Consider the following 57,027-nt stretch of genomic DNA (forward strand, 5'->3'; position numbering starts at 1 on the left):
CAAAGTCGCCACCTGCCTCTGGACGTCCTCACGGGATCTCTCCTAGGCTGTACAGCAAGCGCCGGCAGGTGTGCCGGGGCCGCCTCTCGGAGAACTCTGCGGAAGGTCAGCTCTCGGCACCGACGGTCGCGCCGACCGGGTGCGCGGAGGCCTTCGGCTGGCCGAGGCCCGCCGCCCGCATGATCATGCCGACGACACCGCCGAGTACGACGACGACCAGGCCGGCCCAGAAGCCCAGCGGGTTGGCCAGCACCATGAAGGCGCCGGAGATGCAGAAACCGATGAAGGCGATGATGACACCGGTCCAGGCGGCCGGGGTGTGACCGTGGCTGCTGCCCGCCATGACTTGCTCCTCGTTGCTGTGTGCGTGTGGTGAGTCGGATGCTCGCCACCATTGTCCCGTACGCGCGCGTATGCGATGAGCGGGGGGTCGCACCTCGCGCGTCGCGCCTCGCCTCTCGCCGGCGTCAGGTCCCGGCCGGGTCCGGGCCGGTCGGGTCCTCGCCGCGGTCGAGGGCCTTCCAGAGGTCCTCGGGCCGGTCGGGGTCGACGGGCCTTGCCTTGCGGGGCCGGGGGGTGCCGTCGCGCTCGTAGCGGCCGGACATGGCGGGCCAGAGCGAGCCGTAGCGCAGCGCGAGGAGGCCGGCCACCAGGAGCAGCGCGCCGCCCGCGACGGCGACGTAGGGCCAGGCGGTGTGGCTGAGCGCGGAGGCGGTGGCGGCGGTGTCGCCGGAGGCGGCCGCGGCCTTCTCGTCGAGGGCCGAGCTGTCGCCGACGCCGAGCAGCGCCGAGGCGATGGTGCCGGCGCCGGTGAGTGCGAGCAGCGTGGAGACCAGGAAGCGGCCGGAGCGGCGGACGGCGAAGACGGCGACGAGTGCGGCGAGGCCCACTATGGCGAGGGCCGCGGGCACACCCGTGATGTCGCTGCCCTTGACGGTCAGCGGGAAGTCGCCGCCGGCCACCGAGGCGGTGCCTGCCGACCAGCTCTGCCGGGAGGAGAGCAGTGCCACGGCCGCGCCGAGCGCGCCGCACAGCAGGGCGACGGCGAGGCTGCGCCGGCCGGACCGGGCGGGCCCGGAGGCTTCGGAGCGGGGCTGGGGTACGGAAGTCACGTACTCCACTATCGCCTGCTTCGTGCGCCGGCCGTTAGCCGGGGGCATGCCAACCCGTGATCCCACGAGTGTTCCATCATGAACATCTCAAGAATCACAGGTGGGCCGCCGGCCGACCGCATCCTCAACCTCCTTGCCGGGCAAGCCGGTTGGCCGTGTGGACGGCGCGCAGGACGGCCGCCGCCTTGTTGCGGCACTCGGTGTCCTCGGCGACCGGGTCGGAGTCGGCGACGATGCCGGCACCGGCCTGCACGTACGCCGTGCCGTCGCGCAGCAGCGCCGTACGGATGGCGATGGCGGTGTCGGAGTCGCCCGCGAAGTCGAGGTAGCCGACGCAGCCGCCGTACAACCCCCGCCGGGACGGCTCCAGTTCGTCGATGATCTGCATCGCGCGGGGCTTGGGCGCGCCCGAGAGGGTGCCTGCCGGGAAGCAGGCCGTCAGCACGTCGAAGGCGGTGCGGCCCGCCGCGATCCGGCCTGTGACGGTCGACACGATGTGCATCACGTGCGAGTACCGCTCGACGGACATGAAGTCGACGACCTCGACGGAGCCCGGCTCGCAGACCCGGCCCAGGTCGTTTCGCCCGAGGTCGACGAGCATCAGGTGCTCGGCGCGCTCCTTGGGGTCGGCGAGGAGCTCGTCGGCGAGGGCCTGGTCCTCCTGCGGACTCGCGCCGCGGTGCCGGGTGCCGGCGATGGGGTGCACCATCGCCTGCCCGTCCTCGACCTTGACCAGCGCCTCCGGGGACGAGCCCACGACGTCGAAGCCGTCGAAGCGGAAGAGGTACATGTACGGCGACGGATTGGTGGCCCGCAGCACCCGGTACACGTCCAACGCGCTTGCCGTGCACGGCGTTTCGAAGCGCTGGGAGGGGACGACCTGGAAGGCCTCGCCCGCCCGGATGCGCTCCTTGATGTCCTCGACGGCGGTCCGGAAGTCGGGGCCGCCCCACAGCGCGGTGTACTCGGGCAGCTCGGAGGGCGGGAGCGCGGCGGGCGGCTGTGCGACGGCGCGCGAGAGGTCGGCCTCCATGGCGTCCAGGCGGGCCACGGCGTCCGCGTGGGCCTCGTCGACGCCCGTGTCGAGGTCGTTGTGGTTGATCGCGTTGGCGATCAGCAGGACCGAGCCCTCCCAGTGGTCCATGACGGCCAGGTCGGAGGTGAGCAGCATGGTCAGCTCGGGCAGCTTCAGGTCGTCGCGCTCGCCGGGGCCGATCTTCTCCAGGCGGCGGACGATGTCGTAGCCGAGGTAGCCGACCATGCCGCCGGTGAAGGGCGGCATGCCCTCCTGGTGGGGGGTGTGGAGCGCCTCGATGGTGGCGCGCAGGGCGGCGAGCGGGTCGCCGTCGACCGGGACGCCGACGGGTGGGGTGCCGAGCCAGTGGGCCTGGCCGTCGCGCGCGGTGAGCGTGGCGGCGCTGCGGACGCCCACGAAGGAGTAGCGGGACCAGGAGCGGCCGTTCTCCGCGGACTCCAGCAGGAACGTGCCGGGGCGCTCGGCGGCGAGCTTGCGGTAGAGCCCGACCGGGGTGTCGCCGTCGGCGAGGAGCTTGCGGCTGACGGGGATGACACGGCGGTCGGTGGCCAGCTTGCGGAACGTCTCGAGGTCCATGGCGGCTGACCTTACTGATCCTGGGCCGCTGCGCCGGACTCGGCGTCCTTGAGCAGCACGTCCTCGTCGAAGCAGGTGCGGGCGCCGGTGTGGCAGGCGGCGCCGACCTGGTCGACCTTGACCAGCACGGTGTCGGCGTCGCAGTCGAGGGCGACGGACTTGACCCACTGGAAGTGCCCGGAGGTGTCGCCCTTCACCCAGTACTCCCGGCGGCTGCGCGACCAGTACGTGCAGCGGCCGGTGGTGAGGGTGCGGTGCAGCGCCTCGTCGTCCATCCAGCCGAGCATGAGCACCTCACCGGTGTCGTACTGCTGGGCGATGGCGGGGACGAGCCCGTCGGCGCTGCGCTTGAGGCGCGCGGCGATCTCGGGGTCCAGACCGCTGGGGCTGCTGGGCGGGGGCGTACTGGTCATGGGGACCATTGTGCCGCGCCGGTGCGACGCTCCCGGTCGGCGTCCAGAGGGCGGACCGCCGCGGGTGCGGCCGGGTCTGTGCTGGGCGCTCGCGCGGGGCGGTCGTAGGCTGGATGGCATGTCGACCCATGCCAAGCGTGAACGACTTCTCCTCGCCGATCTGTTGGAGGCCGAGGGTCCGGACGCCCCCACCCTGTGCGAGGGCTGGAACGCCCGTGACCTCGCCGCGCACGTCGTGGTGCGCGAGCGCCGCCCGGACGCCGCGGGCGGAATCCTCCTCAAGCAGCTCGCGCCACGGCTCGACCGGGTGATGGCGGAGTTCGCCGACAAGCCGTACGAAGAGCTGATCCTGCTGATCCGTACCGGCCCGCCGCGTTTCTCGCCGTTCTCCCTCAAACAGATCGACGAAGCGTCGAACACGATCGAGTTCTACGTCCACACCGAGGACGTCCGCCGCGCCCGGCCCGACTGGACCCCGCGCGAGCTCGACCCGGTCTTCCAGGACGCCCTGTGGTCCCGCCTGGACCGCACCGCGCGTCTGACGGGCCGCAGCGCCCCCACGGGCCTGGTCCTGCGCCGCCCCGACGGGCAGACGACGGTCGCGCACAAGGGCACCCCGGTGGTCACCGTCACCGGCGAACCCTCGGAACTGCTCCTGTTCCTCTACGGCCGCCAGAACGTCGCCGACGTGGAACTGGACGGCGACAAGGACGCGATCGCGAAACTGCACGAGGCGAAGCAGCTGGGGATCTGACCTGCGCCCCGGGCACGAGTGAGCCCCGGCCACCCGGTGGCCGGGGCTCAACGCTTCAAGCCGGGCGCGGCGTCACCGCACCGGGTGGCCCGCCGAGCGCAGCGTCTCCTTCACCTCGCCGATCCGCAGATCCCCGAAGTGGAAGACGGAGGCGGCGAGGACGGCGTCCGCGCCCGCGGCGACGGCGGGCGGGAAGTCGGCCAGGCGGCCCGCACCGCCGCTCGCGATCAGCGGAACGCTCACGTGCCCCCGGACGGCCTCGATCATCTCGATGTCGTAGCCGTCCTTGGTGCCGTCCGCGTCCATCGAGTTGAGCAGGATCTCGCCGGCGCCCAGTTCCGCGGCGCGGTGGGCCCACTCGACGGCGTCCATGCCGGTGCCCTTGCGGCCGCCGTGGGTGGTGACCTCGAAGGACCCGCTCCCGGTCCTGCGGGCGTCCACCGAAAGGACCAGGACCTGTCGCCCGAACCGCTCCGCGATCTCGCGGATGAGGTCCGGGCGGGCGATCGCGGCCGTGTTGACGCCGACCTTGTCGGCGCCGGCCCGCAGCAGTTTGTCCACGTCCTCGGCGGTGCGGACACCGCCGCCGACCGTCAGCGGGATGAAGACCTGCTCGGCCGTGCGGCGCACCACGTCGTACGTGGTCTCACGGTTGCCCGAGGACGCGGTGATGTCCAGGAACGTCAGCTCGTCGGCGCCCTCGGCGTCGTACACCTTGGCCATCTCGACGGGGTCGCCCGCGTCGCGAAGGTTCTGGAAGTTGACGCCCTTGACGACCCGGCCGTTGTCCACGTCCAGGCAGGGGATGACGCGTACCGCGAGGCTCATTCCGGGGCCCCTCGGTAGGCCTCCACCTCGACCTCGACGACCAGGCGCGGGTCCACGAAGCCGGAGACGATGAGCATGGACGCGGCGGGGCGGACGGCGTCGAACAGCTCCTTGTGGGCGCGTCCGATCTCCTCCACGTCCCGCGCGTGGGTGATGTACATCCGGGTGCGGACGACGTCCTCGCGGCCCAGGCCCAGCTCCTTCAGCGCCGTGAAGGCCACGTTGAAGGAGTTCACCGCCTGCTCGTGGGGGTCGCCGTCGATGATCTCGCCGTCTATGACGGACGTGCAGCCGGAGACCAGCACCAGGCCGTTGGGCAACTCCACCGCGCGGGAGTAGCCGAAGGCGTCCTCCCAGGGGGCGCCGGTCGTGACACGTCGTACGTCGCTCACTTGGCCACCGCCTCCAGTGCCTCTTCCAGGGTGAACGCCTTCGCGTACAGGGCCTTCCCGACGATCGAGCCCTCGACACCGAGGGGCACGAGCTCGGCGATGGCGCGCAGGTCGTCCAGGGACGAGACGCCGCCGGAGGCGACCACCGGGCGGTCGGTCGCCGCGCAGACGTTCTTCAGCAGCTCCAGGTTCGGGCCCTGGAGGGTGCCGTCCTTGGCGATGTCCGTGACGACGTACCGCGCGCAGCCCTCCTTGTCGAGGCGCGCGAGCGTCTCGTAGAGGTCCCCGCCGTCGCGGGTCCAGCCGCGGCCGCGCAGTGTCGTGCCGCGTACGTCGAGGCCGACCGCGATCCTGTCGCCGTACTCGGTGATGACCTTGGCGACCCACTCGGGGGTCTCCAGGGCGGCGGTGCCGAGGTTCACCCGGGTGCAGCCGGTGGCGAGGGCGGCGGCCAGCGTGTCGTCGTCGCGGATGCCGCCGGACAGCTCCACCTTGATGTCCATCGCGCCCGCGACCTCGGCGATCAGCGCGCGGTTGTCGCCGGTGCCGAACGCGGCGTCCAGGTCGACCAGGTGCAGCCACTCGGCGCCGGAACGCTGCCAGGCGAGGGCGGCCTCGAGAGGGGAGCCGTAGGAGGTCTCGCTGCCGGACTCGCCGTGAACGAGGCGGACGGCCTGCCCGTCGCGGACGTCGACGGCGGGGAGGAGTTCGAGCTTCGCGGAAGTCGAGGGGGGCATCAGAGGGTTCCGATCCAGTTGTTCAGCAGCTGGGCTCCGGCGTCGCCGGACTTCTCGGGGTGGAACTGGGTGGCCCACAGGGCGCCGTTCTCCACGGCCGCCACGAAGGGCTTGCCGTGCGTCGACCAGGTCACCTGGGGTGCCCGCATCGCCGGGTTGGTGATCTCCAGCGACCAGTCGTGGACCGCGTAGGAGTGCACGAAGTAGAAGCGGGCGTCGGCGTCGAGACCTGCGAAGAGCCTGGAGTCCGCCGGGGCCTCGACCGTGTTCCAGCCCATGTGCGGCACGATCTCGGCCTGCAGCGGCTCGACCGATCCGGGCCACTCGTCCAGGCCCTCGGTCTCCACGCCGTGCTCGATGCCCCGCGCGAAGAGGATCTGCATGCCGACGCAGATGCCCATGACCGGGCGGCCGCCGGACAGCCGGCGGTCGACGATCCAGTCACCGCGCGCCTGCCGCAGCCCCTGCATACAGGCGGCGAAGGCGCCGACACCCGGCACCAGCAGCCCGTCGGCGTTCATCGCCTTGTCGTAGTCGCGCGTTATCTCGACCTCGGCGCCGGTGCGGGCGAGGGCGCGCTCGGCGGAGCGGACGTTCCCGAAGCCGTAGTCGAAGACGACGACCTTCTTGGGGCTGCTCAATTCCACACCTCCAGCCTCATGACACCCGCCACGAGACACATCGCGGCGCCGATCGACAGCAGCACGATGAGGCTCTTGGGCATCTCCTGCTTGACGAAGGAGTAGACGCCGCCGAGCAGGAAGAGCCCGACGACGATGAGAATGGTGTTGAGTCCGTTCATGGCTTTTACAGCGCGCCCTTCGTGGACGGAAGGATGCCCGCCGCACGCGGGTCGCGCTCGGAGGCATACCGCAGCGCCCGCGCGAGCGCCTTGAACTGGCACTCCACGATGTGGTGCGCGTTGCGCCCGTACGGCACGTGGACGTGCAGGGCGATCTGGGCCTGGGCGACGAAGGACTCCAGGATGTGCCGGGTCATCGTCGTGTCGTACTCGCCGATCATCGGCGCCATGGACTCGGGCTCGGTGTGCACGAGGTACGGGCGGCCGGAGAGGTCGACGGTCACCTGGGCGAGGGACTCGTCCAGCGGGACCGTGCAGTTGCCGAACCGGTAGATCCCCACCTTGTCGCCGAGCGCCTGCTTGAAGGCGGCGCCCAGCGCGAGGGCGGTGTCCTCGATGGTGTGGTGCGAGTCGATGTGCAGGTCGCCCTCGGTCTTCACGGTCAGGTCGAACAGACCGTGTCGGCCGAGCTGGTCGAGCATGTGGTCGTAGAAGCCGACGCCTGTCGACACGTCGACCTTGCCGGACCCGTCGAGGTCGATCTCGACGAGGACCGACGTCTCCTTGGTCGTACGTTCCACACGTCCTACGCGGCTCATGCGCTCTGCTCCTTAGAGGGTGTGGGGCTCTGCCCCACAAGACACTGCAGTTCACGTACCGCGTCGAGGAACGCGTCGTTTTCGGCCGGGGTTCCGGCGGAGACCCGCAGCCAACCGGGCACGCCGTTGTCCCTGACCAGGACGCCCCGGTCGAGGATCCTCCGCCAGGCCTCGTGGGACCCGTCCGCGCCGTCGAACCGCCCGAACTGCACGAAGTTCGCGTCCGACTCGGTCACCTGGTAGCCGATCGCGCGCAGCTCGGTGACCAGCCGGTCCCGCTCGGCCTTCAGCTGCTCGACGTAGCCGAGCAGCGTGTCGGTGTGCTCCAGGGCGGCCAGCGCGGTCGCCTGGGTGACGGCCGACAGGTGGTACGGCAGGCGTACCAGCTGGACGGCGTCCACGACCGCCGGGTGCGCGGCGAGATAGCCCAGGCGCAGCCCGGCCGCGCCGAAGGCCTTCGACATCGTGCGGGAGACGACGAGATTCGGCCGACCTTCGAGCAGCGGCAGCAGTGAGTCGCCGTGGCTGAACTCGATGTACGCCTCGTCGACCACGACCATGGACGGCTTCGCCGCCTGCGCGGCCTCGTACAGCGCGAGGACCGTCTCGGGGGGCACCGCGTTGCCCGTGGGGTTGTTGGGGGTGGTGATGAAGACGACGTCCGGCTTGTTCTCGGCGATCCACCGCTCGGCGGCGGCGAGGTCGATCGTGAAGTCCTCGTTGCGGGGACCGGAGATCCAGCCGGTGCCGGTGCCGCGCGCGATGAGCGCGTGCATCGAGTACGACGGCTCGAAGCCGATCGCACTGCGGCCGGGCCCGCCGAAGGTCTGCAGCAGCTGCTGGATGACCTCGTTGGAGCCGTTGGCCGCCCAGACGTTCTCGGCGCCGACCGGGTACTTGCCGGTCTTCGTCAGATAGTTGGCCAGCTCCGTGCGCAGCTCCACCGCGTCCCGGTCGGGGTAGCGGTTGAGGTTGCGGGCGGCCTCGCGCACCCGCTCCGCGATCCGCTCGACGAGCGGCTCGGGCAGCGGGTAGGGGTTCTCGTTGGTGTTCAGCCGTACAGGGACGTCGAGTTGGGGCGCTCCGTAGGGGGACTTGCCGCGCAGCTCGTCGCGTACGGGGAGATCGTCGATGTTCACTGTCCGGGTACCTTCCAACCGAACCTCGCCTTGACCGCCGCGCCGTGCGCCGGCAGGTCCTCCGCCTCCGCCAGCGTCACCACGTGATGCGCCACGTCGGCCAGCGCGTCCTTCGTGTAGTCGACGATGTGGATGCCGCGCAGGAACGACTGGACGGACAGCCCGGAGGAGTGGCAGGCGCAGCCGCCGGTCGGCAGGACGTGGTTGGAGCCCGCGCAGTAGTCGCCGAGGGAGACCGGCGCCCAGGGGCCCACGAAGATCGCGCCGGCGTTCCGCACCCGGTCTGCCACTGCGGCGGCGTCGGCGGTCTGGATCTCCAGGTGCTCGGCGCCGTACGCGTCGACGACCCTGAGGCCCTCCTCGACGCCGTCGACCAGCACGATCGCGGACTGCCTGCCCTGCAGCGCGGGCACGATCCGGTCCTCGATGTGCTTGGTGGCCGCGACCTGCGGCTCCAGCTCCTTGTGCACCGCGTCCGCGAGCGCCACGGAGTCCGTGACGAGGACGGCGGCGGCGAGCGGGTCGTGCTCGGCCTGGCTGATCAGGTCGGAGGCGACGTGCACGGGGTCGGCGCTCTCGTCCGCGAGGATCGCGATCTCGGTGGGACCGGCCTCGGCGTCGATGCCGATCTTGCCCGCGAAGTACCGCTTGGCGGCCGCGACCCAGATGTTTCCGGGACCGGTGACCATGTTGGCGGGCGGGCAGGACTCGGTGCCGTACGCGAACATCGCGACGGCCGTCGCGCCGCCGGCCGCGTAGACCTCGTCCACGCCGAGCAGGGCGCAGGCGGCGAGGATCGTCGGGTGCGGCAGCCCGCCGAAGTCGGCCTGGGCCGGGGAAGCGAGCGCGATGGACCCGACCCCGGCTTCCTGGGCCGGGACCACGTTCATGATCACGGAGGAGGGGTAGACGGAGCGTCCGCCGGGCGCGTACAGCCCGACGCGCTCGACCGGCACCCACTTCTCGGTGACCGTGCCGCCCGGCACGACCTGGGTGGTGTGCGTCGTACGCCGCTGCTCGCGGTGGACCAGGCGGGCGCGGCGGATGGACTCCTCCAGGGCCGCGCGCACGGGCGGGTCGAGCTGTTCCAGGGCGTCCGCGAGCGCCTGCGCGGGGACCCGTACGGACTCCAGCCGTACGCCGTCGAACTTCTCCGCGAAATCGATCAGCGCCGCGTCTCCACGATGATGCACGGCCTCGCAGATCGGACGCACCTTCTCCAGGGCGGCCGAGACGTCGAAGTCGGCTCGGGGCAGCAGGTCGCGCAGGGCGGGGCCCTCGGGGAGGGCGTCGCCGCGCAGATCGATTCGGGAGATCACGTACGCAATTCTCTCAGACGGCGATAAGGCGCCGGACGCCTGTATCAATGGCTGATACACGCCACCTCCGGTTCCGCGGAAGATCCCCCTCACCAGTAGCGTTCGGGCCGTCACTGAGCGGGCATTGAACGGTTGTACGAAACCCGCGAGTAGCTGGGGAGGATGAAAGAGCCGTGACCGAGGGTGCCGGCCTCCGAAGAGGGGACGTGCCGGACGATCTGACCGCCGCCGAGGCCGGGATGTGGCAGGCCTTCCGCAACGGCAGCACGTACGACCTGCGAAGCGGGGACGCGGTCGTGGACGATCCGCACGGCGGCCACCCCTGGGGGCCCGAGCGCAGCGTCCGCGCACGCATCGTGGCCTGGCTCCTGCTGAACGGCCCGCCCGCGCTGGACGGCCGGGTCTCCTCCCTGAAGCTCCAGGGCGTGCAGATCACGGACGTCTTCGATCTGGCGGGCGGCACCGTGGTGCCGTACGTCGAGCTCAGGGGCTGCCGGTTCGAGAAGGAGGTCCTGCTGCCGGAGGCCCGCTTCACGACCGCACGGCTGGTGAACTGCTCGGTGCCGCGGCTGGAGGCGGCCCGCCTGCACACGGAGGGCGACCTGCATCTGCCGCGCTGCCGCTTCCACAACGGGGTACGCCTCACCGACGCGCACATCGGCACGGATCTGCTGCTCAACCAGGCCGTCGTCTACCGCGACCGGCGCGGCCAGTCGATCGCCGGCGACGGCATGACGGTCGGGCAGGACCTCCAGGCCGAGATACTGGAGTCGCACGGCGAGCTGAGCCTGCGCGGTGCCAAGGTCGGCGTGTCGCTCAGTCTGCGCGGCAGCCGGCTCGCCAACCCCTACGGGCCCCGGGCGCTCAACGCTCCGCAGCTGACCGTGGAGCGCACGCTGTACCTGACCCCGGCCGGCATCGGCAATCCCGTCCAGATGAGCGGCACCACACCCGCGCGCGGCACGCTGGTCCAGCGGTTCGAGTGCCAGGGCGGAATCCGCCTCGACGACGGGCGGTTCGGGGACGCGGTCGACTTCGAGCAGGCCCGCTTCTCGCTGGAGGACGAGCAGGAGCTGTCGCTGCGCCGGGTGCAGACGCCGGAGCTGCGCTTCCTCGGGGAGGGCCCCGAGCGCGGCAAGGTCGTGCTGTCGGGCGCGCGGGTGGTGAACCTGGTCGACAAGGCGCAGAGCTGGCCGGGCCCGGGTCGTCTGCACATGGGGGGATTCAGCTACGAGAACCTCGTGCCGCAGGGCCGGTTCCCGCTGACCGAGCGCCTGGGGTGGGTGACCGCGGCGACCGCCGAGTACAACCCGGAGCCGTACGAGCGCCTCGCGACCGTGCTGCGCAACTCCGGCGAGGACGAGGACGCGCGCGAGGTGCTGCTCGCCAAGCAGCGGCGCCGCCGCGAGACCCTGCCGCTCGCGGCCAAGCTCTGGGGGTACGCACAGGACTGGACGGTCGCCTACGGCTACCGGCCCGGGCGGGCGGCCCTGTGGATGGCGGTGCTGTGGGCGGCGTCGTCGATCGCGTTCGCGCACGCGGGCCATCCGCCGATCAAGAACGACGAACATCCGCCGTGGAACGCCTCGCTGTTCGCCCTGGACCTGCTGCTGCCGGTCATCGACCTCGGTCAGGTGGGCTTCTGGCAGCTGCACGGCGGCTGGCAGTGGCTGTCCGCGGCGGTGATCCTGCTCGGCTGGATCCTGGCGACGACGGTGGCGGCCGGGGCCACCCGGATGCTGCGCAGGAGCTGAGAGCGGGCACACGGGGCACAGCGATCGGCCGGCGGGCACCCAGGGGTCGATCAGAATCCCAACAGGCGCCGGACAGAGACCTTTTACCCTCCCTTGACCAGGGAAAGCACAACCAAACCAAGGTTACGAAAGCGTCACCGCGTCCCCTCTGGCCCCGCTCCGACCTGCGGCTTTCAATGGTTCCTACCATGGCACTGCTGCGCGCGTTCATCCGTACGGCCCGGATGGCCAGGAACACTTCGCGCCTCGCGGTCGGGCTGCCCGCCGACGACGAGGTGCTGCTCGACGCCCCGGACGAGCGGCTCGGCCCGGCGCTCGTCGCCGCGGGCGGCGGCGACCACGCCCCCGCGGCCAAGCTGCTCGCCACCACCCGCGAGGCCGCCGAATGGGAGAACCGCGACCGGTACGCACTGCGTCTGGCCTCCTTCGCGAGCTCCCGCGACGAGTGGCTCACGCTGTGGCAGGGCGACGCCCCGCACGACCCGGACGCGCTGCTGGTCAGGGCCGAGCTGGCGGTGCGCCGCGGCTGGGAGTCGCCGGCCCGCGCCGAGCTGCTGCGCCAGGTCGGCCCGCTGATCACCGCCGCCGCGGAGGGCGACCCGCGCGACCCGGTGCCCTGGCGGATCGCACTCGACCACGCCCGCGGCACCCACGCCGGACACACCGAGTTCGAGAAGCTGTGGGGCGAGGCGGTGCGCCGCTCCCCGCACCACTACGGCTGCCATGTCGCCGCCCTGAAGTACCTCTCCGCCGCCTGGTACGGCTCGCACCGCGAGTGCTTCGACTTCGCCGAGCGGGCCGCGCAGGACGCGCTGCCCAGCTCCCTCGTGCAGGCGCTGCCGGTGCGCGCCGCCTTCGCGTACCTGACCGAGGGCGGCGGGCCGGTCGTGGCACGCGAGCGCCTGGACTCCGCCGCCGACCTCGCCATCGCGCTCTCCGCGACGTACGCGGCCGCCGACCCGTGGCCCGCCGAGGTCCGCAACCTTCTCACGTACGTGCTGATCAGGCTGGAGCGCTGGGAGGACGCCCTGACGCAGCTGCACCGGATCGGGCCGTACGCCACCACGTTCCCCTGGGACCGGGTCTCCGACGACCCTCTCGGCCAGTTCCTGGAGCTGCGGGACGGAATCCGTCTGGAGGTCGCCGCGGGACGCCCGTTGCGCGGCGTACGGGCACCTGTACGACTCCCCGAGCACCCCTCGCCGCATCCACGGAGTGGGCGCGGCGGACGCGATCACTCCGACGACCATTAGGCTTGCCCGTCGTGACCACCGTCCGGCTCCCGCTCTTCCCCCTGAACTCGGTGCTGTACCCCGGGCTCGTGCTTCCTCTGAACGTGTTCGAGGCGCGCTACCGCGCCATGATGCGCGATCTGCTGAAGACCCCCGAGGACGAGCCGCGCCGGTTCGCCGTCATCGCCATCCGCGACGGCCACGAGGTCGCGCCGAGCGCGCCCGGCATGCCCGACCCGACGGCCGTACCCGAACGCGGGCCCTCGGCCGGCTTCGGCGACGACCCGGCCAAGGCCTTCCACGAGGTGGGCTGCGTCGCGGACGCGGCGACCGTCCGGGAGCGTGCCGACGGCAGCTTCGAGGTGCTGGCGACGGGGACCACGCGGGTACGCCTGGTGTCGGTCGACTCCTCCGGCGAGTACCTCGTGGCCGAGCTGGAGGAGCTGCCCGAGGACCCGGGCGAGGAGGCGGGCGCGCTCGCGGAGGGCGTGCTGCGGGCCTTTCGCCAGTACCAGAAGCGGCTGGCGGGCGCGCGGGAACGTTCGCTGTCCACGGGCGCGGACCTGCCGGACGAACCGTCCGTCGTCTCCTACCTCGTCGCGGCCGCAGTGATGCTCGACATCCCCGCGAAGCAGCGGCTGCTCCAGGCCCCGGACACGGCGGCGCGACTGCGCGAGGAGCTGAAACTCCTGCGCGCGGAGACGGCCATCATCCGTAATCTGCCGTCGTTGCCCGCGTCGGAGCTGACGCGCGGCCCGACAAGCCTCAACTGAGGACACGTCTCATCCGAAGGCCGGTATGGCGAAGAAGTCGAAGAAGCAGCAGCAGTCCGGGGGCACCCCCGCGACGGTGGCCCTGACGGCGGCGGGCGTGGACTTCACGGTCCACGCCTACGAGCACGATCCCTCGCACCCGTCGTACGGCGAGGAGGCCGCGGAGGCGATGGGCGTCTCCCCGGACCGTGTCTTCAAGACCCTCGTCGCGGACGTCGACGGCTCCCTCGTGGTCGCCGTCGTCCCGGTGGCGGGCTCCCTCGACCTCAAGGCCCTCGCCACGGCGGTCGGCGGCAAGCGCGCCGCGATGGCGGACCCGGCCGCGGCCGAACGCACGACGGGCTACGTACGCGGCGGCATCTCACCCCTGGGCCAGCGCAAGAAGCTCCCCACGGTCCTCGACGCCTCGGCCGGCGCCCACAGCACGATCTGTGTCTCGGCGGGCCGGCGCGGCCTCGAAGTCGAGCTGAGCCCCACCGACCTCACCGAGCTCACGGAAGCGGTGTCCGCCCCCGTCGCCCGTGCATGACCCCTCGACGAACCCCCGGTCCTCGGTTAAGCACGAGGGACATGTCGAAAAAAACCCGCAAGCGCAAGTGGCGCACAAAGAAGGGCCGCTCGAACCACGGCCGGCGGCCGGCATAAAGGTGTTCAGCCCGTCCGGCGTTTGAGGACGAGCCCGTTCAGGGCGAAAGCAGGGGGAAAGGGGGCGCAGCCCCCAGAACACGGGACGGGTAGGGGCGGAGGGGGCGAAAAACCCCTGCCGCCCCGCTGCGTCAGCCGACCGGCGGAGCCGGCGGCACAGGCGCCGCGTACGGCCCCTGCTGGTAGGGATCGGGATCCCGCGGCCCGAACAGGGCCGTGAGCCCGAGATGGACCAGCAGCCCTCCCACGGACCACGCCAGCAACGCCCCCTTCGCACCCAGCTTCAGCGGCGCGGAGAACGTCACCCCCTTGCCCACCTGCTTCGCGTGCGCGATCACGTTGTGCGAGGGCCCGAGCCAGATCCCCAGCCGCCAGGCGAGCAACGACCCGAGCAACCCGCCGACGGCCAGCGCGGCCACCAACGGCACGCCCCCACGCCGCCGCACCAGGAACACCACCGCCGCACTGACCGCCCCGAACGCGAGCGCCAGCAGAGTGAACGTTCCGTCGACCCCGATGGCCTGCTCGCCCTCGGTGTCCTTGAGGTAGACGACCCAGCTCTTGTCGACGACACCCCCGACCAGCGGCACATGCGGCGCCAGCCACCACCACAGCAGCCCGAGAAGCACCCCGCCGAGCGCCACGCCCACCGTGATCACGGCGGCCTCCCGCACTTCGGTCTTCATCCCGGGGCCGTCCTGTTCGTACGCGGTGGTCCCCGCGGCACCCCCGGCAGGCGGAGCCTGCCAGGCGTTGTGCGGAGGCTGGTCGTGCGGCGGCGGAGGCGGAGTCAGCGGTGCGGTCACCCTGCCATCGTGCCAGGCCCGTATGACGGCCGCGTCACCGGACGGCCGCCCGGCGGTACGCCCAGGTCGCCACGGCCAGTGAGGCGACCCCGACGCCCGCGCAGACACCGAGGTCGGCGAGGACGAAGGCCCAGTCGGGATGCGCGGAGAAGCTCCGGGCGAAGGCCTCGACGCCGTACGTGGAAGGCAGCAGATCACGCCCGTACTGCACGACCGTCGGCAGCCGGTCCGGCGGCAGCACCCCGAGCAGCAGCGCCGCCGACATTCCCAACTGCCCGAGCAGCGTGGCGAGTTCAGGGCGCGGCGCGAGCAGTCCGAGCGCTGCTCCGAGCCCGGCGAGCGCGGCGCCGGCGAGCGGGACGACCGCGGCGAGCACCCACAGATGGGCCAGCGGCAGTCCGAAGAGCACGCAGCCGAAGACGGCGGTGGCGACCGTCCCGGGCACGGTGAAGGAGGCGTACGCGCCGGCCGCGCCGAGCACGACCGCGGCGGGCGGCACCGGCAGCGTCGCGTAGTGGTCGAGCCCGCCGCTGGCCCTCAGCTGCCCGAAGTACTGCGCCAGCAGGTTCAGCGCGACGAAGGCGACGACCAGGACGGACGCTCCGGCGACCACGGCCCGCGCCTCGCCCCCGCCGTCCACCACCCCGCGCATCAGGATCATGATCCCGACGGACTGGAAGGTGGCGACGAACAGCAGCGGGATCCGCGCGACACGCGCCCGGGAGAGCTGTGCGCGGTACACCGCGGCGAGGGACGGCCACAGCCGGGCGCGCGGCCCGAGCTCGGCGGCGCCACCGGCCTCGCCGGCCGCGGCCGGCGCACTGCCCGCGCCCGGCAGAACCTCAGCGGATACGACACTCACGTCGAGCTGCTCTCCTTCGCTCCCGCAGCCGTCATGTTCCCAACGCCCGCGGCGCCTGTCACGTTCCGTACGGATACGGCGGCTCCCACGCTCATGCCTTGACCAGTCCCTGCGCGTTGCCGCCGAGCGCGAGGTAGACGTCCTCCAGGCTCGGGGTGGCCAGCGTGAAGTCGTCGAGGGCGGCGAAGGCGGCGCCTCCGGTGACGGTGGCGACGGCCGCGCGGGCCTCCTCGGGGGCCAGCCGCAGGGTCCAGCGGCGCCCGGACTCGACGGCGCGCTCCCGCAGCGCGGCGACCTCGGGCACGTCGAGCGGGGCGCGCTCGCGCCACACCAGTTCGACGCGCACCTCGCCCGCGACCTGCTCCTTGAGGCCGGCCGGGGTGTCGCAGGCGATGACACGGCCGTGGTCGAGGACGGCGACCCGGTCGAGGACGGTCTCCGCCTCGATGACGTTGTGGGTGACCAGCAGGACGGTGGTGCCGCGCTCGGCCCGTCGTCGGTCGACGGCGCCCCACACGGCCCGCCGCGCCACGGGATCCATGCCGGTGGTCGGCTCGTCGAGCACCAGCAGCGGCCGCTCCCCCACCAGCGCGGAGGCGAAACAGGCCAGCCGCCGCTGCCCGCCCGACAGCTTCTTCAGCGGCCGTCCCGCGATCGGTGTGAGGCCCAGCTCGTCGAGGACGGCGTCCCGCTCGGCGCGCGCCGCACGGAGGTCGAGCCCGCGCAGCCGCCCGGTGGTCTCGGCGGCCAGCGACACGGTCAGCTCGTCGAGGGCGGTGGACTCCTGGCCGAGGTAGGCGAGGATGCGCGCGGCCCGCTCGGGGTGGCGCACGATGTCGTGCCCGAGGATCTCCACGCTGCCGCGATCGGGCCGCATCAGCCCGGTCAGCTGCCGTACGAGACTCGACTTGCCGGCGCCGTTGGGTCCGAGCAGTCCGAAGATCTCACCGCGCCGGATGTCGAGGGACACCTCGTCGGTGGCCCGCACCTCGGGCGCCGGGGGCACTCCGCGCCGGCCTCGGAGGGCCGGATACGTCTTGGTGAGACCCCGCACCGCGCACACGACATCGCCCCTGTGCCCGTTCCGGACTGCCTGTGCGGTGCGCGTACTCACGAAGCACGAGGGTACGGGGTCCGATGCCCCGATATGAGCGCGGGCCCCCTCCCGGGGTCCCTACGACGCGCTCGCGAGGGCCTCATTCCCCCGCGGGTGCGTGCTCCGCCGCCGTACGGACATCGATCTCGCGCCAGAAACCGGCCCTGATCGCGTAGCGGTCGTGTTCGTCGATCTGGTCGTCCTTGTGGGCGAGGAGGCCGAAGCGGGCGGCATAGCGCAGCAGCTCGCCGTCCACGCGGTGCGGGACGCGCGGGTACATCGTGGAGAGCTTCTGAAGCAGCGTCTGGTCGGTGAGCCGTTCCATCCAGCGACGGGCGAAGACCTGTCCGACCTCGTAGGGATCGCCGCCGACCGTGGTGATGTCCTCCTCGCGGTCGGCCCAGCGCTGCTCGGCCGAGGTCAGCTGGGCGAGTGTCGGCATCGACGCGGCGTCCGCGGTCTCGGCGGCGGACCCGGGCCGCTCCACCCAGCCCTTGTCGGACGACCAGCGCAGCGTCGCGCTGGCGGGGTGCTGGGCCGGCTGGGCGCCGGGAGCGCGCAGGGCGGCCAGGTCCTTGGGGGTGGGGACGCCCTTGGGTGCGGCGGCCCGCTCCTCCCCGCCGTCCCGCGCCTCGACGGCCACGCCGTGCTCCGCCTCCGGGACGGGCCGCTCGGCGGCCGCGGCGAGCGCGGAGTCGGGCAGTGGCGCGGAGAGGATCGCGGCGATCTCGGGGCGCGGCGCGGGCGGCGGCGCGCAGACCCCGCCGAGGTCCTTCGCGCGGACGGCCTTGGTGATCCAGGTCCGGTCGAGCACCCGCCGCTCGTCGGCCTCGGCGACGAGGTCCTCGGACTGGTTGTAGTCGCCGTCGGCGGCCTGTACGGCCCACAGGTGAACGGCGACCCCGTGCTCCTTGGCGGCCATCATGCCGGGCAGCAGATCCCCGTCGCCGGTCACCAGGACCACGTCGGAGCAGGCCCGGTTGCGCGCCAGCTCGGTGAGCTCGGCGTGCATCGCCGCGTCGACGCCCTTCTGCGCCCAGCGCCCGTCGCTACGGGTCAGGGCACCCAGGCGCACGGTCACACGTGGCATCACGCGCAGTCTGCGGTGTTCGGGCTGGGGTACGCGGTCGGGGGCGCCGTCGAACCAGTAGATGCGCAGCAGGGGGCGCTCCGTGTCGGACTCGGCGCGCTCGCGCAGGCCCTGGATGAGGGCGGCGTGGTCGACGGTGATCCGGGAGCGGGACGAATCCCCGGCAAGGAGACTGGCGGCAGCCCCGAGCAGATACCCGGCATCCACCAGGACGATGCAGCGGTCCACGCGATCCACCCTCTTTCCGGGAGGTTTGCTTCGGGCTTCCTTCGAGTCTGCCCGACGGCGCGGAGGTTAACGGCCCGAACTCGATCTTCGGCGTGGCGGATCGGAAGATCACTCTCCGACAGTGCTTATTACGCACGGTAATTATCCGAAATGCGCGACTTGTCGGGCTGTGTGAATCTGGTCCCGGCCCTGGCCCCTAGATCCCCCTCAGGAGGCAGATCACCATGGCCAAGAACAAGAACCGCAAGCAGGGCGGCCAGCAGGACCGCTCCTCGCAGGCCGAGCAGGCTCAGGAGCAGGCCCAGCGGTCCTCGACGGAGGCGCAGCAGTCGCCGATGTCGCAGGTCCAGGGCAGCCCGGCTGATGTTGCTCGTAAGCATCAGAAGCGCTTCGGCCACAACTGACGGCCGAACGCGGGCTGTTGAAGCCCAGGCATGAATGAGGGGCGTACCCGGCTGCGGGTACGCCCCCCATTTCTGTGTTTCTGTCGCTCTGTCGATCAGCCCGCCAGGCAGGACGGGCCCAGCAGTACCTTCAGGTCGCCGAAGAGCGCCGGGTCCGGCTTCACGCGGTGCCGGTCGAGCCGCAGCACCGTGGTCTTGCGCGGGCCCTGGAGCCTGATGCGGACCTCGCTCTCGCCCTTGTGGTGGCTGAGGATCTCGCCGAGCCGGCTGACCATGGGCGGGGTGACCTTCAGCGCCGGGATGGTCAGGATCACGGGCGCGTTGGTGCCCGCGTTCGACAGGTCCGGGACCTGGAGTTCCATCGCGACCAGGCGGGGCACGTCCTCGCGCTTGTCGAGGCGTCCCTTGACGAACACCACGGCGTCCTCGACGAGTTGGGTCGACACCAGCTGGTAGGTCGCCGGGAAGAACATGCACTCGAGGGAACCGGCGAGGTCCTCGACGGTCGCGATCGCCCAGGCGTTGCCCTGCTTGGTCATCTTGCGCTGCAGGCCCGAGATGATGCCGCCGATCGTGACGACCGCGCCGTCCGCGTGCTCACCTCCGGTGAGCTGGGAGATTCCCGCGTCCGCCTTGTCGGACAGGACGTGCTCCAGGCCGAAGAGCGGGTGGTCGGAGACGTACAGACCGAGCATCTCCCGCTCCTGGGCGAGCAGATAGGCCTTGTCCCACTCGTCGGTCGTGAACTCCACGTCGAGACCGAAGCCCGGCTCGTCCGCGCCCTCGTCGCCCATCCCGCCGAAGAGGTCGAACTGCCCCTCGGCCTCCTTGCGCTTGACCTGCACCACGTTGTCGATCATCGGCTCGAACTGCGCGGTGAGGCCCTTGCGGGTGTGGCCCATCGTGTCGAACGCGCCCGCCTTGATCAGCGATTCGGTGGTCCGCTTGTTGCAGGCGACCGCCTCGACCTTGTCCAGATAGTCCGGGAAGGAGGCGTACTTCCCCTTGGCCTTGCGGCTCTTGATGATCGACTCGACGACGTTCGTACCGACGTTGCGGACGGCGGAGAGACCGAAGAGGATCACGTCGTCGCCCTGGGCGGCGAAGTTCTGCTCCGACTCGTTGACGTTGGGCGGCAGCACCTTGATGCCCATGCGCCGGCACTCGTTCAGATAGACGGCCGACTTGTCCTTGTCGTCCTTGACCGAGGTGAGCAGCGCGGCCATGTACTCGGCCGGGTAGTTCGCCTTCAGGTAGCCGGTCCAGTACGAGACCAGGCCGTACGCGGCCGAGTGGGCCTTGTTGAAGGCGTAGCCGGCGAAGGGGACCAGCACGTCCCACAGGGCCTGGATCGCCTCGTCGCTGTAGCCGTTCTTCTTGGCTCCGGCCTGGAAGATGGTGAAGTTCTTCGCCAGTTCGTCGGGCTTCTTCTTGCCCATCACGCGGCGCAGGATGTCGGCCTCGCCGAGCGAGTACCCGGCGATGATCTGGGCGGCCTTCTGCACCTGCTCCTGGTAGACGATCAGGCCGTAGGTGACCGCGAGGACCTCCTGGAGGGGCTCCTCCAGCTCCTTGTGGATCGGCGTGATCTCCTGGCGGCCGTTCTTGCGCTCCGCGTAGTTGATGTGCGAGTTCATGCCCATCGGGCCCGGCCGGTAGAGGGCCGAGACGGCGGAGATGTCCTCGAAGTTGTCGGGCTGCATCTGGCGCAGCAGCGAACGCATCGGGCCGCCGTCGAACTGGAACACGCCGAGGGTGTCGCCGCGGCAGAGCAGTTCGAAGGTCGTGGGGTCGTCCAGCGGGAGGGCGAGCATCTCCAGGTCGACGCCCTTGTTGGCCTTCACCATCTTGATGGCGTCGTCCATGATCGTGAGGTTGCGCAGGCCCAGGAAGTCCATCTTCAGCAGGCCCAGCGACTCGCACTGGGGGTAGTCCCACTGCGTGATGGTCACGCCGTCGGTGTGCCGCACCCAGATGGGGGCGTGGTCGACGATGGGTTCGCTGGACATGATCACGCCGGCCGCGTGCACACCCATCTGCCGGACCAGGCCCTCGACGCCCTTGGCGGTGTCGATGACCTTCTTCACGTCCGGTTCGTTCTCGTACATCGCCCGGATCTCGCCCGCCTCGTTGTAGCGCGGGTGCTTCGGGTCGGTGATGCCGGAGAGGTCGATGCCCTTGCCGAGGACGTCGGCGGGCATCGCCTTGGTGAGGCGGTCGCCCATCGCGTACGGGTAGCCCAGCACGCGCGCGGAGTCCTTGATGGCGTTCTTCGCCTTGATCTTGCCGTACGTGCCGATCATGGCCACCTTGTCGGCGCCGTACTTCTCGGTCACGTACCTGATCACCTCCACGCGCCTGCGCTCGTCGAAGTCGATGTCGACGTCGGGCATGGAGACGCGCTCGGGGTTGAGGAACCGCTCGAAGATCAGGCCGTGCGGGATCGGGTCGAGGTCGGTGATGCCCATGGCGTACGCGACGATCGAACCGGCCGCGGAGCCACGGCCCGGCCCCACCGCGATGCCCTGCTTCTTGGCCCACATGATGAAGTCGGCGACGACGAGGAAGTACCCCGGGAACCCCATCTGGATGATGACGTCCATCTCGTACTCGGCCTGCTTCTGGCGGTCGTCGGGGACGCCGCCGGGGAAGCGGCGCTCCATGCCGAGGCGGACCTCCTCCTGGAACCAGGTGACCTCGGTGTAGCCGTCGGGGATGTCGAACTTCGGCATGAGGTTCTTCGCCTCGAACATGCCGGAGGTGTCGATCTGCTCGGCCACCAGGAGCGTGTTGGCGCAGCCCTCCTGCCAGGCGTCCGAGGAGTCGACGGCGTACATCTCGTCCGTGGACTTCAGGTAGTAGCCGGTGCCGTCGAAGCGGAAACGGTCCGGGTCGGAGAGGTTCTTGCCGGTCTGGATGCACAGCAGCGCGTCGTGGGCGGTCGCCTCGTTCGCGTACGTGTAGTGCGAGTCGTTCGTCACCAGCGGCGGGATGCCGAGCTTCTTGCCGATGTCGAGGAGGCCGTCGCGCACGCGGCGCTCGATCTCGATGCCGTGGTCCATCAGCTCCAGGAAGTAGCGGTCCTTGCCGAAGATGTCCTGGTACTCGGCGGCCGCCTTCAGTGCCTCGTCGTACTGGCCGAGACGCAGCCGGGTCTGCAGCTCACCGGAGGGGCAGCCGGTCGACGCGATGAGCCCCTCGGACCACTGGGAGATCGTCTCCTTGTCCATGCGGGGCCACTTCTGCAGCCAACCCTCGGCGTACGCGTCCGAGGAGAGCTTGAAGAGGTTGTGCAGGCCCGTCCGGTTCGCCGCCCAGATCGTCTTGTGCGTGTAACCACCCGAACCGGACACGTCGTCGCGCTTCTGGTGCGGCTGGCCCCACTGGATCTTGCGCTTGTTGCGCCGGGACTCCGGGGCGACGTACGCCTCGATGCCGATGATCGGCGTGACGCCCGCCTTCTTCGCCGTGTGGAAGAAGTCGTACGCCCCGTGGAGGTTGCCATGGTCGCTCATGGCGATGTGGGTCATGCCCATCTCGTTGCAGGCGTTGAACATGTCCTTGAGCCGCGCGGCACCGTCCAGCAGCGAGTACTGGGTGTGGACGTGCAGGTGCGTGAACGGCGGCTTCGACACGGTTGTGGCCTCCAAGGAGAACGGCGGACGACAGGCTGCGGACAGTCTGGGGGGACAGCGTCGAAGTCTATGACGCGGGACTGACACTCCGCGGGCGCTCACCCGTACCTTCATGCGGGTACTCGGGCACTCCCGGGTACTTTCGTCCGTTGGAAGTGGACGGACCACCTGTCCACAACCGGCGGATCTCCCGTCCCACACATCAAGCACCACCTGCACCAGGAGGCACCCAGCGATGTCGGTCCCGCAGCTCAACGACGAGCAACGCGGCGAGCAGATCCTCGCCGTCTTCGACACCGCCTTCGGCGCGCTCCTGGCCGCCGACCCGGCCGCGTTCCGCGTGAAGTTCCGCAAGATGGCGGCCTCCGCCTTCGCGTTCTACCGGGGCACGGCGGGCCTCTTCTACCACGACCTGGACGCGGAGAAGCGCGGCGGCCCGTACCTGGACGAGCGCACCTCGCGCGTGTGGATCCACGGCGACCTGCACGCCGAGAACTTCGGCACGTACATGGACGCGAACGGCCGCCTGATCTTCAATGTGAACGACTTCGACGAGGCCTACGTCGGCCCGTTCACCTGGGACCTCAAGCGCTTCGCGGCCTCCGTCGCCCTGCTCGGGTACGCGAAGGCACTCGGCGACGAGCAGATCACCGACCTGGTGCGCACCTACGCGGCCGCCTACCGCGAGCGCATCCACGCCCTCGCCACCGGCGCCAAGAGCGACGAGGTGCCGCCCTTCACGCTGGACACGGCCGACGGCCCGCTGCTGGACGCGCTGCGCGACGCCCGCTCGCTGACCCGTTTCGGACTGCTCGACTCGATGACCGAGATCCGCGACTTCGAGCGGCGCTTCGCGGCGGGCGGCGGCTCCATCGAGCTCGACGCGGCCACGCGCTACAAGGTGCTGGCCGCCTTCGACGGCTACCTGGAGACGCTTCCGGAGGCCTCCCTGGCCCGCCCGGACTCGTACCGGGTGAAGGACGTCGTGGGCCGTCGCGGCATCGGTATCGGCTCGGCGGGGCTGCCCTCGTACAACATCCTTCTGGAGGGCAACAGCGACGCCCTGGAGAACGATGTGGTGATCTACATCAAGCAGGCCCAGACACCGGCCGTCTCCCGGCACATCACGGACTCCTCGATCCGCGAGTACTTCCAGCACGAGGGCCACCGCACCGTCATCTCCCAGCGCGCCCTGCAGGCGCACGCCGACCCGTGGCTCGGCTGGACCGAGCTGGACGGCGCGGGCCAGCTGGTCGCCGAGGTCTCCCCGTACGCCGTGGACCTCGACTGGGGCGACATCGACGACCCGGAGGAGATCGCGGCGGTCGTCGCGGACCTCGGCCGGGCCACCGCCACGATGCACGCGGCGGCGGACGACGAGAGCGGTCACTCGGAGCTGGTGCCGTTCTCCACGGAACGGGCCATCGACGCGGCGATCGCCGCCGACGAGGAGGGCTTCGCGGGCCTCCTGGTGGACTTCGCGCACAGCTACGGAGCACGCGCGCGGGGGGATCACCAGATCTTCGTGGACCTCTTCCGCAACGGCCGAATCCCCGGCCTGTAGGGATCACGACGCCCCGACGACGCTCCCGTAACTCATAGGAACCTTTTAGGGGGCTCTTACGGGAGCTCGTGGGACACTCTCCAGCGCCATGGACATATCCGGAACCCAGCTCAGAGCCGTACGCGCGGCCCTGTTCACGGCAGTCGTCGTGACGCTCTCCACCGCGTCGCACGTCCTGCTGTCCCGGGTCCCGCTGCCGCTGGCCACCGTGGCCGCGATCGCGGGCGCCGTCTTCGTCCTCGCGTATGTGCTGGCGGGCCGCGAGCGCGGTTTCGGCGCGATCGCGGCCCTGCTGATCCCGCTGGAGCTGGCCGCCGACACGGTGTTCACCACGGGCCAGCACGTCTGCTACGGCAGGGCGGGCGGTCCCGTGGCGGGCCCGCTGCGCTCCGTCGGCTTCGACGTGCTGTGCGGCGGCGGCAGTGTGGGCACCCCGCTGGCCCGTGTCACCGGCGCCGGCCCCGACCGCGCGGCGGCCCTGCTCGCGCACGCCGACCCGGCCGCCGCCTGGCTGCTGCTCACCGCGCACATCGGCGTCGGACTCCTCGCCGCCGCCTGGCTGCGGCGCGGCGAGCGGGCCCTGGAGCAGTTGCTGCGCGCGGCGGCCACGGCCGCCTTCCGGCCGCTGCTCCTCGCCGTCGCCGCGGTGACGGTGGAGCTCACGCCGGTACGCCGGCCGCCCCGCCCGGCACACCGGATCGCCGCCATCCGCACCCGCCTCTTCGCCCACTCCATGGGACGACGTGGACCGCCGTGCTCAGTCGCCTTCGCCTGAGCAACTGCAGTCCCCCATACGTATTCCGCGTACAGCATGTGCGCGTCCCACATGGAGATCACCAATATGAGCAAGCGGAACAGCCAGGCGTCCAAGTCGGCGGCACGTGAGCGGCTGCGCGTCGAGCGCGAGCGCCAGGCCAAACGGGACAAGGCCAAGCGGCAGGTCATCGTCGCCGGCTCCATCGTCGGCGTCCTCGCGATAGCCGGCGGCATCGGCTACGCGGTCGTGCAGAACAACAAGCCCGCCTACTGGGAAGCCGCCAAGAAGGACAAGCTCGTCAAGCCGGCCAACACCAGCGGCACCAACGGCACGACCGTCGTCGTCGGCAAGAGCACCGCCAAGAAGACGCTGAAGCTGTACGAGGACTCGCGCTGCCCGATCTGCGCCCAGTTCGAGCAGACCGTGGGCCCGACCCTGAAGAAGGACCTCGACGCCGGCAAGTTCAAGATCCAGTACATCGGCGCCACGTTCATCGACAACCACGACAACGGCGAGGGCTCCAAGAACGCGCTCAGCGCTCTCGGTGCCGCCCTGAACGTGAGCCCCGAAGCCTTCCTGGAGTACAAGACCGCGCTCTACTCGACGAAGTACCACCCCGAGGAGACCGACGACAAGTTCAAGGACGACGCCTACCTGATCAAGGTCGCGAACACGGTGGACGCCCTCAAGAACAACAAGGCGTTCCAGAAGGCCGTGAAGGACGGCACCTACGACAGGTGGGCACTGGACATGTCGAAGACGTTCGACGACAACAAGGACGGGGTCGACGGCACGCCGAGCCTCGTCATGAACGGCAAGCAGCTCACCGGGTCCGACGGCAAGAACGCGCCGATGTCCGTCGCCGACTACACGACGGCGATCGACGCGGCGCTCAAGGCCTGACGACCGAGCCCGAGGACTGACGACCGGCTCAAGGGCGGATCCGACCAGAAGCCGAAGAGCGGGCGAACTTTTACGAGTTCGCCCGCTCCCGGCCTGTACTGATCGGTAACCTGACCGCTCGTGACCAGTCGATACAGATCTTCCGAGCCGCAAGATCCTCCGGGCGCCGCCAACTCCCGCGCTCCCCGCCGCCGTACGGTCGTCAAGGCCGCGGCCGTCACCGCCGTCCTCGCCGCGCCGCTCGCCGCCGCACTGCCGGCCCGCGCCGCCGAGGCACCCGCCTTCCTGCACGGTGTCGCCTCCGGTGACCCGCTGCCCAACGGCATCCTGCTGTGGACCCGGGTGACGCCCACTTCGGAGGCGACACCCGGCTCCGGGCTCGGCCCCGACACCGAGGTGAGCTGGACCGTCGCCAAGGACAAGGCGTTCACCAACGTCGTCGCCAAGGGCTCCACCACCGCGTCGGCCGCCTCCGACCACACGGTCAAGGCGGACATCCGCGGCCTGGAACCGGCCACCGACTACTGGTTCCGCTTCTCCGCGGGCGGCACCGACTCCCCCGTGGCCCGCACCCGCACCACTCCCGCGGCGGACGCGAGCGTCATGGGCCTGCGCTTCGGCGTGGTCTCCTGCGCCAACTGGGAGGCCGGCTACTTCTCCCCGTACCGCCATCTCGCCGCGCGCGGCGACCTGGACGCCTGGCTGCACCTGGGCGACTACATCTACGAGTACAAGTCCGGCGAGTACGCGGCCCGCGGCAAGGTCGTCCGGCCGCACGCACCGGCGAACGAGATCATCACCCTCGCCGACTACCGCACCCGGCACGGCCGTTACAAGACCGACCCGGACCTCCAGTCGCTGCACCACAAGGTGCCGGTCATCGCGATCTGGGACGACCACGAGTTCGCCGACAACGCCTGGTCGGGCGGCGCGGTCAACCACACCGAAGGCGCCGAAGGCGCCTGGTCCGCCCGCCAGTCGGCCGCCAAGCAGGCCTACTTCGAGTGGATGCCGGTCCGCCCGGCGATCGAGGGCACCACATACCGCCGGCTGCGCTTCGGCAAGCTCGCCGACCTCTCGCTGCTCGACCTGCGGTCGTTCCGCTCGCAGCAGGCCTCCACGGCGAGCGGCTCGGTGGACGACCCGGACCGTACGCTCACGGGCCGGGCGCAGCTCGACTGGCTGAAGGCGGGGCTGAAGGCCTCGGACACCACCTGGCGGCTGGTCGGCAACTCCGTGATGATCTCGCCGTTCGCCATCGGCGAGCTGTCCGCCGACCTCTTCAAGCCGCTCGCCAAGCTGCTGGGGCTGCCGCAGGAGGGCATCGCCCTCAACACCGACCAGTGGGACGGCTACACGGACGACCGCCGCGAACTGCTCGCGCACCTGCGCACCAACGCGATCCGCAACACGGTCTTCCTGACCGGCGACATACATATGGCATGGGCCAACGACGTGCCGGTGGACGCCGGCACATATCCGCTGTCCGCCTCCGCCGCCACGGAGTTCGTCGTCACCTCGGTCACCTCCGACAACCTCGACGACATCGTCAAGGTCCCCGAGGGCACCGTCTCCGCGATCGCCTCGCCGATCATCCGGGCCGCCAACCGGCACGTCCACTGGGTCGACACCGACCGGCACGGCTACGGCGTCCTGGATGTCACGGCCGACCGCGCGCAGATGGACTACTACGTGCTCTCCGACCGCACGGACCCGAACGCGACCTCGTCCTGGGCCCGTTCGTACCGCACGCGCAGCGGCACGCAGAAGGCCGAGCGCACCTACGACCCGGTTTAAGGGCCCCGGCTCCTAGAGGGTTTCGAGGAAGCCGAGCGCCACCCGCCAGGTGGCCTCGGCAGCCTCCTCGTCGTAGTCCGGCAGGTCGGGGTCGGTGTACAGGTGACCGGCCCCGGCGTACCGGTAGATCTCCACGTCGGCGCCCGCCTTGCCCATCTGCAGATACCAGGCGCTCAGCCAGTCGTCCGTCTCGAACGGGTCCGGCTCGGCGACATGCAGCTGCACCGGCAGCTCGTCCACCGAGGCGCTCTCGGCGATGTCCGACGTGCCGTGCAGCAGCAGAAGGCCGCGCGCCTTGTCGTCGCCGAGGGCCAGGGTCTGCGCCGTCGCGGCGCCGAAGGAGAATCCGGCGTACACGAGCCCGCGCTCGGAATGGGGTGCGGCGGCCAGAACGGCCCGCTTGAGCAGCTCTTCCTTGCCGATCTCGTCCTTGAAGGCCATGCCCTCCTCGACGGTCTCGAACGTCCGCCCCTCGAAGAGGTCGGGCGTCCACACCTCGTGCCCCGCGCCGCGCAACCGGTCCGCCGCCGCGCGCACCGCGGGCCTGAGGCCGAAGGTCGAGTGAAAGAGCAAGATGTTCATGAACCCATGGTGCCAGCCGGCACCGACAACGCCGTATCCAGGCAACATGTTCATGACCGCCCTCATCCGGTTACGTTCGAAGGCATGGAAACGGTACTTCGCCCGCTGATCGTGGTCGGCGGTTCGGTCGTGCTCACCCTCCTCATCGGGTGGGCCACCGACCGCCTGCTGCGCAAGGCAGACGACCAGCATTCGGAGACGCCGCTGTGGGGCCTGCTGCGCCGCGGCCGTATCCCCTACCAGATCGTTCTCTGCGCGGCCATGCTCAGAGGCTCCTACGACGAGGCACAGCTGCTGCAGGCACACCGGGTCGGCATCGGGCGCGGCCTGACGCTGGTGCTGATCGGGGCCACCGCCTGGCTGGTGGTGCGCATCACGGCCGCGATCGTCGAGACGTCGTACTCCCGTTACGCGAGGGCCCACCGTGATCCGGCCCGGGTGCGCCGGGTGCGCACGCAGGTGTCGCTGATCATGCGGGTGGTCGCGGCGATCGTCGGGGTGGTGGCGGCCGCCTCGATGCTGCTGACGTTCCCGGCGATGCGCGCGGCCGGCGCCTCGCTGCTGGCCTCGGCGGGCATTCTCGGCATCGTCGCCGGTGTCGCCGCCCAGTCCACGCTCAGCAACCTCTTCGCCGGGCTGCAGATCGCCTTCGGCGACATGGTGCGGCTGGGCGACACGGTCGTGGTGGACGGCGAGTGGGGCACGGTCGACGAGATCACCCTCACCTTCCTGACGGTACGGACCTGGGACGAGCGCCGGATCACCATGCCGGTCTCGTACTTCACCTCGAAGCCGTTCGAGAACTGGTCGCGCGGCGGCGCCCAGATGACCGGCATCGTCTTCTGGCACCTCGACCACACCGCGCCCGTGGAGGCGATGCGCGAAAGGCTCCGCGACATCCTGCGCGAGTGCCCCGCCTGGGACGGCCGCGACTACGGCCTGGCCGTCACGGACACGACCCCGAACACCATGCAGGTGCGAGCGCTGGTGACGGCGAAGGACGCGGACGACGTCTGGACGGTACGGGTCACGGTCCGCGAGCAGATGATCCGCTGGCTGACCGAGCACCACCCGTACGCGCTGCCCCGCGTGAACACGGCCGACGCCCTGTTGTCGCCGGGCAGCCCCAACGGGCGTTCCCGGTCCGCGGACGGGGCGGTACGGCGGGCCCACGAGCCGCCGCGGACGGGCCGGGGCTGAGCACCGGGCCGCACCTGCGGGAAAGGACGCCGATACGGCGCCCAGGACGGGACCCCGGCTTCGGCCGGGGTCCCGTCACCGCAGACTGCGCACATCCAGATGCCGCAGCACCCGGTCGACGATCTCCGGGTCGGCTCCCGCCTCACTCCGCGCCGACAGCACCTCGTGCCGCGCCGCGCTCAGCATCTCCCCCTGGATCCGCCGCATCCGCTTGATCCGGCGGACCCGCTGGTCGTGCGCCTCGCGCCGCTCGTCGTCCCCCATGTCGGGGCTGATCCGCACCCCGATCTCGAAGGCCCGGCGCAGCAGTTGCTCGGACAGTTCCTCCGGCAGCTCCTCCACCTCCTCGATCTCCTTCAGTCTCCGCTTCGCGGCCTTCGCCGCACGGACGGCGAGCACCCGTTCGAAGGCCTTCTCGCTGTCGGTGTCGGCCCGCACGCCGAGCTTCCTCACCAGCCAGGGCAGCGTGAGCCCCTGGAGCACCAGCGTCGCCATGATCACGCCGAACGCGATGAACACGATCTCGTCCCGGTCCGGGAACGGCGACCCGTCGTCCATCTCCAGCGGAATGGCGAGCGCGAGCGCGACGGAGGCGACGCCTCTCATCCCCGCCCACCACATCACGACGGTCTCGCGCCAGGAGGTCGGGATCTCCTCGTCGTAGTCCCGTTTCGCGTGCAGTCGTTTGGTCAGCCAGGTCGCCGGCAGCAGCCACGCCAGGCGTACGAGGACGACGACGGCGACGATCGCCCCGGCCCAGCCGAGCATCTCGCCCCAGCGCCCCGACGCCGTCCTGATGGCGTTGTGCAGTTCGAGCCCGATCAGCCCGAACGCGACTCCGGTGACCAGGGTGTCGACCACGTCCCAGAAGGTGTGCCCGGCGAGCCGCGTCAGGACGTCGTCGGCGTCGGTGGCGTACTCGGCCAGGAAGAGCGCGGTGGTGAGCACCGCGAGCACCCCCGAGCCGTGCAGTTCCTCGGCGAGGACGTACGAGGCGAACGGCACCAGCAGGGTCAGGCCGATCTGCAGGGTGGAGTCGTCCAGCAGGTTCATCAGCTTGTTGGCGGCCCAGCCGAGCGCGAGTCCGACGGCCACCGCGACGACCGCGGACAGCACCAGGTCGAGGGCGGCGCGCGGCAGGGAGAAGCTTCCGCTGACGGCGGCGGCAATCGCCACGTGGTAGAGCACGATGGCCGTGACGTCGTTGAACAGCCCCTCGCCCTCGAGGATCGACACCAGTCGGCGCGGCAGCCCGAGCTGCCCTGCGACGGCGGTCGCCGCGACGGGGTCGGGCGGCGCGACCAGCGCCCCGAGGGCCACAGCGGCGGCGATCGGCAGCCCCGGAACGATCGTGTTGGCGACGACGGCCACCACCACGGTGGTGACGAACACCAGCGCCACGGCCAGCAGGAAGATCGGACGTTTGTTGGCCGTGAACTGCCTCCACGACGTGCGCCGCACCGACGCGTAGAGCAGCGGCGGAAGCAACGCGGGCAGGATCAGGTCAGGCGGGATGTCCACATTGGGCACGAAGTCCAGTACGGCGAGCACGATGCCGAGGAGCGTCATCAGCACCGGGGCGGGCAACCCGAACCGGTCCCCCACCGGAACACTCACCACGGCTCCGAGCAGCAGCACGAACAGCAGGGCGAGTTGGTCCACGGCGCGCACTCCGGACTGGCGAGACGATCAGAGTCTCCAGCGTGCCACGCGCCGTACGCCCGGCCGGGACGTCACACCCGGCCCGGGTACCGCGGGGTTCAAAGAGCGCGTCGCATCGCCCGGTGCGGGATCCCCGCGTCGGGGAACTCCGGGCCGTACGCCTCGTAGCCGAGCCGCTCGTAGAAGCCGGTCGCATGCGTCTGCGCGTGCAGGTCCACCGCCGACAGGCCACGCGCGCGTGCCGCGTCCTCGATGGCGCGTACGAGGGCGACACCGACGCCGAGCCCTCGCGCGTCCCGGGTCACGGCGAGCCGTCCGAGCGAGCCGACGCCCAGGTCGCCGCCGGTCTTCGCGGCGGCCTCCTCGCCGTACAGGAGGCGCCCGGTGCCGAGCGGCAGCCCGTCCTCCCGGACCGCCAGCACATGCAGGGCCCCGGCGTCGTAGGCGTCGTACTCGATGTCCTCGGGGACGCGCTGCTCGACGACGAAGACCGCCTTGCGCACCGCGAAGCACGCCTCACGGTCGGCGGCGTCCTCGGCCACCCGCACGACGAACGCGGAGCTCACGCGTTGCTCTCCTCGCGGACCTTGTCCAGCGCCTTCTGCAGGTCGGCGGGGTAGCCGCTGGAGAACTCCACCCACTCCCCGTCGCCGGGGTGCTCGAAGCCGAGCCGCACCGCGTGCAGCCACTGCCGGGTGAGACCGAGCCGCTTGGCGAGCGTCGGGTCCGCGCCGTAGGTCAGATCGCCGACGCACGGGTGGCGGTGGGCGGCCATGTGGACGCGGATCTGGTGGGTGCGCCCGGTCTCCAGCTTGATGTCGAGCAGCGAGGCCGCCCGGAACGCCTCCATGAGGTCGTAGTGCGTGACGGAGGGCTTGCCCTCGGCCGTGACCGCCCACTTGTAGTCATGGTTCGGGTGGCGGCCGATCGGCGCGTCGATGGTGCCGCTCATCGGGTCGGGGTGGCCCTGCACGAGCGCGTTGTAGCGCTTGTCGACCGTACGTTCCTTGAACTGGCGCTTCAGCGAGGTGTACGCGCGCTCCGACTTGGCGACTGCCATCAGACCGGACGTGCCCACGTCCAGGCGGTGCACGATGCCCTGGCGCTCGGCGGCACCTGAGGTCGAGATCCGGTACCCGGCGGCCGCGAGGCCGCCGATCACGGTCGTGCCGGTCCAGCCGGGGCTCGGGTGCGCGGCGACGCCCACCGGCTTGACGATCACGACGATGTCGTCGTCGTCATGCACGATCTCCATGCCCTCGACGGGCTCGGCGACGATCTGCACCGGGGCGGGTGCCTGCGGCATCTCCACCTCCAGCCAGGCGCCGCCGTGCACCCGGTCGGACTTTCCGACCACCGAGCCGTCGACCATGACCTTCCCCGCCGCGGCCAGCTCGGCGGCCTTCGTACGGGAGAAGCCGAACATTCGGGAGATGGCGGCGTCGACACGCTCGCCCTCCAGGCCGTCGGGCACGGGCAGGGTGCGGATCTCGGGAATCGTACTCACCCGTCGAGTATGCCGGACGGCTCGGACACCGCCGTACGGCAGCCTGCGCGCTCAGTCCCTGTGGACGGTCCCGTCCGGGTCCAGTCCGCGGAAGGACAGCAGCACGATGAGGATGCCGCCGCAGACGATCGCGGAGTCGGCCAGGTTGAAGACCGCGAAGTGCTTCGGCGCGATGAAGTCGACGACCGCGCCCTCGAAGACGCCCGGCGAGCGGAAGATCCGGTCGGTCAGGTTGCCCAGGGCGCCACCCAGCAGCAGGCCCAGCGCGATCGCCCAGGGCAGGCTGTACAGCTTGCGCGCGAGCCGTGCGATCACCACGATCACGGCCGCGGCGATCACCGTGAAGATGATGGTGAAGGCCTCACCGAAGCCGAAGGCCGCGCCCGCGTTGCGGATCGCCTCGAACCGCAGCCAGTCCCCGATGATCTCGATCGGCGCATGGTGTTCCAGCTTCGCGACGACGAGCATCTTGCTGACGAGGTCGAGCGCGTACGCCAGGGTCGCGACCGCGAAGAGCACGGCGATCCGGCGCCTGCGCCGCGGCTGCTCGGCCGCGGTCCCGGCGCCCTGCGCCCCGTCCACACCGGACTGCTCCGCCGGTGCCGTGTCGCCGGAGCCGGACCGGCCGCCCGCCGCCGCGTTCTCGTCGGACTGCTCCGGTTCGGCCCCCGCCGCCCCTGGGTTATCCGGCGTACCGATGATGCGCTCCGCCTCTGCCACGTGAGTCCCTCAACCTAGGTGCCTGACTGAGGACGAGAGTACGGCACACCCCCTGGGACCCACGTGCTCAGGAGCCCTCCCGCGCCGCTCAGTAACGGCGCTCCTGCTTCTGCTTGCACTCGACGCACAGGGTGGCCCGCGGGAAGGCCTGCATGCGCGCCTTGCCGATGGCGTTGCCGCAGTTCTCGCACAGGCCGTAGGTGCCCGCGTCGAGGCGCTCCAGCGCGCGGTCGGTCTGTTCGAGCATCTCGCGCGCGTTGGCCGCGAGGGACATCTCGTGCTCGCGCGTGATGTTCTTGGTGCCGGTGTCGGCCTGGTCGTCGCCCGCGCCGTCGCCGGAGTCCCGCATCAGTCCCGCGAGCGCCTCCTCCGACGACGTGATCTCGGCCCGCAGGCGCAGGGACTCGGACTGGAGCTCGGCCCGCGCCTCCGCGACCTCTTCCGGGGTCCAGGGGTCCTCACCGGGGCGGACCGCGAGCTCACCGGGCGTCACGGCGGCGATCCGCGCCTTGGGGACCGCGGTGGACTTCTTCGCCGCCGTGGCCGTGCCAGGAGTCTTCTTCGCAACCACCGTTGTGGCTCCCGTCGTCTTCGCGGCCTGGGCCGCGCCCGCGGCCGCGGACGCGACCGCCTTCTTGGCCGTACTGGTGCTCTTCTTGGCGGCACGCTTCGCGGCCGTCGGTTTCTTCGCCTCTGCGGTCGTGACGGCCGTCTTCTTGGCGGCTGCCTTCTTCGTCGCCGTCTTCTTCGTCACCGTCTTCGTCGCGGCCGTCTTCTTCGCGGCCGTCTTGGTGGCGGATCTCTTGGCAGCCGGTTTCGTCGTGGCCGTCTTCGTCGGGGCCCCCTCCGTAGTGGCCGACTTTCCGGTGGCCGTCTTCTTTGTGGCCGCCTTCTGTGCAGCCGTCTTCTTGGCGGCCGATTTCGTCCCGGCGGTCGCACCCACCGTCTTCACCGGCTTCGCCGGTGCGGTCGCGTTCCCGGCGGGTGCCCCCTGAGCGCTCTTCTTCCCACCCACGTCCTTGGCCGCCGGACCCGTGGATCTGCCGGACGCCGACTCCTGTACGGCGGACTTCTTCGCCACCATGGCCGCGGCCCCTTCACATATTGTGATCTTGCACGCGAATCGTGCTGGGACGATAAATCGACTTCCGGCCCGCGGCAACGGGGCACGCCACCGATTCGCCCGCCCCGCGCGCACCCCGCGGCGAGTCTGCATGCGTTGTTCCCAACTCCCCGCCGGGTAATCCGCCCCGGCCCGCGTCCCAGGATCCGGACACCCGCGCCTCGCCATTCGGGTCACGGCGCAGGCCCCCGGGGCACCCCGCCGGGGCCCGCGCCCCGCCCGCCCCGGGCGCGGGCCCCGGAAATCCGGTCGGCCGATGTCTCCGCGGCGCCGTACACTGGGCGGAGCGAAAAGCGTGGATGGGGACGAGTAGCGGCGTACGCAGCCATGAGCGACCCGGGGACGGTGCGAGCCCGGGGGCCGGCGCGACGTGAAGATCACCCCGGAGCCACCGGAAGAAAGCCGCAGCCGGCGAGCAGCGGTGAGTAGACCCGGCATCGCGACCCCAATGAGGGGGCTCACCGGCGCACACCACGCACCGGAGGGCCAAGGAGGGTGGTACCGCGGGAGCGCGCCGCACACGGCGTAGGCAGCATGCAGGCTCTCGTCCCTCCGACGGAAGGCAGAAAGTCCGTTGGAGGAGCTCGCTGATGACAGCGCCGACGTATCGCCAGGTGCCCGCCCAGGTCGACCTGCCCGCGCTCGAGCACGCCGTGCTCGACTTCTGGCACGAGCAGAAGATCTTCGCCAAGAGCCTGGAGCAGTCCGAGGGCCGCCCCGAGTGGGTGTTCTACGAGGGCCCGCCCACCGCCAACGGCATGCCGGGCGCCCACCACATCGAGGCGCGCGTCTTCAAGGACGTCTTCCCGCGCTTTCGCACCATGCGGGGCTACCACGTGGCCCGCAAGGCCGGCTGGGACTGCCACGGCCTCCCGGTGGAGCTCGCGGTGGAGAAGGAGCTCGGCTTCACCGGCAAGCAGGACATCGAGGCGTACGGCGTCGCCGAGTTCAACGACAAGTGCCGCGAGTCCGTGACCCGGCACACCGACGCCTTCGAAGAGCTCACGACCCGCATGGGCTACTGGGCAGACCTGAACGACCCGTACCGCACCATGGACCCCGAGTACATCGAGTCCGTCTGGTGGTCGCTCAAGGAGATCTTCAACAAGGGCCTGCTGGTCCAGGACTACCGCGTGGCCCCCTGGTGCCCCCGCGACGAGACGGGTCTGTCGGACCACGAGCTGGCGCAGGGCTACGAGACGGTCGTCGACCCGTCGGTGTTCGTCCGTTTCCCGCTCACCTCCGGTCCGCTGGCCGGCCGGGCCGCCCTCCTGGTGTGGACGACGACCCCCTGGACGCTGGTCTCCAACACGGCTGTCGCCGCGCACCCCGACGTCACGTACGTCGTCGTGACGAACGGCGAGGAGAACCTCGTCGTCGCGCAGCCGCTCGTCGAGAAGGCGCTCGGCGAGGGCTGGGAGACCACCGGCGAGTCCTTCACGGGCGCCGAGATGGAGCGCTGGACGTATCAACGTCCGTTCGAGCTCGTCGAGTTCCCGGAGCCCGCCCACTACGTGGTCAACGCCGAGTACGTGACGACCGACGACGGTACGGGTCTGGTCCACCAGTCCCCCGCCTTCGGTGAGGACGACCTCAAGGTCTGCCGTGCGTACGGCCTGCCGGTCGTGAACCCCGTCCGCCCCAACGGCACCTTCGAGCAGGACATCCCGCTCGTGGGCGGCGTCTTCTTCAAGAAGGCGGACGAAAAGCTCACCGAAGACCTCCAGAACCGCGGTCTGCTCTTCAAGCACGTCCCGTACGAGCACAGCTACCCGCACTGCTGGCGCTGCCACACCGCGCTCCTCTACTACGCACAGCCGTCCTGGTACATCCGCACCACGGCCGTCAAGGACCGTCTCCTCCAGGAGAACGAGAAGACCAACTGGTTCCCCGAGTCGGTCAAGCACGGCCGCTTCGGCGACTGGCTGAACAACAACATCGACTGGGCACTGTCCCGCAGCCGCTACTGGGGCACCCCGCTCCCCCTGTGGACCTGCGAGGACGGCCACCTCACCTGCGTCGGCTCCCGCGCGGAGCTGACCGAGCTGACCGGCACCGACCAGTCGCAGCTGGACCCGCACCGCCCCTACATCGACGCGGTCACCTTCGCCTGCCCCCAGTGCGAGAAGACGGCCACGCGCGTGCCCGAGGTCATCGACGCCTGGTACGACTCGGGCTCGATGCCTTTCGCGCAGTGGGGCTACCCGCACAAGAACAAGGAACTGTTCGAGTCCCGCTACCCGGCGCAGTTCATCTCCGAGGCCATCGACCAGACGCGCGGCTGGTTCTACACGCTGATGGCGGTCGGCACCCTGGTCTTCGACAAGTCCTCGTACGAGAACGTGGTCTGCCTCGGCCACATCCTCGCCGAGGACGGCCGCAAGATGTCCAAGCACCTGGGCAACACCCTTGAGCCGATCTCGCTGATGGACCGGCACGGCGCCGACGCGGTGCGCTGGTTCATGGCGGCCGGCGGCTCCCCGTGGGCGGCCCGCCGCGTCGGCCACGGCACCATCCAGGAGGTCGTCCGCAAGACGCTCCTCACTTACTGGAACACGGTCGCCTTCCAGGCCCTGTACGCGCGCACGTCCGACTGGGCGCCCAGCGAGGCCGATCCGGCCCCGGCGGACCGCCCGGTCCTGGACCGCTGGCTCCTGTCCGAACTCCACGCCCTCACCGACCAGGTGACGCAGGCACTGGAGTCGTACGACACCCAGCGCGCCGGAAAGCTCCTGTCGGCCTTCGTCGACGACCTGTCCAACTGGTACGTACGCCGTTCCCGTCGCCGCTTCTGGCAGGGCGACAAGGCGGCGCTGCGCACCCTGCACGAGGTCGTCGAGACGGTCACGCGGCTGATGGCCCCGCTGACCCCGTTCATCACCGAGCGGGTCTGGCAGGACCTGATCGTGCCGGTCTCCCCGGGCGCCCCGGAGTCGGTCCACCTGTCCTCCTGGCCGGAGGCGGACCTGTCCGTCATCGACCCGGAGCTGTCGAAGCAGATGGTGCTCGTACGCCGTCTCGTGGAGCTCGGCCGTGCCACGCGCGCGGAGTCGGGCGTCAAGACGCGCCAGCCGCTGTCCCGCGCGCTGATCGCCGCGTCCGGCTTCGACTCCCTCGACCGGGAGCTGCACGCGCAGATCACGGAGGAGTTGAACGTCACAGCGCTGGCCTCGCTGAGCGAGGTCGGCGGCTCGCTGGTCGACACCACGGCCAAGGCGAACTTCCGTGCGCTCGGCAAGCGCTTCGGCAAGGGCGTCCAGGCGGTCGCCAAGGCCGTCGCGAACGCCGACGCGGCGGCGCTGTCCCTCGCCCTGCGCGAGGGCACGGCGTCGGTCGAGGTCGACGGCGAGACGGTCACGCTCGCCCCCGACGAGGTGATCATCACGGAGACCCCGCGCGAGGGCTGGTCGGTGGCGTCCGACTCGGGTGCCACGGTCGCCCTCGACCTGGAGATCACCGAGGAGCTGCGGCAGGCGGGCCTCGCCCGTGACGCGATCCGGCTGATCCAGGAGGCCCGCAAGAACAGCGGCCTCGACGTGGCCGACCGCATCGCCCTGCGCTGGATCGCGACCAACCCGGCGGTCATCGCGGCCCTGTCCGAGCACTCCGGCCTCATCGCCGACGAGGTCCTCGCCACGGACTTCTCCCAGGGCGAGGCCGACGACACCTACGGCGCCCCGTTCACGGACGAGGGCCTCTCCCTGGTGTTCCGCCTCCGCAAGGCGTAACCCCGCCCGGGGCAACCGCCCCCGCTGCCCCACCCCCGCGTCACACCGGGCCGGTGGGGCAGCATTTTTTTCGCCCCCTCCGCCCCTTCCCGTCCCGTCACTCCGGGGCTCCGCCCCTGGACCCCCGCTCCTCAAACGCCGGAGGGGCTGAATTTTCCCGGCAGCCCCAGGGGCACGGGAAAGGGCGGAGCCCCCGGGAATCCGGGGGCTCCGCCCTGAACGCTGCCGACGCCTAAGGCGTACTACAGGCCGTCAGTTGTCGTCCTCGTCGATGAGGAACCCACGCATCGGCGAGGGAGCCTGCTGCATCGGCGACGGGCCCTGCGGCCGTACCGGTGCCATCGGCTGGGTCATCGCGGGCGACATCTGCTGCTGACCACCGTAGGAGGGCGCGGCCGGTGCCGGTGCCCCACCCATGCCCTGGTTGCCGCCGTAGGACGGCGCGCTCGCGCCGGCCGGGGCCATCGAGGGCGCGGAGGACGACGGCAGGGAGGCCGTGGCCGGAGTGCGCGGCGGGGCGAGCGAGTCGTCCGCCTGCGTCTCCAGCTGACGCAGCTGGGACTCCAGGTAGGACTTCAGACGCGTGCGGTACTCGCGCTCGAAGCCGCGCAGGTCCTCGACCTTGCGCTCCAGCGTGGCGCGGGCGGACTCCAGGGAGCCCATCGCGACGCGGTGCTTCTCCTGCGCGTCCCGCTCCAGCGCGTCGGCCTTGGCACGCGCGTCGCGCTCCAGACCCTCGGCGCGGCTGCGGGCCTCGCCGACGATCTTGTTGGCCTCGGAGCGGGCCTCCGCGATCGCCTGGTCGGCGGTCTGCTGAGCCAGCGAGAGGACACGGGCGGCGCTGTCGCCACCGGGGCCCTGCTGCGGCATCTGCGGGCCGTGACCGCCCATGGGGCCACCCATGGGTCCGCCCATCGGGCCACCCATCTGCTGCTGCATCTGCGGCTGCATCTGGCCGGGACCCTGACCCATCGGACCCTGTCCCATGGGGCCTTGGCCCATCGGGCCCTGACCCATCGGACCCTGGCCCATCGGGCCGGGACCCTGCGGGCCGCCCTGGGCGCTGGGGCCGGCGGGAAGCTGCGGCGCACCGCTCGGCAGCTGGGGCGGGCCACCCATGGGGCCGCCCATCTGCTGCTGCGGCGGGCCCGATATCCCGGCGGGCACCGGAGCACCGGGACCGCGCATACCCTGCGGCGGTCCCTGCTGCTGTTGCGGGTCCTGCTGTTCGGGCGGCTTGCGCATGCCCTGCTGCTGGTTCTGGGCAGCGGCGCGCGTGGCCGCGGCCAGCTTGGCGCGCAGGTCCTCGTTCTCGCGGAGCAGGCGGGTCAGTTCGGCTTCGACCTCATCGAGGAAGGCATCGACCTCGTCCTCGTCATAGCCTTCTCGGAGGCGGACGGTCGTGAACTGCTTGTTCCGCACGTCCTCGGGGGTCAACGGCATCTCTTCACCTCAACGTAGTCGTCGGCATCATCGGCGTTCGGCAAGACCGTATCGTTCACAGCCGGCTCACGACGGAGATCAGGATGTAGACGATGATCATCAGTACGAAGAAGGACAGGTCGAGCGCCACGCCCCCGAGACGCAGCGGCGGAATGAACCGCCGCAGAAGCTTGAGCGGTGGATCGGTGACAGTGTAGGTGGCCTCCAGAACGACCACCATCGCCTTGCCGGGTTGCCATGAGCGGGCGAACTGGAAGACGTAGTCCATGACCAGCCGGAAGATCAGCACGATGAGGAAACACATCAGCGCGACGTAGAGCACCTGCGCGAACACGCTCATGATCCGTGCTTCCCTCTCCCCTGTTTCCGTGCTTTTCCGGTCGTGCGTCTCAGCTCTGGTTGAAGAACCCGCCCTCTGCGATGCGAGCCTTGTCCTCCGCCGTGACATCGACGTTAGCAGGCGACAACAGGAACACCTTCTGCGTCACCCGCTCGATGCTGCCGTGCAGGCCGAAGACGAGACCGGCGGCAAAGTCGACAAGTCGCTTCGCATCCGTGTCGTCCATCTCCGTGAGATTCATGATCACGGGGGTGCCCTCACGGAAGTGTTCCCCGATGGTACGGGCCTCGTTGTAGGTCCGAGGGTGAAGTGTGGTGATCCGGTACGGCTCTCGTTCGGACACGACCTTGGGCATGATCACCGGTGCGTTCTTCTCGAGACTCTGACGTTCTTGTGTGATGGACGCCACGGGGGCGATTCGCGCCGGACGCCCGGATTCCGCGGGAAGCGAAGCGGAATGCGAGACCGGGTCACGTTGCACCGGCGGTTGCACCACTCGTACCGATTCGTCCCGTTGGGACTGATGTGCCTGGTGCGACTGGCGAGGCGGCTCGTGCCGCCGGTGGTCGCGCTCGGGTTCGGGGTCGAGCTCGGGCTCGAAGTCGTCGTCGGGGTCGAATCCCCTGCCGTCGTACCCATCGTCCTCCACGAGGCCGAGGTAGACCGCCATCTTGCGCATCGCGCCGGCCATGCTCTGAGTCCTCCGCTCTGTGGTGGATCGGCTGACGACTTGCCAAGTGCCTGCGATCCACGAGGTCGTTTATGCCCGCCTATCAGCGGTAATGACCATATTTTCTGCTGTGGTCCGACTTCTTGGCGACGTTACCCGAGCCTGGGTCGGACTCCGAGTACCGCCGTACCGACGCGCACATGTGTCGCTCCGGCCGCCACGGCCTGTTCGAGGTCCGCACTCATCCCTGCCGAGACCATGTTCGCAGCCGGATGAGCGCGGCGCAGGACAGTCGACAAATCCATCAGCCGCTCGAACGCCGCCTGTTGGCGCCCCGCGTACTCTCCGGTAAGCGGCGCGACGGTCATCAGCCCGTCGAGCCGGAGCCCCGGAGCCCCCGCGACCAGCTCGCCCAACTCCTCGACTCCCCCGGCCCCCACGCCTCCCCGCTCACCCCGGCCGTCGTCCTCCGTGTCCAGCGCGACCTGGATGAGGCAGCCCACCTCGCGCTCGGCCCGCACCGCCTCCTTGGACAGAGCGGTGACGAGCCGGGAACGGTCGACGGACTGCACGAGATCCGCGTAACCGACCACGGAACGCACCTTGTTGGTCTGCAACTGACCGACAAAATGCCACGAGAGCGGCAGATCCGAGCATTCCGCGGCCTTGGGCGCCGCATCCTGGTCCTTGTTCTCGGCGACATGGCGCACACCGAGTTCCGACAGCATCCGCACATCGCTCGCGGGGTAGGTCTTGGTGACCACGATCAGGGTCACCTCTTCACGCCCCCGACCGGCGGCCGCACAGGCCGCCGCGATGCGCTCTTCCACTTTCGCCAGGTTTTCGGCGAGTTGAGCCTTACGGTCCGTCATGCCCCATCAGTCCAGCCAGACATACCCCGCGAGCCGCCCGGTGGTGCGGTCGCGACGGTACGAGAAGTGGTCACCGGATTCGAGCGTGCACACCGGCGACTGCTCCCGGTCGTGCACCCCCAGCCGTTCCAGCTGCGCGTGCACTCCGGCGCTCACGTCGACGGCGGGAGTGCCCCAACTCGTCTCGGCGTACGCCGCCGGTTCCACCGCGGCGACCTCGGCGCGCATCGCGTCCGGCACCTCGTAGCACCGGCCGCAGACGGCGGGTCCGGTACGGGCGACGATCCGGGACGGTTCGGCGCCGAGCTCCACCATCGCCTCGACGGCGGCGGGGACGACCCCGGCGATCATGCCGGGCCGGCCCACGTGAGCGGCGGCCGCGACCCCCGCGACCGGGTCGGCGAGCAGCACCGGCGTGCAGTCCGCGGTCAGCACGGCGAGGGCGAGCCCCCGGCGCGCGGTGACGACCGCGTCGACCGAGGGCACCGGTGACGCTCCCCAGGGTGCGTCGACCACGGCCACCTCCGGCCCGTGCACCTGGTTCATCCACACCACCCGCTGCGGGTCGAGCCCCAGGGACTTCGCGGCCAGTTCACGGTTGGTGCGTACGGAGTCGGGGGCGTCGCCGACCGCTCCGCCGAGGTTGAGCTCCTCGTACGGAACGGCGCTCACCCCGCCCCACCGGTCGGTGAAGGCGAAGTGGGCGCCGCCCGCTGTGTTCGTCGTGAAGCGCTGTCCTATCACTTCAGGAAGTCCGGCACGTCCAGCTCTTCGGCCGCGCTGTCCGAGTAGGACCGGGACGGCGGGACCGGCGGGGAGACCGGCAGTTCGTTCACCGGCTCCGCGGCGGGCTCGGGTGCGGACTCGCGCGGGGTGACGCTGCCGAGCGAGCCGAAGGACGGACGGCTGTCGGAGGACCGTACCGGGGTCGGTTCCTCGCGCTTCGCGGAGGACGAGCCGAGGACGGTGTCCCGCTTGGCCGGCGGCTGGCCGCCGTCGAAGCCGGCGGCGATGACGGTGACGCGCACCTCGTCGCCGAGGGCGTCGTCGATGACCGCACCGAAGATGATGTTGGCCTCGGGGTGCGCGGCCTCGCTCACCAGCTGGGCGGCTTCGTTGATCTCGAACAGACCGAGGTCGGAGCCGCCGGAGATGGAGAGCAGGACGCCGCGGGCGCCGTCGATGGAGGCTTCGAGGAGCGGCGAGGAGATCGCCATCTCCGCGGCCGCCACCGCGCGGTCGTCGCCGCGGGCCGAGCCGATGCCCATCAGGGCCGAACCCGCCTCGGACATGACCGACTTGACGTCGGCGAAGTCCAGGTTGATCAGGCCGGGCGTGGTGATGAGGTCGGTGATGCCCTGGACACCGGAGAGCAGGACCTGGTCCGCCGACTTGAACGCGTCGAGGACCGAGACCTGGCGGTCCGAGATGGACAGCAGCCGGTCGTTGGGGATGACGATGAGGGTGTCGACCTCTTCGCGGAGTTCCGCGATGCCGTCCTCGGCCTGGTTCGCGCGACGGCGGCCCTCGAAGGTGAACGGCCGGGTGACCACACCGATCGTCAGGGCGCCTAGCGTACGGGCGATGTTGGCGACGACGGGTGCGCCGCCGGTGCCGGTGCCGCCGCCTTCGCCGGCCGTCACGAAGACCATGTCGGCCCCCTTGAGGACCTCCTCGATCTCCTCGCGGTGGTCCTCGGCGGCCTTGCGGCCGACGGCCGGGTTGGCTCCGGCGCCGAGTCCGCGGGTGAGTTCGCGGCCGACGTCGAGCTTGACGTCGGCGTCGCTCATCAACAGAGCTTGCGCGTCGGTGTTGATGGCGATGAACTCGACGCCCTTGAGACCGACCTCGATCATCCGGTTGATGGCATTGACACCACCGCCGCCGACACCGATGACTTTGATGACTGCGAGGTAGTTCTGCGGTGCTGCCACGTCGAAGGCCTCTCGCCTCGAGTTACGTGTCGTCGCCTCGCACTCTCGCGATCCGACGACTGATGCCGAATGGGACGGTCCGAACGCCGACCCGAACCCTAACGCTGAAGTTTAGGGTTACCAGTGTGTCTGTTCCTTGGACTCTTCCGAACAGGACACTAAGTCGACAAGTGGCGCACGTTCAACGAACACGCCGAACCTCCCGTTTTTCTTTTCACCCTATGTGATCAGGCGTAGCACTGCCCAACCAGGGTGCTGGCCTGCGCGGATGTGCGTCAACTCCCGGATGACGCAGGGGCGGTGGGAACACTCACGTCGAAGTGCCGGGCCCCGGGAGCGGCTTTCATCAGAGCCGTGAGCGTTCGGCCCTTCAGTCCACCCTTCTCGCCGCTCCCCCACGCGACGGTACGACCGCCCCTCAACTCCAGCGAGATGGCGTCGTACGAACGCACCTTGACGACCCGGGTGTCGCGGGCGACGGCGGCCGGAATGTCGGCGGCCACCCCCACGGCCTCGCGCACCAGACGGCCGACGGGGAAGCGGCGCAGGCCCGCCGACCCGGACACGGTCAATTCCAGAGTGGGTACGCCCTTCGGGGCCTGCGAAACCGTGGCGAATCGCACGCCTTTCGCGTCCACTTCGACGAACTTTGCGCCTTTTTCGACCACCAGAACCGGAGTGCGTTCGGTCACTTTCAGCCCGATTCCATGCGGCCAGGAACGGACGACATCAACCGAGTCAATTCGGGGCAATTTCCGGCGCAGCCGTTGCTCAATGGCATCGGTGTCGACGGAAATCAGCGGAGATCCGACCGGTACGTCGGCCGCTTCCCGCACCTGCTGCGCCGTCAGGACCCGTGCCCCGGAAACGGATACGTGCTTCACGCGCAGCCACTTCGAGCCGTAGAGCAGCCAGGTGGCGCCCGCCCCGAGCAGCACCACCGCGACGAGCACAACGATGAGCGTACGTGGGCGGGGCGGCCACCCGCGACGGGGCGGCCGGGGCGGGCCGGACTCCAGCTTCTGCCGTTCGCCGCGCTCGGCGGTCGTCGGTCCGGCCACGCTCCCTGCCTCTCCTGGTGCGTCCCTAACGGTGCCGCGCGGCGATCGCCTCGTACACCATGCCGACGAGCAGGTCGTCGGCGTCCCGGCGGCCGAACTCGCTGGCGGCGCGGGACATCTCGTACAGCCGGTGCGGGTCGGCGAGCACGGGCAGGACGTTGTTCATGACCCACTGGGTCGTCAGTTCCGCGTCGTCGACGAGCAGTCCGCCGCCGGCCTTGACCACCGGCTGGGCGTTCAACCGCTGTTCGCCGTTGCCGATGGGCAGCGGGACGTAGGCGGCCGGGAGCCCGACGGCGGAGAGTTCGGCGACGGTCATCGCGCCCGCGCGGCAGAGCATCATGTCGGCCGCGGCGTACGCGAGGTCCATCCGGTCCACGTACGGTACCGGGATGTACGGGGGCATCCCCGGCATCTGCTGGACGTGCGGCAGTTCGTTCTTCGGGCCGACCGCGTGCAGGATCTGGATGCCGGCCTGCTGGAGCAGCGGGGCGACCTGCTGGACCACCTCGTTGAGACGCCGGGCGCCCTGCGAACCGCCGGAGACCAGCAGGGTCGGCAGCGCGGGGTCGAGCCCGAAGGCGGCGCGGGCCTCGGGGCGTACGGCGGCCCGGTCGAGGGTGGCGATGGTGCGGCGCAGCGGGATGCCGATGTAGCGGGCGTCGCGCAGCTTGCTGTCCGGGGTGGAGACGGCGACCTTGGCCGCGTAGCGCGAGCCGATCTTGTTGGCGAGGCCGGGCCGTGCGTTGGCCTCGTGGATGATGATCGGCACGCCGAGGCGCTTGGCCGCGAGGTAGCCGGGCAGCGCCACGTAGCCGCCGAAGCCCACGACCGCGTCCGCCTTGGTGCGCTCCAGGATCTGCTCGGCGGCCTTGATCGTGCCGCGCAGCCGCCCGGGGACGGTGATCAGCTCGGGGGTGGGCTTGCGTGGCAGCGGTACGGCGGGGATCAGCGCGAGTTCGTAGCCCCGCTCCGGTACGAGCCGGGTCTCAAGCCCCTTCTCCGTGCCCAGGGCCGTGATCCCCACGCTCGGGTCCTGCCTGCGCAGGGCGTCCGCGAGGGCGAGCGCGGGCTCGATGTGGCCGGCGGTCCCCCCACCGGCGAGTACGACATGCACCGAAATTCACCGCTCTCCGGACGAGCGCGCCGCGGCACGCCGTCGCATCGTGTTCCATCTCCGAGGCCCCGCGGCCCCCGCGGAGCCTCTCACCGCAGCACGCTTTCTACCAAAGCGGGGTTGCCGCATGGCAAGCGCGGCCCGCGCCCCGGGCTCATCGCGTGCGAAGGCGATCAGCAGCCCGACGGCGAACATGGTCGGCAGCAGGGCCGAACCCCCGTAGGAGAACAGCGGGAGCGGGACTCCGGCGATCGGCAGCAGACCGAGTACCGCGCCGATGTTGATCACGGCCTGGGCCGTGATCCACGTGGTCACGCCTCCCGCGGCGTACCTCACGAAGGGGTCCTCCGTGCGTCCGGCCACGCGGATACCCGCATAGCCTAGGGCCGCGAAGAGGGCGAGCACCGACAGCGTCCCCGCCAGGCCCAGTTCCTCCCCGGTGACGGCGAAGATGAAGTCGGTGTGCGCTTCGGGGAGTTGGCCCCATTTCTCCACACTCGCGCCGAGCCCGGAGCCGAAGATCCCGCCGGAGGCGAGGGCGTAGATGCCGTGCACGGCCTGCCAGCAGGAGTTGGCCCCGGTGCCGGGCTCGGTGGCGCCGATGCAGGCGAACCGGGCCATGCGGTTGGGGCTGGTCTTGATGAGGATCACACCGAGGGTGGCGGCGACGGAGAGCACGCCGACGAACAGCCGGGTGGGGGCGCCCGCCAGCCACAGCAGGCCGAACAGGATCGCGGTCAGGATGATCGCGGTGCCCATGTCGCCGCCGAGCATGATGAGCCCGAGCAGCATGAAGGTCACCGGAACGATCGGCACCAGCATGTGCTTCCACTGCGCCAGCAGGTTCTTGTCCTGTTTGCGGGCGAGCAGATCGGCGCCCCACAGCACCAGCGCGAGCTTGCCGAACTCGCTGGGCTGGAGCTGGAAGGGGCCGCCGACGGAGATCCAGTTCTGGTTGCCGTTGACCGCCCGCCCTATCCCCGGCACCTGCACCAGGACCATCAGGAAGACGGATCCGGCGAGCATCGGATAGGCCAGCGCCCGGTGCAGCCGTACGGGCATCCGGGAGGCCGCCAGCAGCAGCGCGCCGCCGATCGCGGCCGCCAGGAACTGTTTGCGGAAGAAATACGACCCCGGCAGCGACATCTGCAGCGCGGTGATCTGCGACGCGGAGTAGACCATCACCAGGCCCAGCACGGTGATCAGCAGGCTGCTGCCGAGGACCAGGTAGTAGGCCGTCAGCGGCCGGTCCCAGGCCTTCTGGGCACGGGTGTAGAGCCGCAGCAGCGGGTTGCCGCGCCGGGAGCGGGCGGCCGGAGGACGGCCGGGGGCGCGCTGGACGGGGGGACGCCCCGTACGGCTACCGGGCATCGACGGCTCCCGTCGTACCGCGGGCGGAAAGCCGCCGCACAAGCACCGACCACGATGGCGTCACGCGTCGCTCCCAAGGGTCCCGGGCGCCCGGCCGGCCGGATCCGCCGTCAGGCGCTCGCGGCGCCGAGTTCGCGAACCGCCTCCGCGAAAGCGTCACCGCGCTTGTTGTAGTTGGTGAACATGTCCATGGACGCACAGGCCGGCGCCAGCAGAACGGTGTCCCCCGGCTCGGAGAGCCGTGCGGCCTCCTGAACGGCCGCGAGCATCGCCCCAGTGTCGGTCCGGTCGAGGTCGACGACCGGTACTTCGGGCGCGTGTCGCGCGAGTGCTTCGCGGATCAGCGCACGGTCGGCGCCGATCAGTACGGCCCCTCGAAGTCGCTTTGCCGACTTGGCGACCAGCTCGTCGAAGGTCGCGCCCTTGGCGAGCCCGCCCGCGATCCACACGATCGACTCGTACGCCGCCAACGAGGCTTCCGCCGCATGGGTGTTGGTGGCCTTGGAGTCGTCGATGTACGCCACACCGTCCACGTCCGCGACGTGCGCGATGCGGTGCGCGTCCGGCCGGAAGGCCCGCAGCCCGTCCCGTACGGCCTGGGGAGGCACCCCGAAGGCGCGTGCGAGGGCCGCCGCCGCAAGGGCGTTGGCGATGTTGTGCGGGGCGGGCGGGTTGACGTCGGAGACGTCGGCGAGCTCCTGGGCGTTCTTCCGCCGGTTCTCGACGAAGGCGCGGTCGACGAGGATGCCGTCCACGACACCGAGTTGGGAGGGTGCCGGCGCCGCGAGGGTGAAGCCGATCGCCCGGCAGCCCTCCTCGACGTCCGCCCCGCGCACCAGCTCCTCGGTGGCCTTGTCGGCCACGTTGTAGACGCAGGCGACCTGATTGCCCTCGTAGATGCGGCCCTTGTCGGCGGCGTACGCCTCCATGGAGCCGTGCCAGTCGAGGTGGTCGGGGGCGAGGTTGAGGACGGCCGCGGAGTGGGCGCGCAGGGACGGCGCCCAGTGCAGCTGGTAGCTGGACAGCTCCACCGCGAGGACGTCGTACGTCTCCTCGCCGAGCACCGCGTCGAGCAGCGAGACGCCGATGTTGCCGACGGCCGCCGTGCGCAGCCCGGCCGCCCTCAGGATCGAGGCGAGCATCTGCACGGTGGTCGTCTTGCCGTTGGTGCCGGTGACGGCGAGCCAGGGGGCCGGCTTTCTGCCGCCCTGGCCGCGCAGCCGCCAGGCCAGCTCCACGTCGCCCCAGACGGGGACGTCCGCCGCGGCGGCCGCGGCGAAAAGCGGCTTGTCCGGCTGCCAGCCGGGCGCGGTCACGATGAGCTCGGTGCCTTCCGGCAGGGTCGCTCCGTCACCGAGGCGCACGGTGACGCCGAGCGCCTCCAGTTCGGCGGCCTGCGTCCGGGAGCGCTCGTCGTCGCCGTCGTTGACGACCGTGACGAGCGCGCCGAGGCCGTGCAGGACCCTGGCCGCCGGGATGCCGGAGACGCCGAGTCCTGCGACGGTGACGTGCTTGCCCTGCCAGTTGGTCACTTGTCGGCTGCCCATCCTGCGTAGAAGAGACCGAGTCCGACGATCACGCACATGCCCTGGATGATCCAGAAGCGGACCACGACAAGGACTTCGGACCACCCCTTCAGTTCGAAGTGGTGCTGAAGTGGGGCCATTCGGAAGACGCGCTTCCCGGTCAGCTTGAAGGAGCCGACCTGGATGACCACCGACATGGTGATGAGGACGAAGAGGCCGCCGAGCAGGGCGACCAGAATCTCCGTGCGCGAGCAGATCGCGAGACCGGCGAGCGCGCCGCCCAGAGCCAGCGAACCGGTGTCACCCATGAAGATCTTGGCCGGCGAGGTGTTCCACCACAGGAAGCCGAAGCAGGCGCCCATCAGCGCGGAGGCGACGACCGCCAGGTCGAGTGGATCCCGTACCTCGTAACAGGCGGAGGGGTTGGTCAGGGTCTGCGCGTTGGCGCAGGACTCCTGGAACTGCCAGACGCCGATGAACGTGTAGGCGCCGAAGACCATCGTGGCGGCACCGGTGGCGAGGCCGTCCAGACCGTCCGTCAGGTTCACGCCGTTCGACATCGCGAGGATCATGAACAGCGCCCAGATCACGAACAGCACCGGGCCGATGCTCCAGCCGAAGTCCTGCACGAAGGAGAGCTTGGTGGAGGCCGGGGTGTTGTTGCGGGCGTCCGCGAACTGCAGCGAGAGCACCGCGAAACCGATGCCGACGATCAGCTGGCCGGCCATCTTCGCCTTGGCCCGCAGACCGAGCGAGCGCCGCTTGACGATCTTGATGTAGTCGTCGAGGAAGCCGACCAGGCCCATGCCCGCCATCAGGCCGAGCACCAGCAGACCCGAGAAGGTCGGCGCGTAACCCGTGATCACCTTGGACGCGAAGTACGCGATGATCGTCGCGAGGATGAAGGCGATACCACCCATGGTCGGCGTGCCGCGCTTGGCGTGGTGCTCGCGCGGGCCGTCGTCGCGGATGTACTGGCCGTAGCCCTTGCGGGCCAGGAACTTGATCAGCAGCGGTGTGCCGATCAGGGTCAGGAAGAGGCCAATGACTCCTGCGAACAGGATCTGCTTCATCATCGGGCGGCAACCTCACCCTCGGCACCGGTTTCGAGCAGCGCCTGTGCGACGCTCTCGAGCCCGACCGACCGGGACGCCTTCACGAGAACGACGTCCCCTGGGCGCAGCTCGCTGCGCAACAGGTCGACAGCCGCCTGTGCGTCGGACACGTGCACCGACTCCTCACCCCACGAACCCTCGTTATATGCGCCCAGTTGCAGCCAGGACGCTTCCCTGCCCCCGACCGCGACGAGCTTGCTGACGTTGAGTCGGACGGCGAGCCGTCCGACCGCGTCGTGCTCGGCGAGCGCCTCGTCCCCGAGCTCGGCCATCTTGCCGAGCACCGCCCAGGTCCGCCGCCCCTTGCCCATCGCCGCGAGCGCGCGCAGGGCGGCTCGCATGGACTCGGGGTTCGCGTTGTAGGCGTCGTTGACGACTGTCACGCCGTCCGGGCGCTCGGTGACCTCCATGCGCCAGCGGGAGAGGGATCCCGCCTCGGAGAGCGCGACGGCGATCTCGTCAGCGGACATGCCCAGCTCATGGGCGACGGCGGCCGCGGCGAGCGCGTTCGACACGTGGTGCTCACCGTACAGGCGCATGGTCACGTCACTGCACCCGGAGGGTGTGTGAAGCCTGAAGGAAGGCTGTCCGCTGTCCGTGAGTCCGACGTTCTCGGCGCGTACGTCCGCTTCGTCGCTCTCGCCGAAAAGGATCACCTTCGCCTTCGTACGGGATGCCATGGCGCGTACGAGGGAATCGTCGGCATTGAGGATCGCGACGCCGCCCTCGTCCGACGGGGGCAGCGCCTCGACGAGTTCACCCTTCGCTTGCGCGATCTGCTCGCGGCCGCCGAACTCCCCGATGTGCGCGGTGCCGACGTTGAGGACGAGGCCGATCCTCGGGGGCGTCAGATCCGCGAGGTAGCGGATGTGGCCGACTCCGCGGGCGCCCATCTCCAGCACGAGGAACTTCGTCTCCTCGGTGGCGCTGAGCGCGGTGAGCGGCAGTCCGATCTCGTTGTTGAGCGAGCCGGGCGTGAAAACAGTGGGCGCCTTGCGGCGCAGCACCTGGGCGATCAGGTCCTTGGTGCTGGTCTTGCCCGCGGAGCCGGTCAGGGCCACGAGGGTCGCGCCGAGCCGCTCGACGACATGGCGCGCGAGGGCGCCGAGTGCCGTCTGCACGTCGTCCACGACGATCGCGGGCACGCCGACGGGGCGCGACGCCAGCACGGCGACCGCCCCCGCGTCGACGACTGCTTGTGCGAAGTCGTGGCCGTCCACGCGCTCGCCGGCGAAGGCGACGAAGAGGCTGCCGGACTCCACCTCACGGGAGTCCCTGACGACGGGTCCGGTGACCTGCAGCGCCGGATCCGGTATGTCGTACGTCTGCCCGCCGACGACTGAGGCGATCTCGGCGAGAGAGAGGGCGATCACAAGTTCATCCCTGGGTCTTCTGGATAGCTTCGCGAAGCACCTGGCGGTCGTCGAAGGGACGCACCACCCCGGCGATGTCCTGCCCCTGCTCGTGGCCCTTGCCGGCGACCAGCACGGTGTCACCGGGCTGTGCGCGGGCGACGGCGGCCGCGATGGCGGCGGCCCGGTCCTCGAAGACCTGGACCTCGCCGCGCTCGTGCGCCGGCACCTCGGCGGCGCCCGCGAGCATCGTGGCGAGGATCGCGAGGGGGTCCTCGGAGCGGGGGTTGTCCGATGTCAGTACGGCGGTGTCGGCGAGGCGCGCCACGGCGGCGCCCATCGGCTTCCGCTTGGTGGTGTCGCGGTCGCCGCCGCAGCCCAGCACGACGTGCAGCCGGCCCTCGGTGACCTTGCGCAGGGCGCGCAGGACCGATTCGACGGCGTCCGTCTTGTGGGCGTAGTCGACCACCGCGAGGTAGGGCTGTCCGGCGTCCACGCGCTCCAGGCGGCCCGGCACGCCCGGCACGGCGGCGATGCCGTCGGCGGCGGCCTGCGGGTCGAGCCCGGCCTCCGCGAGGGCCACGAGCGCGGCGAGCGTGTTGGCGACGTTGAAGGGGCCCGCGAGCGGCGAGCGGGCCGTGATCCGCTGCCCCTTGGGGCCGATCGCGGTGAACGTCGAGTCCATGGGGCCGACTTCGACGTCCTCGGCGCGCCAGTCGGCGTCCGGATGGCCCTCGGCGGAGAAGGTGACGACGGGGACGCCGGCCTCCTTGCTGAGCCTGCGCCCGTACTCGTCGTCGACGTTGACGACGCCGAGTCTGCTGCGCTGCGGTGTGAACAGCTGAGCCTTGGCCCGGAAGTAGTCCTCCATGTCGGAGTGGAACTCCATGTGCTCCGGGCTGAGGTTGCTGAAGACGGCGATGTCGAAGACGCAGCCGTCGACGCGGCCGAGGACCAGCGCATGGCTGGAGACCTCCATGGCGACCGCCTCCACCCCGCGCTCGCGCATGACCGCGAACAGGGCCTGGAGGTCGGTGGCTTCGGGGGTGGTGCGCTCGGACTTGATGCGCTCGTCGCCGATGCGCGTCTCCACCGTGCCGATGAGACCGGTGGAGCGGGCCGTCTTGAGACCGCCTTCGACGAGGTACGCCGTCGTGGTCTTGCCGGATGTGCCGGTGATGCCGATCTGGAGGAGGTCACGCCCTGGGTGGCCGTAGATGGTGGCCGCCAGTTCGCCCATCCGCCCGCGCGGGTCGTCGACCACGAGGACGGGCAGACCGGTGGCGGCGGCGCGCTCGGCGCCGGTCGGGTCGGTCAGCACGGCGACGGCGCCGAGGCCGGCGGCCTGCGTCACGAAGTCGGCCCCGTGCAGACGGGCGCCGGGCAGGGCGGCGTACACGTCGCCGGGGCGTACGGCGCGGGAGTCGTGGGTGATGCCCGTGACTCCGGCGGCGCTCCCCGGTTCGGCGACCTCCAGCTGATCGGCGAGTTCCGCGAGGGGTGTGGCGGAGACGTGAACCGGTCGAGGCGACCCCGGATATGTCACAGGAACGCCCTTCTGGGTGGTTTGGGACTGATCAGGGTGTGGCACGGCGGTGAGCGTACCGGGCGCACCCCCGCCGGAGCGAAGCGAGGGGCTGGGCGAGCCATGGTTCCCGGAGTCGGGAGTGATCGTTGTCACGGGCTGGTTCCTGGTCGGTGTTCCGGGTGGTAAGGGCATTTCCGGGCGGTGCCGATCGGGCCGTGGGGCGGCGGTTGGATCAGGGCGTGAAGTCGACGGGCAGTCTGGCGGGCTGCGCGCCGGTGGGCGGCACCTGGAGGGTCTTCAGGGCGAACTCCATGACCTGCTTGTAGATCGGGCCGCAGATCTGGCCGCCGAAGTAGTTGCCCTTGGTGGCGTTCTGGATCGCGCAGTAGACGGTGATCCGCGGCTTGTCCGCGGGCGCGAATCCGGCGAACGACGAGGTGTAGCCGTGGTACTTGCCGGTGGCCGGATCCACGCGGTTGGCCGTACCCGTCTTGCCCGCGACCCGGTAGCCGGGGATGCGCGCCTTGGCGCCGGTGCCCTCCTCGTCGTCCACCACGGACTCCAGCATCTGGGCGAGGTTCTTCGCCGTCTTCTCGCTCACGACCCTTGTCTTCTTGGGCTTCGCGGCCGGGGTGAAGCGTCCGTCGGGCCCCTTCGTGCCGCGCACGAGGGTGGGCTCGATCCGTACGCCGCCGTTGGCGATGGTCGAGTAGACGGACGCCGCCTGCATCGCGTTGATCGACACGCCCTGGCCGAAAGGAATCGTGTACTGCTGCGAGGTGGACCACTTGCCGGGGGGCGCGAGGATGCCCGAGGTCTCGCCCGGGAAGCCGAGCCCGGTGGCGCTGCCGATGCCGAACTTGCGCAGGTAGGAGTAGAGGACCTGGTTCGCCTGCCGCTGCGTCTTGCCGAGCTGGCCGGCCGCCAGGATGGTGCCGATGTTGCTGGACTTGGCGAGGACGCCGTTGAGCGTCAGGTTCCAGGTCTTGTGGTCGATGTCGTCCTGGAAGAGGCGGTCGCCGCGGTGCAGCCGGTTGGGCACGACCACGTGCGTGGCGGGCGTGGCGACGTTCTCCTCCAGTACGGCGGCCATCGACATGACCTTGGCGGTGGAGCCGGGCTCGAAGGCGTCCTGGAGGGCGGCGTTGCCCATGGCGGCCGAGTTGGCCTGGGAGAGGTCGTTCGGGTCGAAGCCGGGCGAGTTGGCCATGGCGAGGATCTGGCCTGTCCGGGTGTCCTGCACTATCACGTACCCGCGGTCCGCCTTGGACTTCTTCACCTGGTCGGTGATGGCGTTCTGTGCGGCCCACTGGATGTCGCGGTCGATGGTCAGCTCGACGTCGGAGCCGGCCACGGCGGGTGTCTCGGTGGAGCCCGCGGTCGGCACCTGGCGGCCGCCGGACTGGGCGTAGCGGATCTTGCCGTCCTTGCCGGAGAGCACCTTCTCCAGCTGCTGCTCGACCCCGCCGCCGCCCTTGCCGTCGGCGTTGACCCAGCCCAGTATCCCGGCGGCGAGGTCGCTGTTGGGGTACACGCGCTTGGTGGTGGGCTCGGAGAAGACGCCCGCGAGGACGTTGACGGTGGTCTTGTCCGTGCCCGCCTTCGCGGTGAGCGCGCTCTTCAGGTCCTTGATCTGGTTCCAGACCTGCGGGGTCAGGCGCCGGGCGAGCCGGACGTACTGCGTGTGCTTCGTCCGGAGCTTCCTGGCGACCGTGTCCGCGTCCTGGCCGAGGATCGGGGCGAGCAGCGCCGCGGCCTGCTCGGGGGCGTCCGACGTCTTGGTGGCCTTGGCCGTGAACATCGTGGGGTCGGCCGTGATGTCGTACGCGTCCACGCTGGTCGCGAGTTCGACGCCGTCGCGGTCCGTGATGCCGCCGCGCTCGGCGGCCAGGGTGCGGCCGACGTACCGGTTCTGCTGGGCCTTGGCGGCATAGGTGCTCGCGTCCACGGCCTGCACCTGGAGCAGCCGTACGACGAAGGCGACCATCACCAGGGCGAGCGCGAGGCCGACCATGCGCAGCCGCGGCCGGGGGCTGCCCAGCCGCAGGACGGTCGGGCCGGCCTGGCGGGGCGGGGCGGGGCGGCGTACGGGTCGGGCGGGGCGGGCACCGGGGCCCGGGCGCCGCTGGCTCCCGGGACGTACGGGCCTGGCGGGGCCGGGCACACGGCGGCGCGGCGGTTCCCTGTCGGACACTTCCGTCACCTGCCGGGGGTCGGGGAGGGCTGCGTGGGCGGGGCGGTGGTGGCCTGCGGGACGAAGCCGCTGTCCACCGGGCTCGACGTCGTCGGTGTCGCGGTCGGCGTAGGCGTCGGGGTCGGGGTCGGGGTCGGGGTGGGCGTCGCGGTCGGTGCGGTGGCGATGGCCTCGGGCGGGCGCACGAGCGGGATACGGACCGAGGTCTGCCGGGCGGCCGCTCCGGGCACGCCCTTGACGGTGCCGTCCGGGTCGAGGAAGGCCGGGTCGCCGCCCGGGATCATGCCCAGCTCGCGGGCGCGGCGCTGGAGGGCGTCGGGCGCGGAGTAGGCGTCCACGTCCCGCTGGAGCTGCTGCTCCTCGTCGGTGAGGCTCTTGGTGTTCTTCTGGAGGTCGTCCAGGCGGAACGCGCCTTCGCTCAGTGCGGAGTTCAGCACCAGGAGACCGATGAGCCCGCCGCCGAGCAGCAGCACGACGAGCAGGACGAAGGGGGTGCGGGCGGCCTGACCCGCGCCCGCGGGAAGCAGGCGGGCGAGACGGGCGGCCCTGCCCCTCAGTTCGGGTCTGCTACTCACACGCCCTCCCCGCGAGTCCGGGCTTCCGACCGAGTTTGGATTTCCGACGCACTCGCGCTCCCCTTCGTGTGCCTCACCCGGCCCCCTTCTCGTGCGTCACTCGGCGTCCTCGCGGATGCGCTGCGCCGCCCGCAGCCGCGCGGGAGCCGCCCGGCGGTTCTCGGCGACCTCTTCCTCTGTGGGAAGTTCGGCACCGCGCGTCAGCAGCTTGAGCCGGGGCTGGTAGCGCTCGGGCACGACCGGCAGACCGGGCGGCGCGGTGTTGGCGGCGCCTGCCGCGAACACCTGCTTGACCAGCCGGTCCTCCAGGGAGTGGTACGACAGCACGGCGATCCGGCCGCCGACGGCGAGCGCCTTCACGGCCGCGGGGACCGCCGCCTCCAGGACGCTCAGTTCGCCGTTGACCTCGATGCGCAGCGCCTGGAAGGTGCGCTTGGCGGGGTTGCCGCCGGTGCGCTTGGCGGCCTGCGGCAAGGAGTCGCGGATCAGTTCGACGAGCCGCGCGCTGTTGCTGAAGGGCTCCTTCTCGCGCTCGCGCACGACGGCGGAGACGATCCGCTTGGCCTGCTTCTCCTCGCCGTACGCCCGCAGGATCCGCACCAGTTCGCCCGGCGGGTAGGTGTTGAGCACCTCGGCCGCGCTGATGCCGGTCGTCTGGTCCATGCGCATGTCGAGCGGGGCGTCCTGCGCGTAGGCGAACCCGCGGTCGGCCTCGTCGAGTTGCATGGAGGAGACGCCGAGGTCGAACAGGATGCCCTCGACGCGCGGGATGCCCAGGCGGTCGAGTACGTCGGGGAGTTCGTCGTAGACCGCGTGGACGAGCGTGGCGCGGTCGCCGTAGGGGGCGAGCCGCTCGCCGGAGAGGCGCAGCGCCTCCTTGTCCCGGTCGAGGGCGACGAGGCGGGCCTCGGGGAACCGGGCGAGCAGCGCCTCACTGTGGCCGCCGAGGCCGAGGGTGCAGTCGACGACCACGGCTCCCGGGCGCTCCAGCGCGGGCGCCAGCATGTCCAGGCACCGCTGGAGCATCACCGGAACATGTCGACTCTGGCTCAAGGGGCCCTCTCAGGTCCGGCACGGCCCACGTACCGCCGGGTCCCCGCCCGCTCGTGAAGGGGAGGCCCGCCGGCGCCGGGTGAGTGGCGTCAGCCGACCGGAGCGGGAGGAGGCCGAGCCGTACGTACGCGCCGCGCACGCGGGGAGACGCCGGAAAATCGCCGGGCCTCCGGGGAACAACAGTCCAGCAGGGAGGGCCTCGCCTCCCGCTTCGCGTCACTTTAGTCCACGGTGTCTCGCGGTCAATCAACCGGCATGCGCGTCGCGGGCGGTCCTCGGTGAAACACCGACGAAGCCGCGAACAGGGCGAAACAACCCGTACGGGCGCACCCGCGACACCCTTGTGGGTTACCTCACAACAAGGCTTGATGATGTTCTTTGTCCGCTCTCACACCAGGACTACTCCATCCGTGACCAGTACCGTTATCGGTATGACGACTTCTGCATCCGTTCCCACAGAGCCCGCAGACGCCATACCGACCGACGGCACCGTGACGGACCGCCTCGTCGATGCGAACGAGCGGTACGCCGCCGCGTTCACCGACCCGGGGATGGACGCCCGTCCCGTCCTGCACGTCGCGGTGGTCGCGTGCATGGACGCGAGGCTCGACCTGCACGCCGCTCTCGGCCTCGAACTGGGCGACTGTCACACGATCCGCAACGCGGGCGGGGTGGTCACCGACGATGTGATCCGCTCCCTGACCATCAGCCAGCGCGCGCTCGGCACCCGCAGCGTCGTCCTGATCCACCACACCGGCTGTGGCATGCAGGCCATCACCGAGGACTTCCGGCACGACCTGGAGATGGAGGTCGGACAGCGCCCCGCCTGGGCGGTGGAGGCCTTCCGGGACGTCGAGCAGGACGTACGGCAGTCCATGCAGCGGGTGCGCACCTCGCCGTTCCTGCTGCACAAGGACGACGTCCGCGGCTTCGTCTTCGACGTGCACTCGGGCCTGCTGCGCGAGATAGACCCGGCCTGACAGCCCTGGCAGGGGCCCCCTCACCACCCCTCCGAGCCCTCATGGGACCCTCACCTCACGAAAACCCCCCGGACATCCGGCGCCCAAAAGGTCGCAAGACCTGACATATCGCAGCCAGTTA

General features: G+C 70.6%; 52 protein-coding genes. 13 read left to right on the forward strand and 39 right to left on the reverse strand.

Going from position 1 to position 57,027, the window contains the following annotated elements:
* Positions 1 to 106 precede the first annotated feature (106 nt).
* The 4 genes from ABZS97_RS16125 to hisI form a co-directional block, all read right to left on the reverse strand.
* On the reverse strand, positions 107 to 343 hold the full coding sequence (locus ABZS97_RS16125) for an HGxxPAAW family protein (protein ID WP_356138054.1): 237 nt from the start codon (positions 341 to 343) through the stop codon (positions 107 to 109).
* 124 nt (positions 344 to 467) lie between these two features.
* Entirely contained in the window at positions 468 to 1,121 is a 654-nt protein-coding gene (locus tag ABZS97_RS16130) for a TIGR02234 family membrane protein (RefSeq protein WP_356138056.1), read from the reverse strand.
* 115 nt (positions 1,122 to 1,236) lie between these two features.
* Positions 1,237 to 2,724, reverse strand: a complete 1,488-nt coding sequence (locus ABZS97_RS16135) for an anthranilate synthase component I (RefSeq protein ID WP_356138058.1) — start codon at positions 2,722 to 2,724, stop codon at positions 1,237 to 1,239.
* 11 nt (positions 2,725 to 2,735) lie between these two features.
* A complete protein-coding gene (gene hisI / locus ABZS97_RS16140; protein WP_356138060.1) occupies positions 2,736 to 3,137 on the reverse strand; it encodes a phosphoribosyl-AMP cyclohydrolase in 402 nt (133 codons plus the stop codon).
* Between the two features lie 118 nt (positions 3,138 to 3,255).
* Between hisI and ABZS97_RS16145 the strand changes: the two genes are divergently transcribed.
* Positions 3,256 to 3,891: a TIGR03085 family metal-binding protein gene (locus ABZS97_RS16145; RefSeq protein ID WP_356138062.1), complete on the forward strand. Its 636-nt coding sequence runs from the start codon at positions 3,256 to 3,258 to the stop codon at positions 3,889 to 3,891.
* A gap of 72 nt (positions 3,892 to 3,963) precedes the next feature.
* Here the strand turns inward: ABZS97_RS16145 and hisF are convergent, their stop codons facing one another.
* Genes hisF through hisD form a run of 8 tightly spaced genes read right to left on the reverse strand, consistent with a single transcriptional unit; the run spans position 3,964 to position 9,707 of the window.
* Positions 3,964 to 4,719 carry an imidazole glycerol phosphate synthase subunit HisF gene (gene hisF, locus ABZS97_RS16150; RefSeq protein ID WP_356138064.1) on the reverse strand — a complete coding sequence of 252 codons (756 nt, stop codon included), beginning with the start codon at positions 4,717 to 4,719 and terminating at the stop codon, positions 3,964 to 3,966.
* On the reverse strand, positions 4,716 to 5,111 hold the full coding sequence (locus tag ABZS97_RS16155; RefSeq protein WP_356138066.1) for a RidA family protein: 396 nt from the start codon (positions 5,109 to 5,111) through the stop codon (positions 4,716 to 4,718). The genes hisF and ABZS97_RS16155 overlap by 4 nt, the downstream gene beginning before the upstream one ends.
* A complete protein-coding gene (priA, locus tag ABZS97_RS16160; RefSeq protein WP_356138068.1) occupies positions 5,108 to 5,848 on the reverse strand; it encodes a bifunctional 1-(5-phosphoribosyl)-5-((5-phosphoribosylamino)methylideneamino)imidazole-4-carboxamide isomerase/phosphoribosylanthranilate isomerase PriA in 741 nt (246 codons plus the stop codon). Before priA ends, ABZS97_RS16155 begins: the two co-directional genes overlap by 4 nt.
* Positions 5,848 to 6,495 carry an imidazole glycerol phosphate synthase subunit HisH gene (hisH, locus tag ABZS97_RS16165; RefSeq protein ID WP_356138070.1) on the reverse strand — a complete coding sequence of 216 codons (648 nt, stop codon included), beginning with the start codon at positions 6,493 to 6,495 and terminating at the stop codon, positions 5,848 to 5,850. The genes priA and hisH overlap by 1 nt, the downstream gene beginning before the upstream one ends.
* Positions 6,486 to 6,650, reverse strand: coding sequence for a hypothetical protein (locus tag ABZS97_RS16170; RefSeq protein ID WP_356138072.1), 165 nt, complete (start codon positions 6,648 to 6,650; stop codon positions 6,486 to 6,488). Before ABZS97_RS16170 ends, hisH begins: the two co-directional genes overlap by 10 nt.
* Positions 6,651 to 6,655: 5 nt before the next feature.
* Positions 6,656 to 7,249 carry an imidazoleglycerol-phosphate dehydratase HisB gene (gene hisB / locus ABZS97_RS16175; RefSeq protein ID WP_356138074.1) on the reverse strand — a complete coding sequence of 198 codons (594 nt, stop codon included), beginning with the start codon at positions 7,247 to 7,249 and terminating at the stop codon, positions 6,656 to 6,658.
* Entirely contained in the window at positions 7,246 to 8,388 is a 1,143-nt protein-coding gene (locus ABZS97_RS16180; protein WP_356138076.1) for a histidinol-phosphate transaminase, read from the reverse strand. The genes hisB and ABZS97_RS16180 overlap by 4 nt, the downstream gene beginning before the upstream one ends.
* Complete coding sequence (gene hisD, locus ABZS97_RS16185) at positions 8,385 to 9,707, reverse strand: histidinol dehydrogenase (RefSeq protein WP_356138078.1); 1,323 nt, start codon at positions 9,705 to 9,707, stop codon at positions 8,385 to 8,387. Before hisD ends, ABZS97_RS16180 begins: the two co-directional genes overlap by 4 nt.
* Before the next feature lie 173 nt (positions 9,708 to 9,880).
* Here hisD and ABZS97_RS16190 point away from each other — a divergent pair, with 173 nt between their 5' ends.
* From ABZS97_RS16190 to ybaK, 4 genes are all read left to right on the forward strand, one after another.
* On the forward strand, positions 9,881 to 11,461 hold the full coding sequence (locus tag ABZS97_RS16190; protein ID WP_356138080.1) for an oxidoreductase: 1,581 nt from the start codon (positions 9,881 to 9,883) through the stop codon (positions 11,459 to 11,461).
* A 188-nt stretch (positions 11,462 to 11,649) separates the two neighbouring features.
* A complete protein-coding gene (locus ABZS97_RS16195; RefSeq protein ID WP_356138082.1) occupies positions 11,650 to 12,714 on the forward strand; it encodes a hypothetical protein in 1,065 nt (354 codons plus the stop codon).
* 11 nt (positions 12,715 to 12,725) lie between these two features.
* A complete protein-coding gene (locus ABZS97_RS16200; RefSeq protein ID WP_356138084.1) occupies positions 12,726 to 13,466 on the forward strand; it encodes an LON peptidase substrate-binding domain-containing protein in 741 nt (246 codons plus the stop codon).
* 25 nt (positions 13,467 to 13,491) lie between these two features.
* Positions 13,492 to 13,995 carry a Cys-tRNA(Pro) deacylase gene (gene ybaK / locus ABZS97_RS16205; protein ID WP_356138086.1) on the forward strand — a complete coding sequence of 168 codons (504 nt, stop codon included), beginning with the start codon at positions 13,492 to 13,494 and terminating at the stop codon, positions 13,993 to 13,995.
* 247 nt (positions 13,996 to 14,242) lie between these two features.
* On the opposite strand, the gene ABZS97_RS16210 is transcribed toward ybaK, so the two are convergent.
* The 4 genes from ABZS97_RS16210 to ABZS97_RS16225 all read right to left on the reverse strand — a co-directional run bounded on the left by ABZS97_RS16210 (position 14,243) and on the right by ABZS97_RS16225 (position 18,193).
* Positions 14,243 to 14,917, reverse strand: a complete 675-nt coding sequence (locus tag ABZS97_RS16210) for an AAA family ATPase (RefSeq protein WP_356138088.1) — start codon at positions 14,915 to 14,917, stop codon at positions 14,243 to 14,245.
* A gap of 34 nt (positions 14,918 to 14,951) precedes the next feature.
* Positions 14,952 to 15,779, reverse strand: coding sequence for an ABC transporter permease (locus ABZS97_RS16215; RefSeq protein ID WP_356138090.1), 828 nt, complete (start codon positions 15,777 to 15,779; stop codon positions 14,952 to 14,954).
* A gap of 91 nt (positions 15,780 to 15,870) precedes the next feature.
* Positions 15,871 to 16,842 (reverse strand): ABC transporter ATP-binding protein, encoded by a 972-nt coding sequence (locus ABZS97_RS16220; protein WP_356138172.1) that lies wholly within the window; start codon positions 16,840 to 16,842, stop codon positions 15,871 to 15,873.
* Between the two features lie 133 nt (positions 16,843 to 16,975).
* Positions 16,976 to 18,193 carry an NYN domain-containing protein gene (locus ABZS97_RS16225; protein WP_356138092.1) on the reverse strand — a complete coding sequence of 406 codons (1,218 nt, stop codon included), beginning with the start codon at positions 18,191 to 18,193 and terminating at the stop codon, positions 16,976 to 16,978.
* Positions 18,194 to 18,417: 224 nt separating this feature from the next.
* Between ABZS97_RS16225 and ABZS97_RS16230 the strand changes: the two genes are divergently transcribed.
* The gene (locus tag ABZS97_RS16230; protein ID WP_356138095.1) at positions 18,418 to 18,597 is read left to right on the forward strand and encodes a hypothetical protein; all 180 of its coding nucleotides are present in this window, start codon (positions 18,418 to 18,420) and stop codon (positions 18,595 to 18,597) included.
* A gap of 95 nt (positions 18,598 to 18,692) precedes the next feature.
* Here ABZS97_RS16230 and dnaE read toward each other — a convergent pair whose 3' ends face one another.
* Positions 18,693 to 22,232: a DNA polymerase III subunit alpha gene (gene dnaE / locus ABZS97_RS16235; RefSeq protein ID WP_356138098.1), complete on the reverse strand. Its 3,540-nt coding sequence runs from the start codon at positions 22,230 to 22,232 to the stop codon at positions 18,693 to 18,695.
* A 235-nt stretch (positions 22,233 to 22,467) separates the two neighbouring features.
* On the opposite strand from dnaE, the gene ABZS97_RS16240 reads away from it, so the two are divergent.
* The 4 genes from ABZS97_RS16240 (at position 22,468) to ABZS97_RS16255 (ending at position 27,253) form a co-directional block, all read left to right on the forward strand.
* Positions 22,468 to 23,796 (forward strand): DUF2252 domain-containing protein, encoded by a 1,329-nt coding sequence (locus ABZS97_RS16240; protein ID WP_356138100.1) that lies wholly within the window; start codon positions 22,468 to 22,470, stop codon positions 23,794 to 23,796.
* Between the two features lie 88 nt (positions 23,797 to 23,884).
* Positions 23,885 to 24,571 carry a hypothetical protein gene (locus ABZS97_RS16245; protein WP_356138102.1) on the forward strand — a complete coding sequence of 229 codons (687 nt, stop codon included), beginning with the start codon at positions 23,885 to 23,887 and terminating at the stop codon, positions 24,569 to 24,571.
* 66 nt (positions 24,572 to 24,637) lie between these two features.
* Positions 24,638 to 25,456 carry a DsbA family protein gene (locus ABZS97_RS16250; RefSeq protein ID WP_356138104.1) on the forward strand — a complete coding sequence of 273 codons (819 nt, stop codon included), beginning with the start codon at positions 24,638 to 24,640 and terminating at the stop codon, positions 25,454 to 25,456.
* A 120-nt stretch (positions 25,457 to 25,576) separates the two neighbouring features.
* Positions 25,577 to 27,253 (forward strand): alkaline phosphatase D family protein, encoded by a 1,677-nt coding sequence (locus ABZS97_RS16255; protein ID WP_356138106.1) that lies wholly within the window; start codon positions 25,577 to 25,579, stop codon positions 27,251 to 27,253.
* A 12-nt stretch (positions 27,254 to 27,265) separates the two neighbouring features.
* Here ABZS97_RS16255 and ABZS97_RS16260 read toward each other — a convergent pair whose 3' ends face one another.
* Entirely contained in the window at positions 27,266 to 27,835 is a 570-nt protein-coding gene (locus tag ABZS97_RS16260; RefSeq protein ID WP_356138108.1) for a dienelactone hydrolase family protein, read from the reverse strand.
* Between the two features lie 84 nt (positions 27,836 to 27,919).
* Here ABZS97_RS16260 and ABZS97_RS16265 point away from each other — a divergent pair, with 84 nt between their 5' ends.
* A complete protein-coding gene (locus ABZS97_RS16265; RefSeq protein WP_356138110.1) occupies positions 27,920 to 29,035 on the forward strand; it encodes a mechanosensitive ion channel domain-containing protein in 1,116 nt (371 codons plus the stop codon).
* 75 nt (positions 29,036 to 29,110) lie between these two features.
* Here the strand turns inward: ABZS97_RS16265 and ABZS97_RS16270 are convergent, their stop codons facing one another.
* From ABZS97_RS16270 to ABZS97_RS16290, 5 genes are all read right to left on the reverse strand, one after another.
* Positions 29,111 to 30,697, reverse strand: coding sequence for a Na+/H+ antiporter (locus ABZS97_RS16270; RefSeq protein ID WP_356138112.1), 1,587 nt, complete (start codon positions 30,695 to 30,697; stop codon positions 29,111 to 29,113).
* 98 nt (positions 30,698 to 30,795) lie between these two features.
* A complete protein-coding gene (locus ABZS97_RS16275) occupies positions 30,796 to 31,263 on the reverse strand; it encodes a GNAT family N-acetyltransferase (protein WP_356138114.1) in 468 nt (155 codons plus the stop codon).
* On the reverse strand, positions 31,260 to 32,204 hold the full coding sequence (locus tag ABZS97_RS16280; RefSeq protein ID WP_356138119.1) for an RluA family pseudouridine synthase: 945 nt from the start codon (positions 32,202 to 32,204) through the stop codon (positions 31,260 to 31,262). Before ABZS97_RS16280 ends, ABZS97_RS16275 begins: the two co-directional genes overlap by 4 nt.
* Before the next feature lie 51 nt (positions 32,205 to 32,255).
* Entirely contained in the window at positions 32,256 to 32,924 is a 669-nt protein-coding gene (gene lspA / locus ABZS97_RS16285) for a signal peptidase II (RefSeq protein WP_356138122.1), read from the reverse strand.
* A gap of 88 nt (positions 32,925 to 33,012) precedes the next feature.
* Positions 33,013 to 34,008, reverse strand: coding sequence for a TraR/DksA family transcriptional regulator (locus ABZS97_RS16290; RefSeq protein WP_356138125.1), 996 nt, complete (start codon positions 34,006 to 34,008; stop codon positions 33,013 to 33,015).
* A 629-nt stretch (positions 34,009 to 34,637) separates the two neighbouring features.
* On the opposite strand from ABZS97_RS16290, the gene ileS reads away from it, so the two are divergent.
* Entirely contained in the window at positions 34,638 to 37,775 is a 3,138-nt protein-coding gene (gene ileS / locus ABZS97_RS16295; RefSeq protein WP_356138128.1) for an isoleucine--tRNA ligase, read from the forward strand.
* A gap of 252 nt (positions 37,776 to 38,027) precedes the next feature.
* Here ileS and ABZS97_RS16300 read toward each other — a convergent pair whose 3' ends face one another.
* The 16 genes from ABZS97_RS16300 to rsmH form a co-directional block, all read right to left on the reverse strand.
* Positions 38,028 to 39,218, reverse strand: coding sequence for a DivIVA domain-containing protein (locus tag ABZS97_RS16300; protein WP_356138130.1), 1,191 nt, complete (start codon positions 39,216 to 39,218; stop codon positions 38,028 to 38,030).
* Between the two features lie 55 nt (positions 39,219 to 39,273).
* Positions 39,274 to 39,558 carry a YggT family protein gene (locus ABZS97_RS16305; protein ID WP_356138132.1) on the reverse strand — a complete coding sequence of 95 codons (285 nt, stop codon included), beginning with the start codon at positions 39,556 to 39,558 and terminating at the stop codon, positions 39,274 to 39,276.
* Positions 39,559 to 39,607: 49 nt separating this feature from the next.
* Positions 39,608 to 40,249, reverse strand: a complete 642-nt coding sequence (sepF, locus tag ABZS97_RS16310) for a cell division protein SepF (protein ID WP_356138134.1) — start codon at positions 40,247 to 40,249, stop codon at positions 39,608 to 39,610.
* Between the two features lie 131 nt (positions 40,250 to 40,380).
* Positions 40,381 to 41,100 carry a YggS family pyridoxal phosphate-dependent enzyme gene (locus tag ABZS97_RS16315; RefSeq protein ID WP_356138136.1) on the reverse strand — a complete coding sequence of 240 codons (720 nt, stop codon included), beginning with the start codon at positions 41,098 to 41,100 and terminating at the stop codon, positions 40,381 to 40,383.
* Positions 41,101 to 41,106: 6 nt separating this feature from the next.
* A complete protein-coding gene (gene pgeF / locus ABZS97_RS16320; RefSeq protein ID WP_356138138.1) occupies positions 41,107 to 41,844 on the reverse strand; it encodes a peptidoglycan editing factor PgeF in 738 nt (245 codons plus the stop codon).
* The gene (ftsZ, locus tag ABZS97_RS16325) at positions 41,841 to 43,034 is read right to left on the reverse strand and encodes a cell division protein FtsZ (protein ID WP_356138140.1); all 1,194 of its coding nucleotides are present in this window, start codon (positions 43,032 to 43,034) and stop codon (positions 41,841 to 41,843) included. Before ftsZ ends, pgeF begins: the two co-directional genes overlap by 4 nt.
* Positions 43,035 to 43,309: 275 nt before the next feature.
* Positions 43,310 to 44,095: an FtsQ-type POTRA domain-containing protein gene (locus ABZS97_RS16330; protein ID WP_356138142.1), complete on the reverse strand. Its 786-nt coding sequence runs from the start codon at positions 44,093 to 44,095 to the stop codon at positions 43,310 to 43,312.
* A gap of 25 nt (positions 44,096 to 44,120) precedes the next feature.
* On the reverse strand, positions 44,121 to 45,212 hold the full coding sequence (murG, locus tag ABZS97_RS16335) for an undecaprenyldiphospho-muramoylpentapeptide beta-N-acetylglucosaminyltransferase (protein ID WP_356138144.1): 1,092 nt from the start codon (positions 45,210 to 45,212) through the stop codon (positions 44,121 to 44,123).
* Between the two features lie 6 nt (positions 45,213 to 45,218).
* A complete protein-coding gene (gene ftsW / locus ABZS97_RS16340) occupies positions 45,219 to 46,583 on the reverse strand; it encodes a putative lipid II flippase FtsW (RefSeq protein WP_356138146.1) in 1,365 nt (454 codons plus the stop codon).
* A 110-nt stretch (positions 46,584 to 46,693) separates the two neighbouring features.
* A complete protein-coding gene (murD, locus tag ABZS97_RS16345) occupies positions 46,694 to 48,130 on the reverse strand; it encodes a UDP-N-acetylmuramoyl-L-alanine--D-glutamate ligase (protein ID WP_356138148.1) in 1,437 nt (478 codons plus the stop codon).
* Positions 48,112 to 49,185, reverse strand: coding sequence for a phospho-N-acetylmuramoyl-pentapeptide-transferase (mraY, locus tag ABZS97_RS16350; protein WP_356138150.1), 1,074 nt, complete (start codon positions 49,183 to 49,185; stop codon positions 48,112 to 48,114). Before mraY ends, murD begins: the two co-directional genes overlap by 19 nt.
* On the reverse strand, positions 49,182 to 50,597 hold the full coding sequence (gene murF / locus ABZS97_RS16355; protein ID WP_356138152.1) for a UDP-N-acetylmuramoyl-tripeptide--D-alanyl-D-alanine ligase: 1,416 nt from the start codon (positions 50,595 to 50,597) through the stop codon (positions 49,182 to 49,184). Before murF ends, mraY begins: the two co-directional genes overlap by 4 nt.
* Positions 50,598 to 50,601: 4 nt before the next feature.
* Positions 50,602 to 52,122 (reverse strand): UDP-N-acetylmuramoyl-L-alanyl-D-glutamate--2,6-diaminopimelate ligase, encoded by a 1,521-nt coding sequence (locus tag ABZS97_RS16360; RefSeq protein WP_356138154.1) that lies wholly within the window; start codon positions 52,120 to 52,122, stop codon positions 50,602 to 50,604.
* Positions 52,123 to 52,336: 214 nt separating this feature from the next.
* Positions 52,337 to 54,298 (reverse strand): penicillin-binding protein 2, encoded by a 1,962-nt coding sequence (locus ABZS97_RS16365; protein ID WP_356138157.1) that lies wholly within the window; start codon positions 54,296 to 54,298, stop codon positions 52,337 to 52,339.
* Positions 54,299 to 54,303: 5 nt separating this feature from the next.
* Positions 54,304 to 54,873 carry a septum formation initiator family protein gene (locus ABZS97_RS16370; RefSeq protein ID WP_356138159.1) on the reverse strand — a complete coding sequence of 190 codons (570 nt, stop codon included), beginning with the start codon at positions 54,871 to 54,873 and terminating at the stop codon, positions 54,304 to 54,306.
* 96 nt (positions 54,874 to 54,969) lie between these two features.
* Positions 54,970 to 55,926 carry a 16S rRNA (cytosine(1402)-N(4))-methyltransferase RsmH gene (gene rsmH / locus ABZS97_RS16375; protein ID WP_356138161.1) on the reverse strand — a complete coding sequence of 319 codons (957 nt, stop codon included), beginning with the start codon at positions 55,924 to 55,926 and terminating at the stop codon, positions 54,970 to 54,972.
* A gap of 431 nt (positions 55,927 to 56,357) precedes the next feature.
* Between rsmH and ABZS97_RS16380 the strand changes: the two genes are divergently transcribed.
* A complete protein-coding gene (locus tag ABZS97_RS16380; protein WP_356138163.1) occupies positions 56,358 to 56,906 on the forward strand; it encodes a carbonic anhydrase in 549 nt (182 codons plus the stop codon).
* The last annotated feature ends 121 nt before the right edge of the window (positions 56,907 to 57,027 follow it).

It is taken from the genome of Streptomyces sp. NPDC005485, from assembly GCF_040606085.1.
In the GTDB taxonomy this organism is placed as follows: Bacteria; Actinomycetota; Actinomycetes; order Streptomycetales; family Streptomycetaceae; genus Streptomyces.

What these genes read in the sequence shown, in the direction of transcription:
- ABZS97_RS16305 (WP_356138132.1), bottom strand. Translation starts at nt 39,558, where the DNA reads ATGAGCGTGTTCGCGCAGGTGCTCTACGTCGCGCTGATGTGTTTCCTC.
- mraY (WP_356138150.1), bottom strand. Translation starts at nt 49,185, where the DNA reads ATGATGAAGCAGATCCTGTTCGCAGGAGTCATTGGCCTCTTCCTGACC.
- hisI (WP_356138060.1), bottom strand. Translation starts at nt 3,137, where the DNA reads ATGACCAGTACGCCCCCGCCCAGCAGCCCCAGCGGTCTGGACCCCGAG.
- ABZS97_RS16245 (WP_356138102.1), top strand. Translation starts at nt 23,885, where the DNA reads ATGGACATATCCGGAACCCAGCTCAGAGCCGTACGCGCGGCCCTGTTC.
- ABZS97_RS16300 (WP_356138130.1), bottom strand. Translation starts at nt 39,218, where the DNA reads ATGCCGTTGACCCCCGAGGACGTGCGGAACAAGCAGTTCACGACCGTC.
- ABZS97_RS16260 (WP_356138108.1), bottom strand. Translation starts at nt 27,835, where the DNA reads ATGAACATCTTGCTCTTTCACTCGACCTTCGGCCTCAGGCCCGCGGTG.
- ABZS97_RS16195 (WP_356138082.1), top strand. Translation starts at nt 11,650, where the DNA reads ATGGCACTGCTGCGCGCGTTCATCCGTACGGCCCGGATGGCCAGGAAC.
- murD (WP_356138148.1), bottom strand. Translation starts at nt 48,130, where the DNA reads ATGGGCAGCCGACAAGTGACCAACTGGCAGGGCAAGCACGTCACCGTC.
- hisB (WP_356138074.1), bottom strand. Translation starts at nt 7,249, where the DNA reads ATGAGCCGCGTAGGACGTGTGGAACGTACGACCAAGGAGACGTCGGTC.
- ABZS97_RS16250 (WP_356138104.1), top strand. Translation starts at nt 24,638, where the DNA reads ATGAGCAAGCGGAACAGCCAGGCGTCCAAGTCGGCGGCACGTGAGCGG.
- ABZS97_RS16125 (WP_356138054.1), bottom strand. Translation starts at nt 343, where the DNA reads ATGGCGGGCAGCAGCCACGGTCACACCCCGGCCGCCTGGACCGGTGTC.
- hisF (WP_356138064.1), bottom strand. Translation starts at nt 4,719, where the DNA reads ATGAGCCTCGCGGTACGCGTCATCCCCTGCCTGGACGTGGACAACGGC.
- ABZS97_RS16170 (WP_356138072.1), bottom strand. Translation starts at nt 6,650, where the DNA reads ATGAACGGACTCAACACCATTCTCATCGTCGTCGGGCTCTTCCTGCTC.
- sepF (WP_356138134.1), bottom strand. Translation starts at nt 40,249, where the DNA reads ATGGCCGGCGCGATGCGCAAGATGGCGGTCTACCTCGGCCTCGTGGAG.
- ABZS97_RS16265 (WP_356138110.1), top strand. Translation starts at nt 27,920, where the DNA reads ATGGAAACGGTACTTCGCCCGCTGATCGTGGTCGGCGGTTCGGTCGTG.
- ileS (WP_356138128.1), top strand. Translation starts at nt 34,638, where the DNA reads ATGACAGCGCCGACGTATCGCCAGGTGCCCGCCCAGGTCGACCTGCCC.
- ABZS97_RS16240 (WP_356138100.1), top strand. Translation starts at nt 22,468, where the DNA reads ATGTCGGTCCCGCAGCTCAACGACGAGCAACGCGGCGAGCAGATCCTC.
- ybaK (WP_356138086.1), top strand. Translation starts at nt 13,492, where the DNA reads ATGGCGAAGAAGTCGAAGAAGCAGCAGCAGTCCGGGGGCACCCCCGCG.
- ABZS97_RS16135 (WP_356138058.1), bottom strand. Translation starts at nt 2,724, where the DNA reads ATGGACCTCGAGACGTTCCGCAAGCTGGCCACCGACCGCCGTGTCATC.
- priA (WP_356138068.1), bottom strand. Translation starts at nt 5,848, where the DNA reads ATGCCCCCCTCGACTTCCGCGAAGCTCGAACTCCTCCCCGCCGTCGAC.
- ABZS97_RS16145 (WP_356138062.1), top strand. Translation starts at nt 3,256, where the DNA reads ATGTCGACCCATGCCAAGCGTGAACGACTTCTCCTCGCCGATCTGTTG.
- ABZS97_RS16290 (WP_356138125.1), bottom strand. Translation starts at nt 34,008, where the DNA reads ATGGTGGCGAAGAAGTCCGCCGTACAGGAGTCGGCGTCCGGCAGATCC.
- ABZS97_RS16380 (WP_356138163.1), top strand. Translation starts at nt 56,358, where the DNA reads ATGACGACTTCTGCATCCGTTCCCACAGAGCCCGCAGACGCCATACCG.
- ABZS97_RS16230 (WP_356138095.1), top strand. Translation starts at nt 18,418, where the DNA reads ATGGCCAAGAACAAGAACCGCAAGCAGGGCGGCCAGCAGGACCGCTCC.
- ABZS97_RS16315 (WP_356138136.1), bottom strand. Translation starts at nt 41,100, where the DNA reads ATGACGGACCGTAAGGCTCAACTCGCCGAAAACCTGGCGAAAGTGGAA.
- ftsW (WP_356138146.1), bottom strand. Translation starts at nt 46,583, where the DNA reads ATGCCCGGTAGCCGTACGGGGCGTCCCCCCGTCCAGCGCGCCCCCGGC.